The organism is Sphingobium olei, assembly GCF_042678845.1.
Lineage (GTDB): Bacteria > Pseudomonadota > Alphaproteobacteria > Sphingomonadales > Sphingomonadaceae > Sphingobium > Sphingobium olei.
Genome location: NZ_JBHTLS010000126.1, coordinates 1 through 56,407, shown reverse-complemented (window position 1 = coordinate 56,407; position 56,407 = coordinate 1). Strand labels below are relative to the sequence as shown.

Sequence of the window (56,407 nt, the reverse complement as noted above, 5' to 3'; positions counted from 1 at the left end):
GGTCACCGTGCCCACGCTGAAGGTCGTGACGTCTTCCAGATTTTCTTCGATCACCAGGCCCTTTGCGGCGATCTCGTCGGGGTCGCGCTCCGCAATGGCGGCGTCCAGCGCTTCGATGCTCGCAACCTCCGTCTGTCCCCGTCCCGACGTACCGTCCACATCCTTGACCCGCGCAGGACCGCTGGCAAGCAGCAGCCGGCCTGCCGCCTTGGCGTCCGCCACGGAAAAGATGGAAAAGCCGTCCAGCACGCACGGCGCGATCGCCTTTCCCAGCGCATGGGACCACCCCGCCGGAGCCGGCGCATCGTCCAGCAGCAGGCCGTGGCTGACAATCTTCGTCGAAATGAAGCCGCAGGGCGTCACGCCGCCATAGATTTGCGACTCCTGCGTAACGCCGATCGCATCCGCCTCCGCCCGGTCCAGCACGGCGTCCGGCACCAGCAGCAGGTTCAGCCCGTAGAGATCGGCGGGGCGCAGGGCGCGCCATGCGTCTTCGTCCATCACGCTGCCCTGCCCCAGCAGCGCTATCCGCCGGATCATCTCGTTACGGGATGCCCGGTCATGCTCGTTGGTCATCGTCGCAGAAGCGCTGAAATAGGGCGCGATGTGCGGTCGGAAAGCCAATCCCATATCTGCCTCCTCGCGCCGGCAGCATGGGTGCGGCGCATCGGGGAAACGCCACAGTCCTGGGAAATGTCCATCGCGTCGGCCGGTCGCGCGGCCTTAGATGCCGCCGTCCGTTACGGGCCAGCCGCCCTCTTCCAGCGCGCGCGTGAGATCGCCGGTGCAGGCGTCCAGCGCCGCCGGGTCGGTGGACCGGATCACGAAGTTCGCGCCCGTCCGCCCGTCGCGGAAAAAGGGATAGCTGCCGATCTGGCAACCGTCGTGCGCCTTTTCCGTCCGGCCCAGCAGGTCCGCGATCTCGCTTTCCGCAACCCAACAGCCGATGGTGCGCGACAGCAGGGGCAGCCCGCCCTCCAGCGTGCCGGTCAGGCTTTCCAGCATCCCGGCTGTGATATGCGGCACGCCGGCCATGATGAAGATGTTGCCGAGCCGGATGCCCGGTGCGCCCGACATGCGATTCTCGATCAGGTTCGCGCCCTGCGGCACCCGCGCCATCCGTAGCCGCGCCTCCGTCAACCCGCCGCGCGTCTCATAATAGGCGTCCAGCACCGCGCGCGCTTGCGGATGCACCACCACGTCCACGTCCAGCGCCTGCGCGATCGAATCGACGGTGATGTCGTCATGGGTCGGCCCGATGCCGCCCGTAGTGAACAGATAGTCGTTGCGGGCCCGCAGCGCGTTCACCGCCTCAACGATGGCGTCGGCGACGTCGGGAACCACGCGCACCTCGCGCAGCCTTATGCCCTGCACGTTCAGCCAGGACGCGATCTGCGCGATGTTCTTGTCCTGGGTGCGACCGGACAGGATCTCGTCGCCGATCACGATCAGCGCTGCGGTCCAGATTCGGGTCGGATCGGCCATGGCGACAGCCAATAGCCCGGCCATGCGGTCCTGCCTAGCGCCCTCTCGCAATATGCGGCGCAAATGCCTATAAACGCTGCATGACCGAATATATGACGATGACGGCCGATGCGCCGGTGACCCGCTCCGCCGCGATCAAACTCTATGACGAAACGGGCTTCGCCGGCATGCGAAAAGCGGGCCGACTGGCGGCCGAGATCCTCGACGCGCTCGTGCCGCATGTCGTGCCGGGCGTCACGACCGGTGAACTGGACGACATCGTCCGCCGCATGACGCTGGACGGCGGCGGCGTGCCTGCGACGCTTGGGTATCGCGGTTATACCCACAGCTGCTGCACCAGCCTGAACAACGTCATCTGCCACGGCATTCCGGGCGATTATCGCCTGAAGGACGGCGACATCCTCAACATCGACGTCACGCCGCTGGTCGACGGCTGGCATGGCGACAGCAGCCGCATGTACATCGCCGGCGAAACATCGATCAAGGCGCGCCGCCTAATTGAAGTTACCTATGAATGCCTGATGCTGGGCATCGAACAGGCGAAGCCGGGCAATCATCTGGGCGACATCGGCCATGTGATCCAGCGGCATGCGGAAAAGCATCGCTATGGCGTGGTGCGCGACTTCTGCGGCCATGGCCTGGGCCGGGTGTTCCACGACAGTCCCGAAGTCGTGCATGTCGGCCGTCCTGGCACCGGCCCCGAGCTGCGCCCCGGCATGTTCTTCACCATCGAACCCATGATCAATATCGGCAAGCCCGGCGTGAAGATGCTGGACGATGGCTGGACGGCGGTCACGCGCGACCGCACCCTGTCGGCGCAGTTCGAACACAGCATCGGCATCACCGAAACCGGCTGCGAAATCTTCACCAAAAGCCCGGCGGGACTGGACTGCCCGCCCTATCTGGCCTGACGATAGAGGTCTGCTCAAAAAACAGGCATAGCGTTACCATATTGCCCGAAATCAGGGCAATATGGACAAAGATTGCGGCTTGGCCGAAAGCATGTCCTAGCGATTCGCCGCTTGGCACGGTAATTGATTGGTAACGATGGACGAGGCCGCCTCGGGGGGCATGATGATCGTCTGTTCGGAAGACAAGGGACGCGGGTTCCTCCCGCTCTCCCGGCGTGCGTCATGGGTTGGGATGTGAAGTGATGAAAAAGATCGAGGCGATCATCAAGCCGTTCAAGCTGGATGAGGTGAAGGAAGCGCTGCACGAAGTGGGCGTGTCCGGCATCACCGTGACTGAGGCCAAGGGTTTCGGCAGGCAGAAGGGCCATACCGAGCTTTACCGCGGCGCCGAATATGTGGTCGATTTCCTTCCCAAGGTGAAGCTGGAGGTCGTCGTGGACGACAATCTTGCCGAACGCGTGGTCGAAGCGATCAGCGCCGCCGCGCAGACCGGTCGCATCGGCGACGGCAAGATCTTCATCTCCAACATCGAGGGCGCGGTGCGCATCCGCACCGGCGAACGCGACAGCGACGCCATCTGACGTTCATATCCACCGCCGGTTTGCAGGGGATCGGCGGCCAGCAACTTCAACGACCCCTTCGGGGGGGTTCTTTACAGAGAAGGGCAACTGCACATGGCCAACACGCCAAAAGACATCCTGAAGATGATCGAGGAAAAGGAGATCGAGTGGGTCGATGTCCGTTTCACCGATCCCAAGGGCAAGTGGCAGCACCTGACCATGGTGTCGAGCGTGCTCGGCGAGGATGAGTTGACCCAGGGCCTGATGTTCGACGGTTCGTCGATCGAAGGCTGGAAGGCGATCAACGAGTCGGACATGATCCTGAAGCCCGACCTGGACGCCGTCTATGTGGATCCGTTCAGCGCGACGCCGATGCTGATCATCTTCTGCGACATCGTCGAGCCCGACACCGGCGAGCTTTACAGCCGCGATCCCCGCTCCACCGCAAAGCGCGCCGAAGCCTTCGTGAAGTCGGCCGGTTTTGGCGACACCGTCTATGTCGGTCCCGAAGCCGAATTCTTCATGTTCGACGATGTGCGTTTCGAAAACGACTATTCGCAGAGCTACTTCAAGATCGACGACATCGAACTGCCAACCAACACCGGCAAGGAATATGAAGGCGGCAACCTGGGCCACCGCCCCCGCGCCAAGGGCGGCTATTTCCCCGTCGCGCCGGTCGATCCCTGCACCGACATCCGCGCCGAAATGGTGTCGACGATGCTCGAAATGGGCCTGCCCTGCGACAAGCATCACCATGAAGTCGCCGCCGCGCAGCACGAACTGGGCCTGACCTTCGGTACGCTGGTCCAGACCGCCGACCGCATGCAGATCTACAAATATGTCGTGCAGATGGTCGCCCAGGCCTACGGCAAGACCGCGACCTTCATGCCCAAGCCGATCGCGCAGGATAACGGCTCGGGCATGCACACCCATATGTCGATCTGGGAAGGCGGCAAGCCGCTCTTCGCCGGCGACGGCTATGCCGGCCTCTCCGATACCTGCCTTTATTTCATCGGCGGCGTCATCAAGCATGCCAAGGCTCTCAACGCCTTCACCAACCCGACCACCAACAGCTACAAGCGGCTGGTGCCGGGCTTTGAAGCGCCGGTGCTGCTCGCCTACTCGGCGCGCAACCGTTCGGCCTCCTGCCGCATCCCCTATGGCGCGGGCGCCAAGGCGAAGCGCGTGGAATTCCGCTTCCCCGACGCGATGGCGAACCCCTATCTCTGCTACGCCGCGCTGCTGATGGCGGGCCTCGACGGCATCGAGAACAAGATCCATCCGGGCGCCGCGATGGACAAGAATCTCTACGACCTGCCGCCCGAAGAGCTGAGCCAGGTGCCGACCGTCTGCGGTTCGCTCCGTGAAGCGCTCAACAGCCTGGAAGCCGATCACGACTTCCTGCTGAAGGGCGACGTCTTCACCAAGGACCAGATCGAAGCCTATATCGAGCTGAAGTGGCCCGAAGTCTATCGCTGGGAAATGGCCCCCTCGCCGGTCGAATTCGACATGTACTACAGCGCCTGAACCCTTTCTCAGGCCAACGGGAAGGCCCGGTCGCAGCGATGCGGCCGGGCCTTTTCCTTTGAAACGAATGCACCCACATGGGGCATATGAACCCGCTCGACGCCCTTGGCCTTTCCATACCCATCATCCAGGCGCCTATGGCAGGCACGTCCACCCCGGACATGGCGGCGGCGGTCAGCAATGCCGGCGCGCTGGGGTCGATAGCAGTAGGCGCTGTGGATGCCGCAACCGCGCGCGCGATGATCCACGCCACACGGGCGCGGACCGACCGGCCCTTCAACGTCAACCTGTTCGTTCATCCGCCCGCGCAGGCCCGACCCGATGTCGAAAGCCGCTGGATCGATGCCCTGCGCCCGCTCTTCGCCCAATTTGATGCAGAGCCGCCGTCGTCTTTAAGCGAAATCTATCGCAGCTTCGCCGATGACGATGCCATGCTCGCGATGCTGGTAGAAGAGAGGCCGGCCGTGGTCAGTTTCCACTTCGGCCTGCCCGATGCGCGCCGGATCGCCGCGCTCAAGGTCGCGGGCTGCCTGCTGCTCGCCACCGCCACCAACTTGGAGGAGGCGCAGGCGGCCCGCGCCGCCGGCATCGACGCTATCGTGGCGCAGGGTTTCGAGGCAGGCGGCCATCGCGGCATGTTCGATCCCGACGGGCTGGACGCCTGTCTCGGCACCATGGCCCTCACCCGCCTGCTGGTGGAACGGAGCGGCCTCCCCGTCATCGCCGCTGGCGGCATCATGGACGGCCGGGCTGTTCGCGCCGCTCTCGACCTCGGCGCGGTCGCCGCCCAACTCGGCACCGCCTTCATCGCCTGCCCGGAAAGCAGCGCCGATGCTGCTTATCGCGCGGCGCTGTTCAGCGACGCCGCCAGCCACACGGTCATGACCCGGGCCATTTCCGGCCGTCCCGCCCGCTGCCTTCCCAACCGCTTCACCCAATGGGGCGCCGCCGCCGGTCCGCGACCGCCAGACTACCCCATTGCCTATGATGCCGGGAAAGCGCTCAATCAGGCGGCCAAGGCATCAGGCGAAGGCGGCTATGGCGCGCAATGGGCGGGTCAGGGCGCCCCGCTCGCCCGCGGGCTCCCCGCCGCGACGCTCATCGCAACCCTTGCCAAAGAGATGCGGCTCAGCCCCGATCGGGAATAGACGCGCCGAACAGCAGCACCGGCTCGCCCGGCGGAGACAGCGCGATGTCGCCCTTAGCGTCCGTCACCAGCTGGCGGATCATCCAGGCGGCCGCCGTGCGCGATGCCAGCCCGTCGATCGGCAGCGTGCCCGCCAGCGCCGCGCGCAGGTCCGGGTCCAGCACCACCTTCGGCCCTTCGGCGCGCACGACGATCTCGGTCACGCCCGGCCGCGTCTCCGCCCCGATGTCGAGCTGCCCGCCGCGCACCAGCGCATCTCCCGCGATCAGCGCCAGATTGAGCAGGATTTTCGCGGCCAGCTTGTCGAGCAGCTGCTCCTCGACCATCCAGCCGATCTTCACCCGGCCGGCGGTGGCGAACATCCCCTCGATGGCGACGCGCGCCTCGTGCGGGGGCACGGCATCACCGAACCCGCCCGCTGATCCGAACGCCAGGCGGAAGAATTTGAGCTTGTTGGCGGATGTCCGCGCGCTGTCCGACAGCAGTTCCAGGCAGCGTTCCCGCATCTGCGGGTCGGTTTCGTCCGCCATCAGTTCCAGTCCGTTGTTCAGCGCGCCGACCGGGCTGAGCAGGTCATGGCACAGGCGGGAGCAGAGCAGGCTGGCAAATTCGATGCTGTCGGTCGGGTGAGTCATGCGGTTTCGGGATCGCCATGTCTGGAAGTAAATATGCGCGTAATAAAGGCTAATGCGCCGCCCCGTCCTACGATGCAAGCCCGCCCTGCCGCCTTTCGCTCACTGGTGGTCGAGCGGAATTTCGGTGAAGCGCCCGTTAACGGCGCCGTCCCGCCCTGCGAGCCACAGACGCGCCTCCCCGCCCGCCACGATCAGCCAGAGGCTGCCATCCGGCGCTGCGCATTCCGCATCGGTCACAGACGGAACGGCCAATCCTGAAGGATGCGAATGATAATGGCCCACCACCGTCGGGCCGCCGGATCGCGCCGCTCGATGCGCGCGGATCAGCACGGCCGGGTCCAGTTCGAAATGGCGCGCGGGGTCAGGTGCCACATTGGCGGCCGGCACTATCGCGTCGATCCGGCCCCGCGTTCCCAGCAGCAAACCGCACACCTCGTTCCGGCTTTCAGCCGCCAGGGCCACGATTTGTTCCATCAATCCCCTTGATATCGCGACCTTCATTCCTACATCCCTACCTCATGGGTTCGGGGGTTTCCATCATCGAAGCGGCAATCGCGGAGGCGCAGCACGGCTTGCGGCTGGACCGCGCCCTGGCCGATCTGCTGCCCGACCTCTCGCGCGAGCGACTCAAGGCGCTGATCGGCGAAGGGCATGTCCGCAGCGAGCAACCGGGCCGCATCAGCGCCTCGATGAAAGTCGCGGCCGGCCAGTCCTTCACCATCGCCCTGCCCGATCCCACACCGCTTGACACCGTGGCGCAGGATATTCCGCTCGTCATCGTGCATGAGGATGCGGACCTGATCGTCGTCGACAAGCCCGCCGGCCTCGTCGTCCATCCCGCCGCCGGCAATCTGGACGGGACGCTGGTCAACGCCTTGCTGCACCATTGCGACGGTCAGCTTTCGGGCATCGGCGGCGTGGCGCGCCCCGGCATCGTCCACCGGATCGACAAGGACACATCAGGCCTGCTGGTCGTGGCCAAATCCGACCGCGCGCATGAGGGGCTTGCCCGCCAGTTCAAGGATCACAGCATCGATCGGCTCTACGCCGCCATCGTCTATGGCCACCCCGTGCCCCCTAGCGGCGTCGTCGATACGTGGATCGGCCGTTCCGACGCCGATCGAAAGAAGATGGCCGTTCATCGGGAAGGACGCGGCAAGCACGCCCGCTCACACTATCGTATGATTGAGCGGCTCAAGGGGGCGGCTATGGTGGAATGCAGGCTGGAAACGGGCCGCACCCATCAGGTCCGCGTCCATATGGCGCATATCGGACACCCCTTGATCGGCGATCCGCTTTACGGTAGAGAGAGGAAAGGTTTCAAATCGATACTGGAAACGCTGGGTTTCAAAAGGCAGGCATTGCACGCGAAAACACTGGGGTTCATACATCCCGTAACGGATAAGCCCCTGCTGTTCCAAAGTGCATTGCCCGTCGATATGCAGGAACTGTTAAGCGAGCTTCACGTATAGGTTTTGACAAGTTTGCGACGGCGCAGCGACGCCTCTTCTGGGTCCCGCCGCGCATGAAAGGGAAAGGTGACGACATGGCCAAGAGCAATGTCCCCGCGGTTCCGGCGCTGGGCGGTGAAGCCAGCCTCAACCGCTATCTGTCGGAAATCCGCAAGTTTCCGCTGCTCACCCCCGAGCAGGAATATATGCTGGCGAAACGGTATCAGGAACATCAGGATCCTGAGGCTGCGGCGCAACTCGTGACCTCGCACCTGCGCCTCGTGGCGAAGATCGCGATGGGCTATCGCGGCTACGGCCTGCCCGTCAGCGAACTCATCAGCGAAGGCAATATCGGCCTGATGCAGGGCGTGAAGAAGTTTGAGGCGGACCGCGGCTTCCGGCTGGCGACCTACGCCATGTGGTGGATCCGCGCCTCCATCCAGGAATTCATCCTCCGCTCCTGGTCGCTCGTGAAGATGGGCACCACCGCGGCGCAGAAGAAGCTGTTCTTCAACCTTCGCCGGATGAAGAACAATATCGAAGCGTTCGAGGATGGCGACCTGCGTCCCGAGGATGTCGCGAAGATCGCCAAGGATCTTGGCGTCAGCGAGGATGACGTGGTCTCCATGAACCGCCGCATGGCGATGGGCGGCGACACGTCGCTCAACGTCCCCATGCGCGAGGATGGCGAAGGCCAGTGGCAGGATTGGCTGGCCGACACCGATCCGCTGCAGGACGAGCGCGTCGCCGACGAGCAGGAAAAGGTTCTGCGGCACGACATGCTGGTCGAGGCGATGGACGACCTCAACGACCGCGAGAAGCACATTCTTGCAGAGCGTCGGCTTGCCGAGGAGCCCAAGACCTTGGAGGAACTGAGCCAGGTCTATGGCGTGTCGCGCGAACGCGTCCGCCAGATCGAGGTTCGCGCCTTTGAAAAGCTACAGAAGGCGATGATGCGCATTGCCGGCGACCGGATCGGTCGCATGGCAAAGCTCGCCGCCATCTGACCCAAGCCCCCATGGCGAAAAGGCCCCGGAGCGATCCGGGGCCTTTTTTGTGTCCGATCGCAAGCGAACTACCCTGCGGCGTCCCGCGCCGCCTGCAAAATCTCGTCGGACAGGTCCGCGTCGCCGACCGCGCGGGCCAGCACCAGCGCTCCCACCATCTGCGCCATGCGGGCCAGCGCCGCTGATCGATCCATCTCGCCGGCCTGTTCCAATATGCCTGCCAGTTCCTCGAACCCCTTCCGGAACGCCCCCGCCAGATCGCCGCCTTTCCGCGCGGCATCCGGCCCCAGCGCGATCAGCGCACAGCCCGTCTGGGGTGCGTCGCGATTTCGCGGGCTCAGATAGTCGTCGGCGATAGCGGCGGCGGCATCCTTCGCCTCTGCGGCAATCCCGCTCCACCGCGCAGCGCTCTTTGCCAGCGCCGCCGCGCAGGCTTCCGCCGCCAGCGCGTCCTTCGACTCGAACTGGTTATAGAACCCGCCATGGGTCAGGTCGCAGGCCCGCATCACCTCGCCGATGCCCACGCCGTCCACGCCGTGCGCGCGGAACAGCCGCGACGCGGTCTCAACCACCTTTTCCCGATTGCGGGATGCCTGCTCGCGGCTCACCTTCATATCCTGTCCTTCTCAACCGGCCCTTGACTTATATATGACGATCGTCATTTAACACCAGGCCTTTCGCCACGCAGGGGAATCCGATGCTCTCCAACGCCCTCGCCATCCGCTTGTCCGCGCGCAACGTCCATTATGGCTGGGCCGTGGTGGGCGCGACCTTCCTGACCATGCTGGTGGTGGCGGGCGCAGTCGGCGCGCCGGGCGTGTTCATCGTGCCGCTGCAGAAGGAGTTCGGCTGGAGCGCCGCCGACATCAGCGGCGCGCTCGCCATCCGCTTCCTCCTGTTCGGCGGCATCGGGCCGTTCGCCGCCGCCTTCATGAACCGCTTCGGCGTGCGGCGGATGATGCTCATCTCGCTGTCGATCGTGATCGGCGGGCTGCTGCTGTCGCTTGGCATGACCAGCCTGTGGCAGCTGATGCTGCTCTGGGGGGTGGTGATCGGCCTTGGTACGGGTCTTACCGCCATGGTGCTCGGCGCGACGGTGGCGACTCGCTGGTTCAGCGACCGGCGCGGTCTCGTCATGGGTCTCCTCTCGGCCAGCACGGCGACTGGGCAGCTCGCCTTCCTGCCGCTGCTCGCCAGCCTGACGGAAGATCATGGCTGGCGCGCGGCCTTGCTGCTGGTGTGCGGCGCGATTCTGCTGGCCGCGGCGGTCGTGCTGCTGCTGATGCGGGACCGCCCGTCCGACCTTGGCCTGCCGCCCTATGGCGACACGCAGGTTCAGCCCGCCCCGCCCCAGCCGCACAGCCTCGGCGCGCTGCTGCTGACGCCGCTCACGATCCTTCGGGAAGCGGCGTCAGTCCCCACATTCTGGATCCTCTTCTTCTCCTTCTACATCTGCGGGGCCAGCACCAATGGCCTCGTACAGACGCATTTCATATCGCTCTGCGGCGACTATGGGCTGGCGGCGGTCGGCGCCGCGTCGATGCTGGCGATGATGGGCCTGTTCGACTTCGCCGGCACGCTGGCATCTGGGTGGCTCAGCGACCGGTTCGACAATCGCTGGCTGCTCTTCTGGTATTATGGCCTGCGCGGCCTTTCGCTGCTCTACCTGCCCTTCAGCGACTTCTCGCTCTACAGCCTGTCCATCTTCGCGGTCTTCTATGGCCTCGACTGGGTGGCGACGGTCCCGCCGACGGTGAAGCTGACCGCGCAGCGCTTCGGCCCTGAAAAGGCTAACATCGTCTTCGGCTGGATCTTCGCCGGGCATCAGCTGGGCGCGGCCAGCGCGGCGCTGGGCGGCGGATTGTCGCGCACCGTCTGGCAAAGCTACATGCCCGCCTTCATCGCCGCCGGCCTGCTCTGCCTGGTCGGCGCGGGCCTGGTGCTGCTCATCAATCGCGGACGGCCACAGACGCTCGCCGCCGCCTGAACCGCCGCCGCTTGAACCCTGCCGCAGGCGCGCTAGGCTGGCGGCATGACCGCTCCTTCCGTCTCCGCCGCCCGCCGCCGCTCCCGCTGGATCGCCATCCCGTTCAAGATCCTGCTCGGCTTCATCGTCCTTTCGGTGGCGATGACCGTCCTCTACCGCTTCGTGCCCCCGCCCGTCACATGGACGATGCTGCTGGACTCCAATGGCATCACCAAGGACTGGACCAGCCTGGACGAGATCGACCCGAACATGGCACGCGCCGCGATCGCGGGGGAGGACGGGAAATTCTGCCTCCACCACGGCTTCGACGTAGACGCCATCGCGAAGGCGGCGATCCACAATGCCAGCGGCGGCCGCATCCGCGGCGGCTCCACCATCAGCCAGCAGACGGCGAAGAACGTGTTCCTGTGGCAGGGCGGCGGCTTCGTGCGCAAGGGGCTGGAGGCCTGGTTCACCGTCCTCATCGAAGCGATCTGGGGCAAGCGGCGGATCATGGAAGTCTATCTGAACGTCGCGGAAACCGGCATCGGCACCTATGGCGTGCAGGCCGGCGCGATCCGCTATTTCCATCATGGCGCGGGCAAGTTGACCCGCGCCGAAGCCGCCCGCATCGCGGCCGTCCTCCCCCTGCCCAAGCGCCGCGCCGCCGTCGCGCCCGGCGGCTTCACCCGCCGCTACGGCAACAGCATCGCCCGCCGCATCGGCATCGTCCAGCGCGACGGGCTGGACAGCTGCCTCAGATGAAATAGGAAATCCTGCGCTTAACTTCGCATATTTCCCGTATAATTCATCATAAAATTGCGCGGCGTTGATCCTATCGGAATGCAGGCTCGTTCCAGCAACGACCAACCTGCCGCACCGCCCTTCGATAGGACAGCAGCCGCTCCAACAAGAAAGGGCGGGGATCGCTCCCCGCCCTTTTCTTTTTTCACGCAACCACGCCTCTTAGAAGGTGAAGCGGGCACCCACGCGGATCGTGTAGAGCGACTGACGCGAATAGATCGTGTCGGTCGGCGTGTTGGTCGGCGCGGAGTAGCGATACTGCGCGCAAGCCTGGCCGGTGTTCGCCGTCTGCTGGGCAGCGGTCGGGTTGGTGCCAGTGGCGACCGGCGTGGTCAGACACTGCGCGCGAACCGCGATCACATTGTACGGGAAAGTGTACTCGCGGATCTGACCCCACTTCTTGTTCAGGAAGTTGGTGAAATTCTCGATATCCGCGAACAGCGTGATGCGCGAACTGCCAAGACCGGTCGGGATTTCCTGATCGACATGGAGGTCGATCTTCGTGAACCACTTGGAATTGAAGGCGTTGCGCGGCGCGATGCCACCCCGGAACTTGCCCAGCTTCGTGCTGGCGATCAGCCCGTCGAGATAGGACTGGGTTGCCGCGCTGTCATAGGAGACCAGCGGGTCGTTCGGACCGGTCGGCACGTAGAGCAGGTAACGCGAGTTCGATCCAGTCGTACCGAAGATGGCGCTGCGATTCTGCGAGGTGTCCTGCATCGTGTAGCTGTAGGGCCGGCCAATGCGGGTCTCGCCGAACAAGGCGAAGTTGGTCTTGTAGTCGCCGAAGAAGGCGTGACTGAAGTTCACACGATATTTGATATTGTGCTTCACTTCGTCGTTCGACGTGCCGACAGCCGCGCCATTGGCGTCGAGGAACGCGCCGTTGCCGTAGTTGGACGAGGCGGTCGAGGAGGTTGCCGGTGCCTGATCGGTAATGTCCTGCCAGGTGTAGCTGACACCCAGGTCCAGACCGAAGTCGAAGCTCTTATCGATGCGGGCCACCGCAACATAGCTGCGACCCTTGGTGGTGTTGGTCAGGAACAGGTCGTTGTTTGCGTCGCCGAACGTCGTGACCGAAGCGTAGCGTACGCGGCCGTCAGGCGTGCGCAGAGCGGTGGGAACTACACGCAGGTCGGTGAAGAACACTTGATTGCGGACCGACGAATAGAAGAAGTCGGCACCGAAGTTCCAGCCATTACCCAGGAACGTGTCGCGCGGAGCCCAGTCAGCCGACAAGGTTGCGCGCCACTGCGAAGGCACCTTGAACTTGTGATCCAGCGCATTGACCGGCGCGGTGGCCGAGGAGGCAGCGTTGGTTACGAGGGCATTGCCTGCGGCCGGGATCGTCGAGCCATTGACGTTCGTCAACACCGCATTTCCGCTGGCGACGTCAGTACCCGCTCCGGTGATGCTGCCATCATTGTTGCGACGCACATCGATCGAGTTCGACAGGAAGCCGGTGTTCGAGAAGCTGTTCGACACATACACGTCGGGCGAACCGCCGGCGAAGATGCCGCCGCCGCCGCGGATCGTCAGGTCGCTGGTCGGCTTGAAGTCCAGGCCGACACGCGGCTGGAAAATGCCGCGACCGTCGATATAGGCCGTGTTGGAGAAGCCATAGCGGTTGACGAAATTCTGGTTCGTCGCAGGTTTGCTGTCACCACCATAGAGGTCATAGCGCGCGCCATATGCCAGCGTCAGCATGTCGTTCAGCCGCCAGGTATCCTGGATGCCGAAGGTGAAGGTCTGATAACGGAAGCGCGCAGCGGCCTCATTCGGATCGAGCGACGGCACGGCGTTCTGGTAACGGAAACGCTGCGCATTGCCCGCCTGGAAGTCCGCGATCGAGTCGAAATAATAATCGCCGGCCGTGCGTTGCAAGAACAGGTTGAAGATCTTCGTGTCGGAGAACTCCCCGAAGATACGCAGGTCATGATCGCCGCGCGTCAGGCGACCCGCCAGCGTGCCGCCATAGGTGCGGCTGGTAAGCGAGTTGGACTGACGCGAAACGTCCGGACCGAAGCTCACCGTGCCGAAGCCGGGCTGGCAAGCGGTCGATGCGCCCGCGCCGGCCGAGCCGGGTGCGGTGCGGTCAGAGGTCGGCGCGGTGCAGACCTGGAACTGCGCGAAGCCGCGGCCCATCACCGGATCCTGCCCGCGCTTGTAATCCTTGTAGAAGGCGCGAACTTCGGTCGAGAACTCGTCGCTCCAGTCCGAGTTCAGCTGGAACACGCCGGTATGCAGGCGGTTCGACGAGATATAGCCGTTCGACGCAAGGCCGAGGCCGGGATTGCCGGTTGCGAAGGTGTTCTGGTTGAACTGGATCGAATCCTTGGTGTACATGTAGGTCAGCGACGCGCGCTGCGTGTCGGACAGGTTGGCGTCGAGACGGGCCACCAGGCGGTCGTCACGGTCGTTGCTGTTGTTGAGGACGCCGCCGGTGTCGTAGTTGTAGCGTGACTGGGCGATGTCCTGGATTTGGGCGACCTGAGCGTCCGTGATGTTCGGAATGACCGTACCGGCATTGTTGCCGGCGGTGCCTTCGGCGATCGGCGTGCCGGCACGAATGCGCTCGCCCGCGACCATGAAGAACAGCCGATCCTTGATGATCGGGCCGGACAGTTCGGCACCATAATTCTTGAATGTGAAGTTGGGCAGCGTCACGCGGCCGGTGGGGACACCCGGACCCGCCTTCGTCTCCTTGCCGGTCAGTTCGTCCGACGAATAGGCGTAGAAACCGGTGCCGTGGAATTCGTTGGTGCCCGACTTCAGAATGGCGTTGATCGCGCCGCCCTGGAAATTGCCTTCGCGCACGTCGAACGGAGCGACCATGGTCTGGAACTGCGCGATGGCGTCGAACGGAACCGGCGAGCGACGGGTCGGCAGGCCGTCCGGGTTCAGGCCGAAATTGTCGGTAACGGGGACACCGTCGATCGAGAAGCGGTTGAAGCGGGCATTCTGGCCCGCAAACGATACTGCGCGACCGCCGGTCGGGCTATCGTCAAGGCGCGCGAAGGGATCACGGCGCATGAGGTCGCGAACGTCGCGGTTCAGCGACGCGACCTGAGCGATGTCTGTGGCGGTCAGGACCGTGGTCGGACCCGAGGCCTTGAGACCGGCGCCCTTCACGCTGGAGGCGGTGACGATGATTGCATCACCTTCGCTGGCCAGTTCGACCGGCAGCTCGTAGGGCTGCGACACCACAGTAAAGATATCGGTGACGTCGGTGTTCTGATAGCCGGAAGCGGCAACGCGCACGGTGAAGGGGCCACCGACTCGCAGGCCGGTCGCGTTGAAAGCCCCGCTTGCGCCGGTCACCGCATTGACGGTCGTGCCCGAAGGAACATGCGTTACCGTGACGGTCGCACCAACGACCGGCGCGCCCTGGGCCGTCACCGTTCCGCGGATAGAGGAGGTGGTTTCCTGCGCATGCGCCGGGGCCACCATCGCGGCCGTCATGCTGACCGAGGCAGCGCCCGCAGCCAGCAAGATCTTCAAATGCTTCATATGACCCTTGTCCCTTTTCAAGAGTGGCGCGTGCGCCCCCGTTCATGCTTTATTTCAAGCCGCGGCCGCTTTTGGCGGCGCCTGACGACGCCCCTGTGATGCGTCGATTGCAATTTTGTTACAATGCGCCAGCGAGACTGTCACATTCGCACGCCGACCCCGCCACGCCCCCCGCAGGACGGCATAAGAACTTCATCAACCTATTGAAAATAATAGAATTTATGGCGATTCATACTGCTCGTTGAACAGTGGTGCAATTTTGCAACGCGGCAGGATTTTTTGTGCGGCGCAAGGAACCGTATGAGAAAAGGGTCGGCGATGCGATCGCCGACCCCTCAATCACGTCACCCCGGACTAACCGAGATCAGGCCGCGTCTTCGGCCCGCTTCTTCTTGTCGCTGAACACGCGAATCGGCTCCTTCGTGCCGGCGACGACATCCTTGTCCACCACCACTTCGCCCACGCCCTCCATCGACGGCAGGTCGAACATGGTGTCGAGCAGGATCGCTTCCAGGATCGACCGCAATCCGCGCGCGCCGGTCTTCCGCTCGATCGCCTTCTTCGCGATCGCGGTCAACGCGTCGTCCGTGAAGCTGAGTTCGACATTCTCCATATCGAACAGCTTGGCATATTGCTTCACCAGCGCGTTCTTGGGTTCGACCAGGATCTTGACCAGAGCGGTCACGTCCAGATCCTCCAGTGTCGCGATCACCGGCAGGCGACCGACGAATTCGGGGATCAGGCCGAACTTCAGCAGATCCTCGGGCTCGCTCTGACGCAGAAGCTCGCCGGTCTTGCGCTCCTCCGGCGCGGCGACATGCGCGCCGAAGCCGATCGACTTGGCTTCGAGCCGATCACCGATGATCTTTTCCAGCCCCGCGAACGCGCCACCACAGATGAACAGGATATTGGTCGTGTCGACCTGAAGGAATTCCTGCTGCGGATGCTTGCGCCCGCCCTGTGGCGGAACCGAGGCCGTGGTGCCTTCCATCAGCTTGAGCAGCGCCTGCTGCACGCCCTCGCCCGACACGTCGCGGGTGATCGAGGGGTTCTCGGCCTTGCGGCTGATCTTGTCGATCTCGTCGATATAAACGATGCCGCGCTGCGCCTTCTCGACATTATAGTCGGACGCCTGCAGCAGCTTGAGGATGATGTTCTCCACATCCTCGCCGACATAGCCCGCTTCGGTCAGAGTCGTCGCGTCCGCCATGGTGAAGGGCACGTCGAACGTCTTGGCGAGCGTCTGCGCCAACAGCGTCTTGCCGCAGCCGGTCGGGCCGACCAGCAGGATGTTGGACTTGGCCAGTTCCACCTCACCCGGCTTGGAGCCGTGGTTCAGGCGCTTATAGTGGTTGTGGACCGCGACCGACAGCACCCGCTTGGCGCGGTTCTGGCCGATCACATAATCGTCGAGCACATCGCAGATTTCCTGCGGGGTCGGCACGCCCCCATCCTTCCGGCCGACGAGACCGCCCTTGGTCTCCTCACGGATGATGTCGTTGCACAATTCCACGCATTCGTCGCAGATGAAGACGGTCGGCCCGGCAATCAGCTTACGCACCTCATGCTGCGACTTGCCGCAGAAGGAGCAGTAAAGTGTGCTTTTCGAGTCCGAACCGGTAAGCTTAGTCATTCGCTTTTTCTCTCTTCCCCCGCCCTGCCGGTCGCCTGACCGGGTTCGATCGGGGGATTTTCTGGTCCAAAGTCCATCCTAGACCGCGGCGCGCCCCTTCCACAAGGGGTCAAAATGGCGCACCGCGGTAAAGATAGCCTTTAGCCCTCTGTTGTTTCGGCCGAGACGGGCCGGCGGTCGAACACTTCGTCGACCAGACCGAACGCCTTGGCTTCGTCCGCTTCCAGGAAGGTGTCGCGGTCCATCGCCCGCTCGACTTCCTCCAGGCTCTTGCCCGTATATTTGACGTACAGGTCGTTGAGGCGACGGCGGATGCGCAGGATTTCCTTGGCCTGGATCTCGATGTCCGACGCCATGCCCTGCGCGCCGCCCGACGGCTGGTGCACCATGATGCGCGCGTTGGACAGCGCGATGCGCTTGCCCGGCTCGCCGGCTGCCAGCAGGAAGCTGCCCATGGATGCGGCCTGGCCGATGCACACGGTGCCGACCTGTGGCCGGATATATTTCATCGTGTCGTGGATCGCCATGCCCGCCGTCACAACGCCGCCCGGCGAGTTGATGTACATCCAGATGTCCTTCTTCGGATTTTCCGATTCCAGGAACAGCAGCTGGGCGACGATCAGGGAGGCCATATGATCCTCGACCTGGCCGGTGACGAAGATGATCCGTTCCCGCAACAGGCGCGAATAGATGTCGAAGCTGCGTTCGCCGCGGTTCGACTGTTCGATGACGATGGGGACCAGCGCGGCCATGGGATCGGACATGATATCGGTCATTGTTGCTCTTTTCCGGGTGATTGCTTTTGCCCACGCCCTACATCGGGACAAAAGCGGAATGGTTCAAGGGGGGACGCGCAGGACCGCGCGGGCCGTCAATCGCGCCGCGCGAAGTCGGATGGCGCGCGGAAGGCAAGATAGGAAAGCCGCCGTACTTCGCGCCGCCCGCGCACCACCGTGTCGAGGATGAGGCCGCACATCATGGATAATGTGGCCAGGATCATCAGTCCGGTGACGAGGATGGCGGTCGGGAAGCGTGGCACAAGGCCCGTCTCCATATAGGTAACGACCAGCGGCGCCGCCAGCCCCAGCGCCAGCGCGGCCAGGAAAGCGGCGATGATGCCGAAGAACAGCACCGGCCGTTCGACCCGGTACAGCGTGATGATGGTGCGCAGGATGCGCCATCCGTCCCGATAGGTGCTGAGCTTGCTCACCGATCCTTCGGGGCGCGCGCCATAGGCGGTCATGACCTCGGCCACCGGCATGGCCAGTTCCAGCGCATGGACGCTGATCTCGGTCTCGATCTCGAAACCGGCGGACAGGACGGGGAAGCTCTTCACGAAGCGGCGGGAAAAGACGCGATAGCCCGACAGGATGTCGGTGAAGCTGCGGCCGAACAGCTGCTTCAAAAGGCCGGTGAGCGCCCAGTTGCCGAAACGGTGGCCGCGCCGATAGGCCGCTTCCACCTCGTCGCGGCGCGCGCCCACGACCATGTCCAGATTGTCTTCCAGCATGGCGGCGACCATGCGCGGCGCGGCGGCGGCCTCATAGGTGGCGTCGCCATCGGCCATGACATAGATGTCGGCATCCACATCGGCGAACATGCGGCGCACCACATGGCCCTTCCCCTGCTGGCCCACGCGGCGGACGATCGCGCCCGCCTCCGCCGCCAGTTCGCGGCTGCCGTCGCTGCTGTTATTGTCGAACACATAGATGTCGGCGGTGGGCAGCGCGCGGCGGAAATCCGCCACCGTCTGCACGATCGCGCCGGCTTCGTTGTAGCAGGGCAGGATCACGGCGATGCGCGGCCCCGCCGCCGCTACAGCCCCCTCCGCGCCCCCGGTCGCGCTGTCGCCGGTGATCGGCGGATATTCCTTCATCGCTGCTGCCATTCCCTGTCCATGCCGCTGCCATGGACCATCATGTTTAACATTTCATCTGCCATGCCGCCGCCGAAATGAAAAGCGCCCGGCTTCTCGGGGGAAGCCGGGCGCTTGTTCCTGCGGCAGAAACGCCGGATTATTCGGCCTTGGCGGCGGCCTTCTTGGGAGCAGCCTTCTTCTTGGGCTTCTCCTCGGCGGCCGGGGCGTCCTCAGCGACGGCTTCTTCCTTCTTCGCGGCGGCCTTCTTGGGCGCGGCCTTCTTCGGCGCGTCCTGCGCCTTCACCTCTTCGGCGGCCGGGGCGGCGTCGGCTTCGGGCTCTTCGGCCTTCTTCTTGGCAGCAGCCTTCTTCGCCTTGGGCTTCTCGCCATGGTCATGATCATGGTCATGGCCGCAGCCCGGACCATGGACATGCGGCTTCAGGTCGCCGTCCTCGGCTTCGATCGCTGCTTCCAGTTCCTCGCGAGTCACCGTGCGGTCAGTGATCTCCGCCTTCTCGAACAGGAAGTCGACGACCTTGTCCTCATAGAGCGGCGCGCGCAGCTGGGCGGCAGCCATCGGATCCTGCCGCACATATTGCACGAAGCGCTCGCGGTCCTGCGGGCCATACTGCTGCGCGGCCTGCATGATCAGGCGGTTCATTTCCTGATCCGACACGGTGACGCCGTTCGCCTGGCCGATTTCCGACAGCAGCAAGCCCAGGCGGACGCGACGCACGGCAATGGCGCGATAATCGTCCTTCTCGGCTTCCATTTCCTTCAGCGCCGCTTCGGGATCTTCCTCATGGCTGGCTTCATGCTGAAGCTGCTGCCAGATCTGGTTGAACTCGGCCTCCACCATGCTCGGCGGCACGTCGAAATCATGCGCGGCGGCCAGCTGGTCCAGCAGCTTGCGCTTCATATAGGTGCGGGTGAGCCCGTTATGCTCCTGCTCGATCTGCCCCTTGAGCAGTTCCTTGAGCTTGTCGAGCCCTTCAAGTCCCAGCGACTTGGCGAAATCATCGTCCAGCTTGGGCTTGTCGCCGTCCAGGATCGCCTTGACCGTGATGTCGAAGGTCGCTTCCTTGCCGGCCAGGTGCTCCGCGCCATAATCTTCGGGGAAGGTGACGGTGATGGTCTTCTCGTCGCCCTTCTTCATGCCGGTCAGCTGTTCCTCGAAGCCCGGGATGAACTGGCCCGAACCGATCTTCAGCTTTACGTCCTGCGCGGTGCCGCCCTCGAACGCCTCGCCGTCGACCTTGCCGACGAAGTCGATGGAGAGCGTGTCGCCATCCTTGGCCTTGTGGCTGGCGGGATATTCCTCCAGCGCGCCCTGCTGGCTGGCGATGCGGCCGGCGGCTTCATCCACCTGCGCCTCGGGCACCTCGGCGGTCAGCCGCTCCAGCTTCAGGCCTTCGATGCTGGGCGCCGCGATTTCGGGGAGCACTTCCAGCTCGACCTTGACCTCAGCATCCTTGCCGAACTCGAAATTCTCGTCCAGCTCGACCGAAGGCTGCATCGCAGGGCGCAGCTTCTGGTCGGCGATCAGCTTCTGGATGCTGTCCTGGATCGAATTGTTGAGCGCGTCGCGTTGCAGCGATTCCCCGTGCATCTTCTTGACGAGGTTCGCCGGCACCTTGCCGGGGCGGAAGCCGGGCATCTTCACCTGCGGGGCGATCGCCTTCACTTCCTTATCGACGCGGGCGTCGATATCCTTCGACGTGATGGTCACGGTATAGGCGCGCTTCAGGCCCTCGTTCAACGTCTCGACAGTGTGCATCTCTTCTCTCAAACGCTTTCTTCAGCTGAATTTCGGTGGCTTGGCCGCAGGCGGCGCACTGGTGCGGGCGAAGGGACTCGAACCCCCACATCTTGCGATACCAGAACCTAAATCTGGCGCGTCTACCAGTTTCGCCACGCCCGCATCGGTCGCCGGTCGGCGCGGCATAGAGAAAAGCGCGATAAGAGGCAAGGGATAGTGGCGACGCACACGGAACCCCCCTGTCGCCCAAGCGTAGGCCCCTTGCATGACAGAGGAGAGACAGATGGCCACGCGTCCCGACACCGGCCCGGACGGCATTCCCGCGCCCGACATCATCGAGCCGCAATCGCCCGACGAAATGCCCCCGCCATCGAGCCCGGACGAGACTCCGATGCAGGAGCCGGACGAGATCGCGCCGGTCGGCCCGGACTATGACCAGCCCGACAGCGCCCCGGCCGAGCTTCCCCCGCCACCGGACTGATCCGTATCAAGGCCGGGGCGCACGAACTGTGCGCCCTGAGCCACATATCCACAATTTATTTTCACCATTTCGGAACTTTCAGCACGATCGTCAAAAAATGCTGACCCTACGGCTGGACAGCCCCCTGCAAGCATGATTGACTGTTACAAAATAAAGAAAGGCGGGAGAGGCGCGGCTGGCAAACAAGGGGGTCGACGTGCACAGGGTTCGCGCAAAACTGGACTGGTTCAAAACGGTCATCCTGCCTCAGGAAGCGGCGCTTCGGGGCCGTTTGCGCCGCATTCTCCCCTCCACCCATGAGCTTGAGGATATGGTCGCGGAGGTTCTGACCCGCGCCTATGCCACGGAAAATTGGGAGAATGTGACGACCGGCCGGGCCTATCTCTTCACCATCGCCCGCAACCTCGTCATCGACACCGCCCGCCGCAACAAGGTGGTCAGCTTCGAAACCATCGCCGACCTCGAACTGCTCGGCGGCGAAAACAGCATTGAGGCCCAGCTCCACGCCCGCGAAGCGCTCCGCCAGGTCGAGGCGATCGTCGAGTCGCTCCCCCCGCAATGCCGCCGCGTCTTCATCCTCCGCCGCATCCACGAAAAATCGATGCTGGAAATAGCGGACGAAATGTCCCTGTCCGTTTCTACCGTTGAAAAACATCTGGCCAAAGCAATCGCAATAGTTATGCGAGCCTGGGCGGAACGTGAGGAAACGGACTTCGAACGTGCGGGCGTCGGGACCAGAGTCGGATGGCGACAGCAGGAACGCGATAGAAGCGGAAGCCGCGCGCCTGCTGGCCAGGCTTAACGCCGACCCCACGCCGCAAGACGAAGCCCAAATCTGCGCCTGGATCGAATCCAGCCCCGCCCATGCCATAGCCTTCGCCCGCGCCGAAGCCGCCTGGGACGCCGCCGAGCGGCTGAAAAGCGCGGCTGCCGACATCAGCCTGCCCCCCATCGTCGATGAAGCGAACCAGCGCCGCCTGTCGCGCAACATCATGGTCGCCGCCGCCGTCGCGGTGATGCTCTTCATCGTCGCCGCCATCGTCACCGTCCGCACCTTCAGCGGCGTCGATCGTTACGAAACCGCCGTGGGCCAGATGCGCGACATCGCGCTGTCGGACGGGACCATCCTGCACCTCAACAGCGACAGCGAGGCGGAGGTGCGCTTTACCGAAAACGGCCGGCGCGCCCGCATCCTGAAGGGCGAAGCGTCCTTCGATATCGCCCATGACAAGACCCGCCCCTTCGACGTCGAGGCGCGATCCGCCGTCATCCGGGCGGTCGGCACCGCCTTCAACGTCCGCCTGCGCCCTTCGCTGGTGGAACTCACGGTCACGCAGGGCGCGGTCACCGTGCGCTCGGGCGGCAGCGCCGCGCAGAAGGTCGCCGCCGGCAACGGCGCGGTGATCCAGCCCCGCCGCATTTCCCTGACGCAGCTCGGCCCCAAGCTGATCGGCCAGCGCACCGCTTGGCGCGAACAGATGGTCGAGCTGGATGGCGAGACGATCGAGCAGGCAGCGGGCGAGTTCAACCGCTACCGCGCCGCCCCGATCCTGATCGGCGACCAGCGCGTCTCCTCGTTGCGCATCGGCGGCCGCTTCCGCACCACCGACAGCCGCGAATTCCTCTCCGCCCTGCAATACAGCCTGCCGATTCGCGCCGTCGATGGCGAAGACGGATCGGTCATGCTGCTCTACCGCGACGAGGACCAACCCGCCCTCAGCCAGGAAGCGAGCAGTCCCGCCGGGTGAGTCCGGTGATATTTGCTCTTGGCCTCAACGTCCCTAGAATGCCGCGATGAAGATCGCCGTCCTTTCCGACATCCATGGCAACATCGCCGCGCTCGACGCGGTGCTGGCCGACGCCGTCGAGCGGGGAGCCGACCGGATCGTCAATCTGGGCGACATCTGCTCGGGCGGGCTGTTCCCGATGGAGACAGCCGAGCGGCTGATGGCGCTCGATCTGCCGACAATCCGGGGCAATCACGAGCGCCAGCTGCTGGAACAGGCGCCCGAGCAGATGGGATTGTCGGACCGCCATGCCGCCCTCACCTTGCGACCCGAGCATTTCGCCTGGCTGGCGGCGCTGCCCGAGACATTATGGCTGACCGACGACATTTTGCTGGTCCATGGCACGCCTGACAGCGACCTCGCTTATTATCTGGAAACCGTGACGGAAGACGGCATCCGCGCAGCGACGCCGACAGAGGTGAAGGCCCGGACCGGCACCGTCCCCGCGCCCGTCATCCTGTGCGGCCATACTCATGTCCCGCGCGTGGTGGCGCTCGATAACGGTCCGCTGATCGTCAATCCGGGCAGCGTCGGCCTGCCCGCCTATGACGATGTCCGGCCCCACCCGCACAAGGTGGAGACCGGATCGCCCCATGCCCGCTACGCCATGCTGACGCAGAAGGAGGGCGCATGGCGGGCGGAGTTGCTCTGCGTCGACTATGACTGGGACCAGGCGGCCCGCGACGCGGAGGCGCATGGCCGTCCCGACTGGGCGAGGGCGCTGCGCACCGGGCGCGTTTAGCGGCCGGAAATATCGCTACATCGCGTTACCCGCCGCCTCCAATGCCTCGTCCATCGTCTCGGGCAGCGGCGGCTGCACCGGCCGGTCGCATCCCGCCTCGCGCATATGGGCGCGCAGCGCGTCCATACGGTCCAGCCGCCAGCGCGCCAGCGGGACGCCGAGCGGCCGGAACTCCGCCCGGTCGAAGAGCTCGACGACATAGGATTGGCAGAGGCGGTCCACCTGTTCCAGCGACAGCATTCCCAGGTTCATGACCATGGGCTTGCCCGGCACCCCATCCCGCCCGCGCACCAGATCGGTGACGTAGAGGCCGCCGCGCGGATCGATCAGCACCACGTCCGCCTGGCTCGAGTCGATCAGCCTGTGGCTGGCGGCATAGGGCGCGACGAATTCATGCGTCCGCCACACCAGGAAGGCGCTGCCTAGCGCGGTGATGGCAAGGCCGACGAACAACGGCCGCAGCGCCCCCGCCGGTCGAAAGCGCGCCCAGCCCAGCCCGCTCAGCAGGCAGAAGGGGCCGATGAAGCCATGGGCGTAGCGGAACCCCCAGCCATAGCCCTGCGCCAGCGCCAGCACGCATCCGGCGAGGCAGCCAAGCGCCAGCGGCAGCGCGATCTCCTGCCCCCGGATCATCGCCCGCCAGCGCATCGCCGCGATCCCCAGCACCGCCAGCGGCACCATCAGGATGTTGTTCCACGCCATATAGCGGCTGAGGTTCACCAGCGGCTGCCACCGGTCGCCCAGTCGCTGGAACAGGCTGCCCACCTTGTCCGCCACACCGGCCGAGGGGCGGACGTCGGTCGGCGCGCCCAGCGCGTGGAGCAGGAAGCCCGGCCACAGCTTCGCCCACACGATCACGATCGCGACCAGGGTCAGTGCATGGAACGCCGCCACGCCCCATCGCCGCGCCAACAGCATCCACAGGATGAAGGGGATGATGAAGATCGGCGGGAAATGCCACTGGTGCAGCCCCGCCGCCACCAGCGCGACGACGCCAGCCGCCAGATGCCCCATCACCCCGCCGCGCAGCACCAGCGCCAGCCACACCATGTTGAGCGCGAAATGGCCGGTCATGGCATAGGGGGTCATCGCCGTGACCCAGAGCTGGCTGGACGAGAAGCCGAGCAGGATCGTCACCCACACGGCGTCCGGCCGATCGGGCATCAGCCGTACCGCGATCCGCCACAGCGCGGCAAGGCCCGCCATCAACAGCACCGGCCCCGCCAGATTGGGGTCGCCCAATTGCCAGAAAAGCGCCTGGATCGCACTGTTCACCGGCAGATAGGCCGCCGTCCAATAATCCGCCGCGCCGAAGGGGGAAAAGAATTCTGGCATGATCGCCCGGCGATAGGGCTCCCATTCCACCGGAATCGGCCGCGCGAACAGCCCTTCGCGCATATAGGCGGCGGCGAAGCGCGCGACCTCCTCGTCGCGGCTGATCGCATAATCCTGGAACAGCGCATAATGGCCGGCCCATGCCGCCAGCCCCAGCAGCACGATCAGCGGAACGACGATGCGGGCGCTGGGCGGCGGCAGGGCAAAACCCCGTCCTTCGGCAAATGGCGCGGCCAGCGCCAGCAGCATCGCCATGCCGAAAAGCGCGGGAAAATCCTGATCCAGAAACAGGATGACGGGCAAGCTGATGCCCTGCCGATAGGTGACGTGCCACAGGAATGTCGCGCCAAGCCACAGGGCAAGGCCGATGGCGCCCGCCAGATACAGGCGGCGCGCATCGACGAAGGCGCTGCCCGGTCCCATTCTCAATCGCCCACCAGCGTCCGGTTGACGAAGATGCCGTCCATTTCGACCAGCAGCGGGAAATGGCCCTTATTGTTGGCGAAGAAGGCGGACGGCGCGAAGCCGCGCGCCTCCAGCCAGTCGATCATCTGCCGATAATTGGTCCCGCCGTCATAGATGGGCCGCACGCCCAGTTCCGTCTGCACGCCCGCCATCCGGCCCAGCGCCTCGCCCGCGCCCTCGCACACCGACAGGTCATGGCCCTGCGTATCCATCTTCAGGAACGGACGGCTGAACCCATGGCTCTGCATCAGTTCGGGCAGCAGCGTGTCGATGCGGCGGCATTGCATATCCACCGTCTTCGTCACCTTGTTGCGTTCGGCGAACACCGCATCCTGATCGCCCGCCGGATTTTTGAGCGAACTGAACTGGTCGGCGGCCATGATATTGAATTGCGCCGTCCCGTCGAAATCCGACAGCGCCATGTTGAACACCAGCCACTTGCCGTCCGAAGCCGCATTGCGCTGCAACTGCGCGAACACATCGGGATTGGGCTCGAACGACAGGATCAGCCCGCGATAGCCCGCATCCTTGCGCGCCATGGTCGCATATTGGCCCCGGTTCGCGCCGACATCGATCAGGCAGTCCACCGAAAAGGCGCTCAGAAACCGACGCAGCGCCTGTACCTCGGGATATTGATGCGCGCGTCCGGCCAGCGACAGTCGCACCGCCAGCCACCTGTCCCGCAGTTCGCGCCGATATCGGTTCATGCGCGACCGGCCAGCACGGTTTTGTAGATGCCGATCGTCGCCAAACCCATGTCCTTCCAGCTGCCCATCGTCTCGCCATAGGCGCGCGCCCGCGCGCCTGCTTCCCGCCTGATGGCGGCGCTTTCGATCAGCGGCAAGAGGGCTTCACCCAGCGCCGCCGCATTTCCCGCCTGCGCGCGCGCGGCTACACCCTCGGGCAACAGGCCGAACATGCCCGCGTCGGACGTGACCATCGCCTTGCCGTGATGCAGCGCGGACAGGAACGCGCCGCTCGAATCGATCTGCCGATAGGGGAAGGCGATGATGTCCGCCCGCGCCATATGCGCGTCCAGCCTCGGTTCGGTCAGGAAGCCGAAATCCGTGACCAGCCGGTCGGCAAAGCCCGCGCCTGCCACCCCCTCCACCATCGGCGCGACATCCATGAACGGCTTGCCCGCCAGCGCCAGCTCGAAATCCAGTCCCGTGCGCCATAAGGCGATGCAGGCTTCGATCAAAAGGTCCACGCCCTTGTACGGGCGGATCGTGCCGAAGAAGAGCAGGCGCGGACGGGCGGGCATGGGCACCGCCGCCAGTTCTTCAGCCGATGCAGCGGCCAGACGCATCGGTGGATGCGGCGTCACATGGATGCGTGCCTCATCGACCCCTTGCCCGACCAGCGCCGCCAACGTCGTGTCGCCATGGACGATCAGCGCGTCGAACATATCCAGCAGCGCGCGATAGCCCCTGCCCTGCACCCCGGCATCGTCATGATAGGCTTCGGCATTGTGCACGGTATGGACCAGCGCCACGCCGCGCCTTTTCAAACGGCGCAGCAGCATCGCATCGGCCGGCGCCAGCGGCATCCACTGGACATGCACAATGTCCGCCGACCGCATCGGCGCGATGTCGCCCACCGCACACGCCAGCCCATATTCCGCCGCCTTGATGAGACGAAAAGCGCGCCCCTCGCCGATCCCGCGACGCAATGCTTCGCTCGCCCGAAAGAAATGCGGTTCGTAGCGATAGCCCTGCGGCCGGATCGCATCGGTGTCCCGCATCGGCCGGCCGAGCAGCGTCACCTGCGCGCCCGCCTCGGCAATAGCCGCGCACAGGCTGTCGTCATAGCGCCCGGTGAAGAGCGACGGATCGAGCATGGCGACCTTCATCCCCGCGCCAGCCTGCGCAGAGAAGCCATGTGCAGCAGTGCGACGCCCGCCAGCGTCACCGCATAGAGTGCCAGAAAGGCGAGATCGAACCGCTCCGGCCACAGCAGCGCCGCCAGCGGCGCGCTCGCCAGCGATCCCGCCAGAAACGGCAGCGACCGGCGCAGCAGCAAGCCGAACCGCCCCAGCGCCCCCTGCACATAGACCGACACGCACAGCAAGGTGAGGCCAGCCAGGCCAAGGACGATCAGCCACAGGTCCGCCCGATCGATCGCCGCCCGCCCGTCGAACAGCAGCGCGAACAGCCGCTCCCCCGCCACCAGCAGCACCGCCGCCAGCATCGCGGCGAACAGCAGCGCCGCCGCCAACGCCCTTCCCAGCAACTGCCTCAGCCGCGCCGCATCGCCCGCATGATAGGCGCGGGTGATGCGCGGCAACGCCGCCTCCACCATCGCGCGCACCAGCATCGAGAGCGACCGCGACATCTTGAAGAAGAAATCGAACAGCAGCATCGGGCGCGGGTCCGCCGTCACCGCCGCGATGGTGAAATAGGGCGCATTATAGGCGACGATGTCCGACAGGGTGAAGGCCGCCGACGCGCCGATGTCGCGCAGATAATGCGCGCGCACATGGTCGCCACCCACGCGAAAGGCCAGCCAGTGCCGCCGCTCCATCCCCAGCCGCCGGTGCACATGGCCGATGGCGTATCCGATGACGGCGATGCTGACGGCCAGTTGCAGCGCCACCGACAGGCGCGGGTCCATCCCGCCCAGCATCGCGACCAGCAGGGAAATCGTCACCACCCGCCGCCCGCAATCCAGCATTTCCCACAGCATATTGCCGTCCACCGCCGCCAGCGCGCGCTTCGCCAGCAGCGCCGGCAGATTGAGGCAGGCCGACAGGAAGAAGAGGAGGAAAAGGAGCGGCATCCGCGTATCCAGCCATCCCATCGCCAGCGCGCCGCATAGGATCAGCAGCCCGGCCCCGACCAGCAGGCTGAGGAACAGGAACAGCACGCCCATCTCCTCCAGCCGGAACCCGCTTGGCACCTCCGCCTCCTCGCCCCCTAACCAGTGCCGCCGCAACCGGGCATAGATGATGCTGGTCAGCCCGAATTCCGCCGAGATGGTGAAGTTGCCGAAGGCGACCAGCAGCAGGAACGCCTGGAACTCCGCGATCGGCAGCACGCGCACGAACACGAAGGTCACGGCAAAGCCCCAGACCATGATGATGCCTACATTGGCCAGCTTCACCAGCGCAAGGATGCGGGCGGACCCTTCCAGCCGGCCCGGCCCCTCGCCCCCCCGGCGGCTCACTCGCGCGCGGCTCCCGCCGGCTTGCGCGCGCGGAACAGCCGGTCGTCCAGCGCGTGGAAATGGCGCACATCCGGGTCGATGGAGGCTGCGTCGATCTCCTCCAGATCAAAGCCCGCCGCGCGAATGCGGTCGGCGAAGTCGGGTCCATATTGGCGCACATGGTCCCATTGGCCAAAGCGCCGCTCACGCTCGCGCGGGGACATGGCGAAACTGCCGTCCTCGGTCGGCTTCTCCCACAGCGGCACGATCAGCCACGCCTCCCCGCCCGGCTTCAGCGCGCGGTGGATGTTGCGCAGCACGGCACCGTCATCGGGCACATGCTCCATCACATGGCTGGCGTAGAACAGGTCGTACCGGTCCTCGTCCGCCATCTCCATCAGGTCGATCCGCTGCATTCCGGGCACCGGATAGATCTCCGGATGCAGGTCGGCGGGCACATAGTCGGCCGCCACAGAAAAACGGCGCACGAGGCTCGCCTCATTGGGCGCGACATGCAGCACCGCGCCGTCCGCCGGCACGCTCAGCCGCCCCTCACCGATCAGCCAGTTCATCAGCCGTTCGCGCGGCGACGCGTTGCATTCGGGGCATCCCCACTCGCCATTGTCGCCATAGCGGAAGAAGCCGACCACGGTCGCGCCGCACGCCGGACAGCCGCGATTGCGGCGCGCACCCATCGCCTTGCGGAGCTTCAGCAGCCCCTTCGTCAAATGCTTGCCGGCGGCCTTCGCCACCCGCTGGACAGTAATCACCCGATGCTCCGCTGCGCCATGCTCATGGCCCGCGCTATACTATAAGCCGCGCATTTTGCGAGCGCTTATGCCAGCAGCTCCCGCACCAGTGCCGGCACCAGCAGGCTCGCGGGACCAAGCCGGCTTTCATGGAAATAGAAGCTCCCCGCAGACGGATCGAGGTTCAGTTCCAGCGTGCGCGCGCCATGATGCCGCGCCGTCTGCACGAAGCCGGCGGCGGGATAGACCGCGCCCGACGTGCCGATCGACACGAACAGGTCGGCTTGCCCCAGCGCATCGTCGATCTCGTCCATCCGATAGGGCATCTCGCCAAAGAACACGATGTCCGGCCGCAGCGCGGGCTTGCCGCACCCGTCGCACACGCTGCCCGGCGGCAGCGCCGCGTCCCACGGCACCGCTTTCCCGCACGCGGCGCACAGCGCCGATTTCAGTTCGCCATGCATGTGGATCAACCGCTTCGCCCCGGCCCGCTCGTGCAGGTCGTCGACATTCTGCGTCACGATCAGCAATTCGCCGTCCCACGCCCGGTCGAGCGCCGCCAGCGCCTCATGCGCGGCATTGGGTGCCACCTCGCCCAGCTTCGCTCGCCGCTCGTCATAGAAACGATGCACCAGCGCCCGGTCCCGCGCCAGCGCCTCGGGCGTGCACACATCCTCGACCCTGTGCCCCTCCCACAACCCGTCCGGCCCGCGAAAGGTCGCGAGGCCACTCTCCGCCGAAACCCCCGCGCCGGTCAGGATGACGATGTTGTGAATGTCCCGAGTCATGCCGCGAAGATAGCGATGTAAGAGGAGGGCGGGAATGGCCTGCCCCCGCCATCGCCACAATCGTCACCCTGAACTTGTTTCAGGGTCCATCCCGCCGGATCAATCGTCGGGTTTGAGGGGAGATGGATGCTGAAACAAGTTCAGCATGACGCAAGAGGCAAGGTTTCTCAGGAGTCATTTGTTCGCCCAAGTAGGCCGCCTCCACATCTAGCCGCTTGCTGCCGCTACCACGAACCAGAACGCTATCCCTGTCGCAAGCAGGACAAGTCCGCTGGTGACGCGGAACCATTCAGGTTGTCGTGAGCCTGCAAACGCGCACCAAAGCGCCAATCCGATGATGGCTAGCAGAGCGCCCATAAAAGCAACATCCACGGGCCGAATGTGGCCGGATGATCTTCCTTGAAATAGCAGGATGACGAAAAATGCTAAGCCCCAGATGATCGCAGCCAGAACGTTTAGGGTCTTGCCGGTGATAGCCATCGGCTCAGTCTGGCATTCCATGACCAACTCCGCAAATGATGAAATCATCGTCCGCACCTCAAGGCCTCGAACGCCTTCGCCCCCCTCACCCCCGCCATGCCGGGCTCGACCCGGCATCCCGCTTCCTCCCTCGAACCCACACCTTTCCTAATCGTGCAGCCTCTGATCCAAGGGATCTATGCCCCGTCACATCCTTCTGCCACAGCAACCCGCTTGCCCCCTGTCGCCTTCCTGTCGCGCCACCGAAGCGCAACCGTGGCGCGAGTGTCGCGTCTCCGTCACCTCCCAATCGCGTCACGCGCGCAAAGCAAGCGCCTCGCGAGCGCGTCCGACGCATTTTCAACGTCACGATGGTATGAACTTCACCTGTCGCATTTCAGCCAAAGCATTCGCCCCATGCTTATCGAAAACTTTACCGCCCATCGGCTAAGCCCGCGGCAAAGATCATAAGCGAACGGAATTTCATGCGCTTTCCCCATGCCCTGCTGCTGTTCCTTGCGGTGGCGAACCCGCAGCCCGCCGTCGCGCAGGTGGCGGCCGCGGACAGCGGCGACACCGGCTGGATGATCCTCTGTGCCCTGCTGCTGCTTTTCGCTGCGCTACCGGGACTGATGCTGCGCTTTGCGGGCCAGGTGAATGTGCGCAGCGCCCTGTCCGTCGCGGCGCAGGTCGCCGCCGTGGCGGGAACCGTCTCGCTCGCGTGGGCCGTCGCAGGCTACAGCCTTGCCTATGCGCCAGGCGATAGTTGGCTGGGCGGCGGCGCGAACCTGATGCTCGCCAATCTCGGGGCACTGCGCGACGGGCTGACCGTGCCGGAATCCGCCTTCGTCCTGTTTCAGCTCGCCCTTGCCCTGCTCGCCGCCGGGCTGATGGTGGGGGCAGTGGCGGAGCGGACCGCGATCGGCTGGTGGCTCGCCTTCGCCCCGCTCTGGCTGCTCATCGTCTATGCGCCGGTCGTCCATGCCGTCTGGGGAGGCGGCTGGCTGGCGGAGCTGGGCGTCATGGATTTCGCCGGTGGGCTGACCGACCATGCCACGGCCGGATTTTCCGCCCTCGCACTCGCGCTCATCGTCGGCAGTCGCCGCGAACGGACGCAGCCGGGCCACGCCCCGCTGCTTGCCCTCACCGGCGGCGCGCTGCTGTGGATCGGCCTGTCCGGCGCGGTCGGCGGCTGGGCGCTCGGCGCGACGGATGACGCCGCGACCGCCATTCTCAACCATCATTTCGCCGCCTGCGCCGGCGCGCTCCTGTGGGCTCTGCTCGACCGCGTGCTTGCCCGTCGCAGCAGCGCCACCGGCATCCTGTCCGGCGCGCTGGCCGGCATCGCCGCCATCTCCGCCTCCGCCGCTCTCATAGGGACTGGCGGCGCGATGCTGATCGGCGCCATCGCCGCGATCCTCTGCCGCCTCGCTGCCTTGGCCACCGGCAAATGGGTGGACGATGCCGCGCAAATCTTCGTCATCCACGGCGTGGGCGGCGCGGCCGGCGCTCTGCTCCTGCCGGTCTTCGCGCTGCCGATGCTGGGCGGCGTCGGCTTCGAACAGAATGTCAGCCTTTTGGGCGCGCTTGCCGCTCAAGGCATCGGCCTTGCCGTCATCGCGCTCTGGGCGCTGGTCGGCAGCGCCATCGCCGCGCTGATGGTGTCGCTCCTCATCCCCATGCGCGTCAGCCCGGAGGCCGAGGCGGAGGGCCTCGACGCCGCCCAGCACGGCCAGCAAAGCTGGGATTTCCGCTGATCCGATGACGGCCGAACCGCCCCTCGCTCTGGCCTCCGTAGCCGTCGCCATCTTCGCGCATCAGGAGGAACGCCGGATCGGCCGCTGCCTCGCCTCGCTGCCGCTCGACCGACCCGATACCGTCTTCCATGTGCTGGTGAACGGCACCACCGACGCGACCGCAGAGCGCGCGCGGGCTGCGGCTGGCGGGCGCGCCAATGTCATCGTCCACGACATCGCGCAGGGCGGTAAGTCGCGCACCTGGAACCACGCCGTCCACCACCTGCTGACCGGCGGGGAAAGCGCCGTCATCTTCATGGACGGCGACGCGGAGATCGTCGCCGGATCGATCGACGCGCTGGCGGCCGATCTTGCCGCGCATCCCGCCGCCAACGCCGCTGCCGGACTGCCGATGAACGGGCGGATGGCGGCCACCTACCAAGCCGGGCTGCGCGCCGAGGGCGGGCTATTCGGCGATCTTTACGCCCTGTCGGGACGTTTCGTCGCAGCGATCCGCGACCGGGGGCTGCGCCTGCCCGAAGACCTGATCGGCGACGACGGGCTGGTGGCCAGCCTCGCGCACACCGGTCTTCAGGCGGACAGCCATTGGGTGCATGACCGGGTGTTGGCCTGCGACGGCGCGGGCTTCCTGTGCGAACAGGTCAGCCTGCTCCGCCCTGCCAGCTGGGTCATGCAATATCGGCGGCTCATCAGCTATTCGGTGCGCTTCTTCCAGAACCGCATCCTGTCCGACATCATGACGCGCGAGGGGCCGGATGGGCTCCCCGCGCGCCTTTCAAGCCTCTATGGCGAATGGCTGCCCCGCTGGCGCCCCCGCCCAGGCCTCACCGGCTGGTTCGACCGGAAGGCACTGGCGCGGATGCGCAAAGCGGCCGGTTAACGGTCCCGGCCCGCCAGTTCCTTGTTGACGTACAGCGCGATCATCGTCGCCACCGCGCCCGACAGCAGGTAAACGCCCGACGCCGCCAGCCCGAACTTCACCGACAGCAGCAGCGCGACCAGCGGAGCGAAGCCCGCACCGACCAGCCAGGCAAGGTCGGACGTCAGCGCCGAACTGGTATAGCGCGCCTCCGTCGCGAAGTTGGACGCCACCACACCCGACGACTGGCCGAAGGCAAGGCCGAGCAGCATGAAGCCCAGGATCATGAACGCCACTTCGCCCAGGTCGCCGCCGTTCAGCAGCAGCGGCGCCATCACGCTGAACACCGCGATGCCGCCCGCCGACCAGCCGAGCAGCGAACGCCGGCCGATCTGGTCGGCGATGAAACCGGACACCACGATCGCCAGCAAACCCACGGACGCGCCGATCATCTCGATGATCAGGAACCGCTCGATCGGCTGGTTGGTATAGAGCGCGATCCAGCTCAGGGGGAACACCGTCACCATGTGGAACAGCGCGAAGCTCGCCAGCGGGGCGAACGCGCCGATGATGATGTTGCGCCCCTCCGCCTTCACGGTCGGCAGCACCGGCGAGGGCACCAGGTCACGCTGCTCGAACAGACGCGCAAACTCGTTCGTCACCACGATGCGCAGCCGCGCGAACAGCGCCACCACGTTGATCGCGAACGCCACGAAGAAGGGATAGCGCCAGCCCCAGCTGATGAAATCCTCCGGCGACAGGTTGAGCAGGAAGAAGGCGAACAGCCCGCTTGCCACCAGCAGCGCCAGCGGCGCGCCGAGCTGCGGCACCATCGCATACCAGCCGCGCTGGTGCTGCGGCGCGTTGAGCGACAGCAGCGACGCGAGCCCGTCCCATGTGCCGCCCAGCGCGATCCCCTGCGCGGCGCGCAGGATGACCAGCACTAATGCAGCATAATGGCCAATCGTCTCGTAACCCGGTAGGAAGGCGATCGCCACGGTCGAACTGCCCAGCAGGAACAACGCGCCGGTCAGCTTCGTGCCGCGGCCATAGCGGCGGTCGATCGCCATGAAGACCAGCGATCCGATCGGGCGGGCGATGAAGGCCACGGAGAAGATGGCGAAGGAATAGAGCGTACCGGTCAGGGCATCCACATAGGGGAAGACCAGGCTGGGGAACACGATCACCGACGCGATGGCATAGACGAAGAAATCGAAGAATTCGGAGGTGCGACCGATGATCACACCGATGGAAATATCACCCGGCGCAATCGCATGGTCACGCGCGTTGATCTTGCGCGCGTCATCCTCAAGTGGCGTGGAGGTGAAGGCAATGGCCCCAGAACTCATAGGCATCCGCTCCTTGGCTGGGCCGCCGACGCGGTTTACTCGTCTGCCAGCGGCCAGGAAAAGGCAACATAACAGAAAACCGCCAGAGTCTAAGCAGTATCCCACCCCCGTAATAATTTTTGCGTCCGCACAGAATGGGACAAATTGCCCACTGGCCGACTCCCGGAAGACAGGATAGGCGCGCGCCATGTCTCAGCCATTCTCTCCCAACCGGATCAGGCTTTTGCGCTGGTCGGCCCCGATTCTGGCGGCACCCCTCGCGGGGTGCAACTGGGTCGTGATGAACCCCTCCGGCGATATTGCGCTGCAACAACGCGACCTGATCCTGATCTCGACCGCGCTGATGCTGCTCATCGTGCTGCCGGTGATGGCGATGGTCGTCTGGTTCGCGATCCGCTATCGCGCCAGCAACCAGGCCACGGAAAAGGACTATGATCCGGACTGGGATCACAGCACGAAGCTGGAACTGCTGATCTGGTCGGCGCCGCTGCTCATCATCATCTGCCTGGGCGCGCTGACATGGGTCAGCACGCACAAGCTGGACCCCTACCGCCCGCTCGACCGCATCGACGCGAAGACCGCGATCGATCCCAAGGCGAAACCGCTGGTGGTGCAGGTGGTCGCGCTCGACTGGAAATGGCTGTTCATCTATCCCGAGCTGGGCATCGCCACCGTCAACGAACTGGCGGTGCCGACCAACGTGCCCGTACGCTTCGACATCACCGCATCGACCGTGATGAACAGCTTCTACGTGCCCGAACTGGCGGGGCAGATCTACGCCATGCCGGGCATGAAGACGCAGCTGAACGCCGTCGCCAACCGGCCCGCGTCCGGCAAGGGCCTGTCCGCCAACTATTCGGGCGCGGGCTTCACCCATATGCGTTTCAACTATCAGGCGATGGACCGGGCCGGCTTCGACAAGTGGGTCGCGCTGGTCCGGGCGAGCAAGGTGCCGCTCGACCGCACCCTCTATCTCTCGCTCGCCAAGCCCAGCGAGAAGGCCCCGGTCGCCTATTTCACCGCCGCCGACCCCAAGCTGTTCGACGCGGTCGTCAACCTCTGCCCCCGGCCCGGCCAGCGCTGCATGGGCGAGTTGATGCATGTCGACATGATGGGCGGCGCGGGCAAGGAATCCGCGCATGACACCCAGGGGCTGCAATATGACTTCCCGGAAAGCCATGTGATCGAACAGACCGACCAGAATAAGGGGCAGGAAACCGCCCCCGACGCGCCCGGCGCGAAGGCGCCCGCGATGGACCACAGCTCTCACGGCGGCGCTGACGCGCACGCCCAGCATCGGTAAAGAGACATGACGACAGCACAGATGATCTTCGGTCGCCTGACCTGGGACGCCTTCCCCTGGCACGAGCCCATCGTCGTCGCGACGTTCGGCGCGGTGGTGCTGGGCGGCGTGGCGCTGGTCGCGGCGCTCACCTATTTCAAGCTCTGGGGCTATCTCTGGAAGGAATGGTTCACCAGCGTCGATCACAAGAAGATCGGCATCATGTACATGGTGCTGGGCCTCGTCATGTTCCTGCGCGGCTTTGCCGACGCCATCATGATGCGCCTTCAGCAGGCGATCGCCTTCAACGGGTCGGAAGGGTATCTCAACGCCCACCATTATGACCAGGTGTTCACCGCCCACGGCGTCATCATGATCTTCTTCGTGGCGATGCCCTTCATCACCGGCCTCATGAACTATATCGTCCCGCTCCAGATCGGCGCGCGCGACGTCAGCTTCCCGTTCCTCAACAATTTCTCCTTCTGGATGACGACGGGCGGCGCGGTGCTGGTGATGGCTTCGCTGTTCCTGGGTGAATTCGCGCAGACCGGCTGGCTCGCTTATCCGCCGCTGTCGGGCATCGACTACAGCCCGGCGACGGGCGTCGACTATTATATCTGGGCGCTGCAGGTGGCGGGCGTCGGCACGACATTGTCGGGCATCAACCTGATCGCGACCATCATCAAGATGCGCGCGCCGGGCATGTCCCTCATGAAGATGCCGGTGTTCACCTGGACCTCGCTCTGCGCCAACGTCCTGATCGTCGCCTCCTTCCCGATCCTGACGGCGACGCTGGTCCTGCTCTCGCTGGATCGCTACGCCGGCACCAACTTCTTCACGAACGACTTCGGCGGCAACCCGATGATGTACGTGAACCTCATCTGGATCTGGGGCCACCCGGAAGTCTACATCCTCATCCTGCCGCTGTTCGGCGTCTTCTCCGAAGTCACCTCGACCTTCTCGAACAAGCGCCTCTTCGGCTACACCTCGATGGTCTACGCGACCTGCTGCATCATGGTGCTCTCCTACCTCGTGTGGCTGCACCACTTCTTCACCATGGGGTCGGGTGCCAGCGTCAACAGCTTCTTCGGCATCACGACGATGATCATCTCGATCCCGACGGGGGCGAAGCTCTTCAACTGGCTGTTCACCATGTATCGCGGCCGGGTGCGGTTCGAGCTGCCGATGATGTGGACGGTCGCCTTCATGCTGACCTTCACCATCGGCGGCATGACCGGCGTGCTGCTCGCGGTGCCGCCCGCCGACTTCGTGCTGCACAATTCGCTGTTCCTGATCGCGCACTTCCACAATGTGATCATCGGCGGCGTGCTGTTCGGCCTGTTCGCGGCGATCAACTATTGGTGGCCCAAGGCGTTCGGCTACAAGCTGAACCAGTTCTGGGGGCATGTCAGCTTCTGGTGCTGGAATGTTGGCTTCTGGCTCGCCTTCGGCCCGCTCTACGTCATGGGCCTGATGGGCGTGACCCGCCGGATGCGGGTGTTCGACGACCCCTCGCTCCAGATCTGGTTCGTCATCGCCGCCATCGGTGCCGTCACCATCGCGGCCGGCATCGGCGCGATGCTGATCCAGTTCGCCGTCTCCATCTGGAAGCGGAACGAGCTGCGTGACCTGTCGGGCGATCCCTGGAACGGCCGCACGCTGGAATGGGCGACCAGCTCGCCCCCGCCGGAATATAATTTCGCCTTCACGCCCGTCGTCTATGACGGCGACACCTGGGCGGACATGAAGCGGAACGGCTACCAGCGTCCGACGACCGGCTTCCAGCCGATCCATATGCCCAGCAGCACAGGCGCGGGCGTCATCCTCGCCGCCCTCGCCACGCTCTGCGGCTTCAGCCTGATCTGGTATATCTGGTGGCTCGCGGGCCTGAGCTTCATCGGCATGATCGCGGTCGCCATCGGCCACACCTTCAACTACAAGCGCGACTTCTACATCCCCGCGGATGTCGTGACGCGCACCGAGGAAGCGCGCACGCGCGCCCTCGCGGCGGGAGCCTGACTGATATGAGCAGCGTGACTGCATCCACGGACCCCCGGTCCTACCATCTGCCGGAAGAACCGCACCTCCACGAAGGCCACAGCACCATGCTGGGCTTCTGGATGTACCTGATGAGCGACTGCCTCATCTTCGCCATCCTCTTCGCCACCTATGCGGTGCTGGGCGGCAACTATGCCGGCGGGCCGGGGCCGAAGGATCTGTTCGACCTGCCGCTGGTGGCGGTGAACACCGCGATGCTGCTCTTCTCGTCCATCACCTATGGCTTCGCCATGCTGGCGATGGAGAAGAACCGGGCCAGCGCGACGCAGGGATGGCTGTTCGTCACCTTGCTCTTCGGCGGCGCATTCCTGTCGATCGAACTCTATGAATTCGCGCACCTGATCCATGAGGGCGCGGGGCCGCAGCGCAGCGCCTTCCTTTCCGCCTTCTTCACGCTGGTCGGCACGCACGGGCTGCACGTCACCTTCGGCTCGATCTGGCTCGTGACGCTGATGGTGCAGGTCGCGCGCAAGGGCCTCATCCCCGCCAACAAGCGCCGCCTCATGTGCCTCAGCATGTTCTGGCACTTCCTCGACGTCATCTGGATCGGCGTCTTCACCTTTGTCTATCTGATGGGAGTCCTGCGGTGAGCGACGCAGTCCACAGCCACGGCCACCATGAAGAACATCATGATGAAGGCGCGCATGGCAGCTTCGGCAGCTATATGATCGGTTTCGGCCTGTCGGTGATCCTGACGGCCATCCCCTTCTGGCTCGTCATGTCCGGCGTGCTGGGCGATCCGCGCCTCACCGGCTTCGTCATCATGGCCTTCGCCGCCGTGCAGGTCGTGGTCCACATGATCTACTTCCTGCACATGAACACGCGGGTCGAGGGCGGCTGGTCGTTCATGGCGATGATGCTGACCCTGGTGCTGGTCGTCATCACCCTGTCAGGCTCCATGTGGGTCATGTATCACCTCAACAGCAACATGATGCCCCACGCGCAGCAGGATATGGGCGACATGAACATGGACATGGGATCGACGCAGGAAATGCGCACCATGAGCAATATGAGCGAGATGCCGTGACATCCGCAGGGTCCGGGGAGCGCCGCCGGCGTTCCCCGGCCTTCCTGATCGGCCTGACGTCGATCGCCCTTCTCCTCTTTTCCGGCTTTACGGCGCTCGGCGTCTGGCAGGTGCAGCGCCTCGGCTGGAAACGCGACCTGATCGCCCGGGTCGATGCCCGCATCCACGCCGCCCCCGTCCCTCCACCCGACAGCGCGACCAAGGCCGACGAATATCGCCGCGTCACCACCAGCGGCATCTTCCTCAACGACAAGGCCGCGCTGGTCCAGGCGTCCACCGTTCGAGGCCCCGGCTTCTGGCTGCTCGCGCCCATGCGCCGCCCCGACGGCAGCATCATCCTCGTCAATCGCGGCTTCGTTCCTAGCCGCCGCACGGCCTATGACCGGCCGGCGGGCAGCGTGCGCGTGACCGGCCTTTTGCGCCTGTCCGAACCGGGCGGCGGCTTCCTGCGCAGCAACGATCCCGCCGCCGACCGCTGGTATTCGCGCGACGTCGCCGCCATCGCCCGTAGCCGTGGCATGGACGCTGGCAACTATTTCATCGACGCGCAAGCCAGCCCGTCCTCCGGCTATCCGATAGGCGGCCTCACGGTCGTGCGCTTCCCGAACAATCACCTGCAATATGCGATCACCTGGTTCGCGATGGCGGCGATGACGCTCGCGGGCTATAGCCTGGTCCTGCGCCGGACCGCCAAGGACGCCGACAGGTGAAGACTGCCCGAAACCAGCCCCGGCCCCGCCCGCTGCGCTGGCTGCCGGCCCAGTGGCCGGCGGACGCCGCCGGTCGCCGCAACATGGCGCTGCTGGTGCAGTTGCGCTGGCTGGCGATCGCGGGTCAGGTCGCGACGATCCTGCTCACCCATTTCGCCATGGGCATAACGCTGCCATTGGGGTCCATGCTGGTCGTGCCCTGCATCGCCGCGCTGATGAATGTCGGCAGCCTGATGATCCTGCGCCGCCGCACCGACATCACCCATGCCGAATTGTTCCTGGCGCTGCTGTTCGATGTGCTGGCGCTGACGACGCAGCTTTACCTGTCGGGCGGCGCGACCAATCCCTTCCTCTCGCTCTATCTGGTGCAGGTGGCGCTGGGCGCGGTGCTGCTTCACCGCTGGAGCGTGTGGGGCATCGTCGCCGTCTCCACCGCCTGCGCAGCGATTCTGGCGTTCGTCCATCGCCCCCTCTATCTCAGCGGCGCGCTGGAGGGCCACCTTTTCGACCTCCACATCGTCGGCACATGGGTCTGCCTCACCATGGTCGCGGTGCTGCTGGTGCTGTTCATGACGCCGATCAACCGCAACATCCAGGAACGCGAATCCCACCTCGCGCGGCTGCGCCAGCAGGCGGCGGAGGAGGAGCATATCGTCCGCATGGGCCTGCTCGCATCGGGCGCGGCGCATGAACTGGGCACGCCGCTCGCGCAGCTCGCCGTGGTGCTGGGCGACTGGCGCCACATGCCTCAGATCGCGGGCAACCCCGCCCTGATCGAGGAGGTGGAGGAGATGGAAGCCGCCGTCCGCCGCTGCAAGTCGATCCTGACCGGCGTGCTCATGTCGGCGGGCGAGGCGCGCGGCGAAGCGCCCGAAGTCACCGATGTCCGCCACTTCATCGAACGGATCGCGCAGGACTGGCGCGCCGCCAATCCGGGGATGCCGCTGCGCTGCGATTTCGGTCCGCACGATTATCCGCGCATCATCGCGGACCCGGTGATCCGCCAGGCCGTCACCAACCTGCTGGACAATGCGCGCGAAGCGGGCGCAACCTATGTCAACATGATGGTGAGCCGGGACAGCCAGTGGCTCCATATCACGGTGCGCGACAATGGGCGGGGGTTCAGCCCGGACATGCTGGCCGATGTCGGCAAGCCCTACCGGTCCAGCAAGGGCCGGCAGGGCGGGGGTCTCGGCCTCTTCCTCGTCTTCAACGTCGCGCGCAAGCTCGGCGGGCGGGTGGATGCCAGCAACGGCGCGGACGGCGGCGCGATGGTGCAGCTTCGCCTGCCCTTCGCCACGCTCGCCCTGGAGGAGGACAAGGATGGCGCATGACAAGCGGCTGCTAATCGTCGAGGATGACGAGGCGTTCGCCCGCACGCTGAAACGATCCTTCGAGCGGCGCGGATATGAGGTCGCGCTGGCCGACAGCCTTGAAGGCGTGCAGGCGCTGCTCGCCGGCGGATCGTTCGGCCACGCCGTCGTAGACCTGAAACTCGGGCCGCAGTCCGGCCTTGCCTGCGTGCAGGCGCTGCACGCCCATGATCCTGCCATGCTGATCGTCGTCCTGACCGGCTTCGCCAGCATCGCGACGGCGGTGGAGGCGATCAAGCTCGGCGCGACCAACTATCTCGCCAAGCCGTCCAATACCGACGACATAGAGGCCGCCTTCGCGCGCGGCGCGGGTAATCCCGACACGCCGCTCGCGCCCCGTCCCACCTCCATCAAGACGCTGGAGTGGGAACATATCCACGAAGTGCTGAAGGACAGCGACTTCAACATATCCGAAGCCGCCCGCCGGCTGGGGATGCACCGCCGCACGCTGGCGCGAAAGCTCGCCAAGCGGCAGGTCGGATAGGCAGGCCTCAGCCGCCGCGCAGCAGCCCGACCGCCGCATCCTTCTCGAACAGGTACAGGCATGTCCGCGCCGCCTGCCCCCGCGCGCTGTCCAGCCCCCCGTCCCGCTCGATCAGCAGATGCGCATCGTCCCGCGCCGCATCCACCAGCGCCGCCACATGCTCGGGCGTGGCGAGCTTCAGCTGCGCATCGCCCGACTGGCGAGTCCCCAGCACTTCGCCGGCCCCGCGCAGTTCAAGATCGGCTTCCGCAATTCGGAACCCGTCGTTGGTATCGCGCATCAGCGCCAACCGAGTTCGCGAAGTTTCGCTCAACGCATTCCCCCGCAGCAATATGCATACGGACGGCTTGTCCCCCCGCCCCACCCGGCCGCGCAGTTGGTGCAATTGCGCCAGGCCAAATCGGTCCGCCCCCTCGATGATGATAAGGCTGCTGTTGGGCACATCGACGCCGACCTCGATCACGGTCGTCGCCACCAATATCTGCGTCCGATTGGCGGCGAAGGCCTCCATCGCAGCGTCCTTCTCCGGCCCTTTCATCCGCCCGTGGACCAGCCCCACCCGCTCCCCGAAACGCAGCTTCAAGGATTCCGCCCGCGCCTCCGCCGCAGCCTGATCGCTCGTCTCGCTTTCCTCGACCAGCGGGCACACCCAATAGGCCTGCCCCCCGCCCTCCACATGGCGGGCAAGCGCGTCCACCACCTCGTCCAGCCGGCTCGCCGACATGACCAGCGTCTGGATCGGCTGGCGGCCCGGCGGCATCTCGTCCAGCCGCGACACGTCCATCTCGCCATAATAGGTCAGCGTGAGCGTGCGGGGGATCGGCGTCGCCGTCATCACCAGCAGGTGCGGCGCGCGCTCCGCCTTGTTCGCCAGCATCATCCGCTGCGCCACGCCAAAACGGTGCTGCTCGTCGATCACGGCCAGGCCCAGCCGCTTATACTGCACCGCCTCCTGAAAGATGGCGTGGGTGCCGACGAGGATGTCGATGCTCCCGTCCGCCAGTCCCATCAAGGTCGCCTCGCGCACCTTGCCCTTCTCGCGCCCCGTCAGGATCGCAATCTCCACCGGCAGGCCGATCGCCATCTTGCGCAGCGTCTCGAAATGCTGCCGCGCCAATATTTCGGTGGGCGCCAGCATCGCCCCCTGCATCCCCGCCTCGACCGCGTTCAGCAGCGCCATCAGCGCCACCAGCGTCTTTCCCGATCCCACATCCCCCTGCAGCAGGCGCAGCATCGGCGTCGCCTGCGCCATGTCGCCCTCGATCTCGCCTATCGCCCGCCGCTGCGCGCCCGTCGGCGCAAAGGGCAGCTTCAGCATCGCACGCAACCGACCGTCTCCCTCGATCGGCACGCCGCGCCTGCGCCGCGACGATTGCCGCACCAGCATCAGCGCCAGTTGCCCTGCGAAAATCTCGTCATAGGCCAGCCGCTCGCGCGCCTTGGCATCCGACGGATCGGCATGGACCCGCCCCAGCGCCTCGCGCCAGTTCGGCCAGCCCTTCTGCCCGATCAGGCTCGGCTCGATCCATTCGGGTAGTTCGGGCGCACGGCCAAGCGCCTGTGCCGCCAGATCGCGCATCCGGTTGTTGGTCAGCCCCTCCGACAGGCCATAAACCGACTCGCGCGCCGGCACGGTTCCCACTTCCTCGGGCGGCAGCACATGGTCGGGATGCACGATCTGGAGATTCTCGCCATAGGCCTCCAGCTTGCCCGACACGAATTTGGGTTCATTGAGCGGCAGCAGCTTGCGCGGCCAGCCGCTGTTCTTCCCGAAATAGACGAGGGAAACGCCATTGCCCCGCCCGTCCACCGCCTGCACCCGGAACGGCGCGCGCGCGCTCCCGCTGGCGCGATAATCGACCGGCGTCAGCATGATGCCGATCACCCGCCCGGCGTCGGCCATGTCCAGTTCGTCGGTCAGCTTCCGATCCACCCAGCTCACCGGCAGATGGAACGCGACATCCACCGCCCGCGCGAGGCCCAGCCGCTCCAACGGCCGCGCAAGCGTCGGCCCCACCCCCTTGAACAGGGATATTTCGGCAAAGAGCGGATTGAGAATATCGGGTCGCATGTCTATCTGAGCCGCTCTAGAGCATTTTCGAAGCGGCCGGAACGGTCGCTGCCTCGGAAAATGCGACAACAGATGACGCCAGCCGGGACGGTCCTTCAAACACCCGATTGGCTGGGCTGCTCATGCCCGTTAAAGGAACAAATTGTGAACGACAATCCCGAGATTCGCCGCATGAAGTTCCGCGCCTGGCATCGCGGCACGCGGGAGGCAGACTATACCGTCGGCGGCTTCTTCGACCGCTATCATGCGACATGGAACGAAGAGGAGAGCGCCTGGTTCGAACGCTTCATGGAAGAGCAGGATGCAGACATCATGGGTTGGGCGCTGGGCACGATCCCGGTGCCTGAAGAATGGCAAGGCCCAATGATGGACCGCTTCCTCAAGCTCGATTTCGTGAAGATCGTGTAGTTCTGTCATCCCCGCGAAGGCGGGGATCCATCTCCGGCGCAAGCCCAATATTGCAAGGTATGGGAGATGGATTCCCGCCTTCGCGGGAATGACCAATCTCCGATGACCGACCTCCAGAAAATCCTCAAAGCCGCAAAGCCCCTCACCCTGTCGGGCGTCCCAGCCGGTTTCCAGCCCTGGCTGCTCGCAGACCTCGCCCGCGCCGCGACGACACGCGCGGTCTTCATCGCCGCCGACGAACAGCAGATGCGCGCGATCGCGGACACCGCGCCGACGTTCGCGCCGGACCTGGAGGTGATCGAGATCCCCGCCTGGGACTGCCTCCCCTATGACCGCGCCAGCCCCTCGCTGCGCGCCGCCTCCGCCCGTCTTGCCGGCCTCTATGCCTTGCAGGCCAAGGCCAAAGGCCCGCAACTCGTCGTCACCACGCTGGCGGCGATGACCCAGCGCACCCTCACCCCGTTCCGCGTCCGCCAGCTCGTCGCGAAGCTCGCGCCCAAGGAGCGGATCGCGATCCAGCGCCTTGCCGACATGCTTCAGGCGAACGGCTATGTTCGCACCGACACGGTGCATGACCGGGGCGAGTTCGCGATCCGCGGCGGCATCGTCGATCTCTTCCCCGGCGGCGAGGAACAGCCCTTGCGCCTCGACTTCTTCGGCGACGAGATCGAGACGGTCCGCCGCTTCGACCCCGCCGACCAGCGCACCACCGGCAGCGTCGAAGGCTTCACCCTCCTCCCCGCCTCCGAAGCGTTGCTGGACGAGGACACGATCAAGCGCTTCCGCCTGCGCTATCGCGAAACCTTCGGCGCGACCGCGACGGGCGACCCGCTCTATCAGGCGGTCAGCGACGGCCGCCGCCTCGCGGGCATGGAACATTGGCTGCCCCTGTTCGAGGAAAAGCTGGTTCCCCTCACCGATCATTTGGGCGACGCCGTCATCATCCGCGACCATGGCGTCGCGGGCGCGGCGGACAGCCGGTTCGAGGCGATCCGCGACTATCATGCCAACCGCGTCCAGGCGAAGTCCGCCGATCCCGGCTCCTACCGCCCGTTGAAGCCAGAAGCGTTGTATCTAAGCGCCGCCGAATGGGACGCCGCCGCAGCGAACCTGCCGATGCACGCGACCACGCCATTCCACGAGCCGGAAAGCGCCACTGTGCTCGACTTCGCGGTGGACGGCCCCCGCGACTTCACCCCCGAACGGGCGCAGAACGCCAACATCTACGAAGCGGCCGGCAAGCATATCGACGCCCTGCGCCGGCAAAAAAAGAAGGTCGTGATCGCCAGCTATTCCGGCGGCGCGCGCGAACGGCTTTCCGGCCTGCTCGCGGATCATGGCGTCGCCCGCCTCGCCGCCGCCGATGAGTGGCAGGAGGCGCTGGGCCTCGCTGCGGACGGCCGGGTCACGCTCATCGTGCTTGGCCTCGACCATGGCTTCACCGCCCCCGATGTCGCCATCCTCACCGAACAGGACATGCTGGGCGACCGCCTTGTCCGCCGCGCCAAGCGCAAGAAGAGCGCCGACGCCTTCCTTCAGGAACTCGCCACCCTCACCCCCGGCGACCTCGTCGTCCACCGCGATCATGGCATCGGCCGCTATGACGGGCTCACCCAAATCCCGGTGGCGAAGGCCCCGCATGATTGCGTCGCGCTGGAATATGCGGGCGGCGACAAGCTCTATGTCCCGGTCGAAAATCTCGAAGTCCTCTCCCGCTACGGGTCCGAGACGGACGGGGTAAGCCTCGACAAGCTGGGCGGCGAAGCGTGGCAGCGGCGCAAGGCCAAGATGAAGGAGCGCATCCGCGAAATCGCGGGCGAACTGCTCAAGACCGCCGCCGCCCGCGCGCTGCGCCCCGCCACTGTCGCGGAACCCGACCATGCCGGCTATCCCGCCTTCGTTGATCGCTTCCCCTATCAGGAAACCGACGATCAGGACCGCGCCATCAGCGATGTGATCGAGGATCTGGGCGCAGGCAAGCCGATGGACCGGCTCGTCTGCGGCGATGTCGGCTTCGGCAAGACCGAAGTCGCGCTGCGCGCCGCCTTCGTCGCGGCGATGGCGGGGATGCAGGTCGTGGTGATCTGCCCCACCACCCTGCTCGCGCGCCAGCATCACATGAATTTCGTGGACCGCTTCCGCGGCTTCCCGATCGAGATCGGCCGCCTCTCCCGCCTTGTCCCTGACAAGGAGGCGAAGGCAGTAAAGGCCGGCCTCGCGGACGGCAGCATCGACATCGTCGTCGGCACCCACGCCCTCCTCGCCAAGGGTATAGAGTTCAAGCGGCTCGGCCTCGTCATCGTGGACGAGGAACAAAGGTTCGGCGTCACCCACAAGGAGCGCCTCAAATCCCTCAAGACCGACGTCCATGTGCTGACGCTCACCGCCACGCCCATCCCCCGCACGCTTCAGATGGCGATGTCGGGCCTGCGCGAACTCTCCGTCATCCAGACTCCGCCGGTCGATCGCCTGGCGGTCCGCACCTATGTCATGCCCTGGGACGGCGTGGTCATCCGCGAGGCGCTGCTGCGCGAACATTATCGCGGCGGGCAGAGCTTCTTCGTCGTCCCCCGCATATCCGACCTGACCGAGATCGAGGAATTCCTCCGCACCGAAGTGCCGGAGGTCAAGCCCATCGTCGCCCACGGCCAGATGAGCGCCACCGAAGTCGAGGAGCGCATGTCCGCCTTCTACGACAAGCGCTACGATGTGTTGCTTTCCACCACCATCGTCGAATCCGGCCTCGACATCCCCAGCGCCAACACGCTCATCATCCACCGCGCCGACCGCTTCGGCCTGGCCCAGCTCTACCAGCTACGCGGCCGAGTGGGCCGGTCCAAGACTCGTGCCTATGCCTATATGACAACGCCCGCCAACCGGATCATCACCGACACGGCCGAAAAGCGATTGAAGGTGCTGTCCGATCTCGACACGCTGGGCGCGGGCTTTCAGCTTGCCAGCCACGATCTCGACATTCGCGGCGCCGGCAATCTCGTGGGCGACGAACAGTCGGGCCATATCAAGGAAGTCGGCTTCGAACTTTACCAGTCGATGCTGGAGGACGCGATCCTCGACGCCAAGGCGGGCGGCATCGCCGCCGAGCGGCGCAGCGAGGATTTCTCGCCGCAGATCACGGTGGACGCGCCGATCCTCATCCCCGACGATTATGTGCCCGACCTTGACCTGCGCATGGGCCTTTACCGCCGCATCAACGAGCTGGAGGACCGGCAGGGCCTCGAATCCTTCGCCGCCGAACTGATCGACCGGTTCGGCAAGCTGCCGCTTCCCACGCAAAACCTGCTCAAGATCATCGAGATCAAGCAGAATTGCGTCGCCGCCAACATCGCCAAGATCGATGTCGGGCCAAAGGGCGCGCTGGTCAGCTTCTTCGAGGACCGCTTCCCCCGTCCGGAGGGTCTGGTCGCCTATATCCAGCGCCTCGACGGGGTGGCGCGGCTGCGCCCGGACAGCAAGGTCGTCGTCAACCGCGCCTGGGGCGACCCGCAGGCCCGCCTCAACGGCGCGCTGCAACTGTCGAAGGGGCTGGCGAAGGCGGCGGGTTAAGCCCCCCTTCCCACTCTCGTCACCCCGGGCTCCACTTCCCAAGCGGCGATGTCTCCAATTCTCAACTTTCAGGCTCAACCCCTTCCAAAATAGGACTTTCTCTGATCTACCCACCGGCATGACGCACCCCGCGAACCTGCCGAACCATCGTCACGATCCAACAGGACGAGAAGCGTCCGAGCAGCGTCGCGATCGCGTTCGCGGCGCGTCGGGGAGGCCTCGCGAGCGCGTCGCAAGCGTTTTTGGCCGAAATGCGTGGCGTAACGGTGTGAACTTCGCTCCCGCGCTGATCTACGTTGGCGGCGAACGCCTTTCCTCATGGTCCGGAAACAGGCCAGCAACAGCCACGTCCTACATCCGCCATGCGACCGGACGGCAAAGCCGGCGCATAGCAGGAGAACAGACATGAGCATCGCTCTCATCGCCCTTGCGGTCGCCGCCGCAAGCCACAGCGTCACCATCGACCATCACGGCCAGCGACTTGGCGCCACCTACACCGCCCGCGCGGACGTTCAGGCCAAGACGGTCGGCGCGCGGGCCGGCACTCGGATGGACGGCCAGCGCTGCCACTGGACCGCGACCATCGTCGTCGATCGTGCGCTGGACCATGGCCCCGCCCATGCCCGCACGATCTCGACCGACAAGCGCTTTTCGGGCAGCGAACCCGGTGCCTGCCACCCCGGCCGCCAGCCCGGCGAGACGAAGATCGCGCAGCACCGCGACGCCATCCAGGCGCATCTCCTCGCCGTGGCGCAGGCCGACCGCGCGCCCTTGCTCGCGGAACTGGATTCGGCCCGCGCCCTTGCGTCCAACTGACCGCCTCGCCCCTGCGGCATGGCTGGGAGCGTTGCTGCTCGCCAGCCATGCCATGCCGGCCACTGCGCAATATGCCGGGCGGCCCAGCGTCACAGTGGAAGCCGCAACCGACGACCGGCGCCGAGGCCTTAGCTGGAGCGACGGCAATCCCGTCCTGCGCGGCGCGCTGTCGGTCCCGATAGCGGAAGGCCTCAGCCTCGACGGCGCGGCGACCACGCTCCGGGGCAGCGCTCGCCATGGCGGCGCGGACGCCGCGATCGATCTGGGCGCGACCGTCGTCCGGCAATTGGGCGGCTGGCGGCTGACCGGCGAAGCCCGCTACCATCTCTTCCCCGGCGCATCGCATCAGGGCTATGGCGAAATCGGTGCGATCGCCGGCTTCACCCTCGGCCCTGCCGGCGTCGATCTCTCCGCCCGATACGCCCCGCGCCAATCGTCGATCGGCGGCGACCTTCTCTATGTCTCGGCCGCTGCATCGGCCGTCCTTCCCGGCACGCCGCTGACGCTCTCGGGCCATGTCGGCCGCTCGACCGGCGACACCCGCGACCCCATCCGTGCCGCCCGCCTGCGTCCCGGCGGCAATTACTGGGATCATGGCGTGGCCCTCGACTGGTATCGCGGCCGCTGGTCCGCCGGGCTGAGCTACACCGATACGGACATCGCTGCGCCGGACGCCGCACATGCGGGCGCGACGCTCGTCGCCAGGCTGGGCCTGACGCTTTAAAGCCGAGAAACAGATGCCAGTGTCCTAGCGCCTGCGCCGCTGCTACAGAGGACGACAGGAGGGACGCACCATGCCTGTCGAACTCGCCATCCTTGCCTGGGGCATGATCCTGCTCCTCGTCCACATCTTCGCCGCCGCGCATGTGAAGACGAAACAATATGGCCCGAAATGGAATGTGGGCGCGCGCGACGAATCGCTGCCGCCTCTCAACGCCGTCGCAGGCCGCCTCTCGCGCGCCCAGGCCAATTATATGGAGACGCTGCCGATCGCCATCGTCGCGCTGATCGGCGTGGTGGTGGCGGGCCGGACCAGCGAATGGACCGCGCTTGGCGGCTGGATCTGGCTCGCCGCTCGGGTCGTCTACCTGCCGCTCTACGGTTTCGGCATTCCAGTCGTCCGGACGATCATCTTCCTGTCCAGCCTGGTCGGGCTGCTCATCACGCTCTGGCCCTTGCTGGGGGTTTAGGGCGCCAGCACGAGGTTGATGAGGTCGGCGGACGCCACGCCCGCCGACCGCAGGAAGCCCTGATAATAGTCGCAGCCTTCGCGCGCCAGCAGGCCCAGCTGCTCTTCGGTTTCGATGCCCTCGGCGATGACTTTCAGGCCCAGCGACTTCGCCATGTGGATGACGCCGCGCACGATGATCCGGTCCCGCGCCGTCCCCGCTATGTCCTGCGCCAGCCCGCTGTCGATCTTGAGGTAATCGAGCGGCAGGTTCTTGAGGTAGGCGAGGCTGGAATAGCCGGTCCCGAAATCGTCGATCGCGACGGCCAGCCCTTCCGCCCGGAGCGCTGTCAGCAGCGCGCCCGCCGCCGCTACATCGTCGATCAGGCCGCTTTCGGTAATCTCCACCGTCAACCGGCCGCGCGGAAAGCCGCTGGCATCCACCAGCCCCAGCAGCCCAGGCAGGAAGCCTGGCTGGGCGATGTCGGCGGCGGTCAGGTTGATCGACAGGCGCAGGTCAGAAAGCGCGCGCGGCCAGGCCGCCGCCTGCCGCAGCGCCTCGGCCTGGATATGCGCCGACAGCGGCAACACGTAATCGGACCGCTCCGCCGTCGCGAACAGGATGCCCGCGCCCAGCGGCCCGTAATGCGGATGGTTCCAGCGGGCGAGCGCCTCCACGCCGCTGATCCGATCGCTGTCCACGGGATATTGCGGCTGGAACACGATGCCGATCTCGCCCCGGTCCAGAGCGAGTCGCAGGTCGGTTTCCAGCCGGTCGGCGTCCACCTGCCGGCTTTGCCGCTCGGCCGACAGGATGCGGATGCCCTCCCCGCCGGCCTGCCGCGCGTCGGACAGCGCGGTTCCGGCCCGGCGCAGCAGCAAGGTCGCGTCATCCTCCGCCCGGGCCTGCGCGATGCCGCACCGCGTGGTCAGGCGGATGAGATGATCCCCGGCGCTGAACGGCCGGCCGATCACACCGATCAACTGCCGCGCGATGAAGGTCGCCCGGTCGGCGCCCGCCACCTCGCCCGTCAGTCCGACCAGGAATTCGGTGCCGGCGATCCTGGAAACCATCGCGCCGGGCGCGACATCGTCGATGATCCGCTCGATCCGCCGCGCAATCCTTCCCAGCAGCGCGTCGCCGACCACCTGCCCATAGGCGGCATTCATGCGATCAAACTGGCTGATCGACAGCAGCAGGATCGTGGTCGCCAGCCCCTTGCGGCGGTCCAGCCAGTCCAGCGCCGCCTGACGGGACCGCAGGCCTGTGAGCACGTCGCGACTGGCAGCGTCCTGATCCTGCCCATCGGACAGCCATTCAACATCGGCCGCGATCGCTCCGTCGCTGATTCGCAGATGATGCACCAGCCGCTGGTCCGGCCGGTCGGGCAGCGCGTGCGCCAACGCCGCCAGGTGGCCCGATTGCCGCATGGTCCGCAGCGCCGCCAGCACGCTGCGCCGCCCGGCGCGCGGCAGTCGGCGCAGCAGCGCCGCCGGCGCGATGCGCCGTCCTTCCACGCCCAGATGCCGGGCAAGGCTTTCGCTCAGCAGCAACTCGCCGCTGCCCCGCGGCAGGTCCCAATAGAGCGCGTCGCCCCGCCTTATGCGCTGCGCCCGCCGGTTATGCTGCGCCCCGCCGCCCAGCCGCTCGACCAGCCGGTGGGCCGAGGCCAGCGCCGCCTGCAGGCCAAGATCATCGACCGGAGCGACCAGATAATGCGTCGCCCCCGCGGCCAGCAGCGCGGGAAGATGCTTTTGCTCGTCGGGGTCGATCAGCACCAGCAGCGCGCCGCCGCCCGCTTCCATCGGCGGCACGAGAGGTGAGAGAAGATCGCCGGCACTTGCCCCGCCTCGCAGGTCTACGAGCGCGACCTGGGCCTCGCTGTGCAGATAGCGTTGCGGCGCATCCTTCGCGCGGCGTGCGCCGATAGCGCGCCACCCGACGCGCTGCGCCGCCTGGCACAACTCGTCCCGGTCGCCCGGCGACAGGATGAACAGGCTGCGCTGCCCGTCTCCGCTTTGATCCCCGCTCGCTTGCATGCCTTCCTTGTCGCCGATCGTTCGGCCCTATCAGCAAGGCGTTACTGACCTCTTGCGCTCGCCGCAACCGGGGCGCTTGCACGGCGCATGTGCATCGCCTAGCTAACGGACATGGCCTCGGCTGATCCTTCGCCTGCGTTGATGACCGACGGTCTTGGCCGCCGGATAAGCTATCTTCGCATCTCCGTGACGGATCGGTGCGATCTGCGGTGCCGCTATTGCATGGCGGAAAAGATGCAGTTCCTGCCAAAAAGCCAGGTGCTGACGCTGGAAGAGATCGCGCTGCTCGCCGACTTGTTCATCGCACGCGGCATCCGGCGCATTCGCCTGACCGGCGGCGAACCCCTTGTGCGGCGCGACATTGGCGACCTGGTTCGGCGGATCGGACGACGGCTGGGCGATGGCCTCGACGAATTGACGCTGACGACCAACGGCACGCGGCTTGCCGAGCATGCCACGATGCTGGCGGACGCTGGCGTCAGGCGGATCAACGTCAGCCTCGACACGCGCGACCCCGGACGGTTCGCGCATGTCACGCGCGGCGGGCGGCTCGATCAGGTGCTGGTAGGACTGGCCGCCGCGAAGGACGCCGGCCTCTCCATCAAGATCAACATGGTGGCCCTGACGGGGGTCAATGACGACGAAATCCTCCCTATGCTGCGCTGGTGCGACGATCAGGGGTTCGACCTGACGCTGATCGAAACCATGCCGCTCGGCGAAACCGGCGAGGATCGCACAAACCATTATCTGCCGCTCAATACCATCGCGAAGGAGATCGACGGCCATCATCCGATGACCTCGATCGATTACCGGACTGGCGGACCGGCGCGCTATTACCAAGTCGACGGCCTGGGCGTGAAGCTCGGCCTCATCACCCCGCTCACCCGCAATTTCTGCGCCGATTGCAATCGAATCCGCATGACGTGCGAAGGCAAGATCTTCATGTGCCTGGGCCATGAGGATCATGTGGATTTCAAGGCTGCGTTGCGCGACGGCGGTCTTGCTGCCGTGGAACCGCTGATCGACCGGGCGCTGCGGTTGAAGCCTGCCGCCCATGATTTCCGGATCGGGTCCGGGCTGCAGCCGGCGACCAGCCGCCACATGAGTGTCACCGGCGGATGAGCAGCGAGACCCGGCGGGCCTTGCTCGCGTCGCCCACCCAGGCCGCCCGCGCGGCAGAAGACAGGTTGCGCGCGACCTACGACTTCGTACCGCTCGAAGAGGCGGACATGGTCGTGGCGCTGGGCGGCGACGGCTTCATGCTGCAAACGCTTCATTCGATGCTGGAAGCGCGCCGTATCCTGCCCGTGTTCGGCATGAATCTGGGTACGGTCGGCTTCCTGATGAACGAATGGCGGCTGGAGCGGCTGGACCAGCGGCTGGAGCGGGCCAAGAGCTTCAAGGTCAATCCGCTGCGCATGACGGTTGACACGGTCGATGGCGAGCGTTTCTCCATCCCAGCCATCAACGAAGTATCCCTGCTGCGTGAAACGCGCCAGACGGCCAAGCTGGAAGTGCATGTGAACGATCGCGCGGTCCTGCCCGAACTGGTGTGCGATGGCGTGCTGGTCGCCACTCCGGCGGGATCGACTGCCTATAATCTGTCCGCCCACGGCCCCATCCTGCCGCTGGGGTCGGGCCTGGTTGCCCTGACGCCCATCAGCCCTTTCCGTCCCCGTCGCTGGCGCGGCGCCATCCTGCCCGAATCCACTGCCATCCGCTTCATCGTCCTTGATCCCGTCAAGCGCCCGGTCAGCGCCGTGGCCGACCAGCGCGAAGTGCGCGACGTTGCACAGGTGGATGTCGGCATCGATCGGGCGACCCCATTGACCCTTTTGTTCGACCCCGAACACACGCTGGATGATCGCATCGCGGCCGAACAATTCATCGCATAAATTTCCGACATTTGCCGCTTGCCATTCTCGGAAAAGCGCTGCTATAGGCGCGGCCTGCCCAGCGGAAGCCGGGCTGCTCCCCGATAGCTCAGCGGTAGAGCATTCGACTGTTAATCGAATGGCCGTAGGTTCGAATCCTACTCGGGGAGCCAATCCGTTCACAGCGGAGTTCGACGGTCACGGACGGGGTGGATTCCCGCCCCCTCCGGTCGGAAAATCCACAAGACATTCAAAGGGTTTCCGGAACTCAACCGATAGCTCCCCGCCCGCATAGGTGGCGTTCGATAATAGCAAATTCGGGGTCCGTTGTTTGATGGCCAAAGGCTGTCTGGGAAAGCCCCCTCGGGCATCCCGAGCGATATCCATCAGAGCAATCCCGTCATCGATCAGGTCGTCCTCGGCCATATTCAGGCTGTCCATGTCGCGAAGAACGCGGTTTCGCTCATCACGCCATTGGCGTAACACCCGGTTGTCGAACTCGTCTGTCACGCGCCTATCGAGCTTGTCGATATACAGCGTGTCGAGCCTCTGAAGGAGGCGGTCAGGCGCGGCACTGTTTGCACGTCCGCGGGTCAGCCGGTTCGACGGGCTCGTTCACCGGTCGAGGTCATGACCTTGCCCATGTTGGGATGCCTCCTTTCCTCTCTGGACGGTTTGCCGGTAGTCATTCGAGGATGGTCGCGCGGCGTTTGCTCGCGCACCCGCTCAAGAAAGTGATCCAGCATCTGGCCACAAATCGCGCGCCGGTCGCGAGACGCTGCGGGATCCCCGATGAGCTGCTCCGGCAAGAGGCGGGGAGTGATGTTGCCGCATGGCTGGTTGCTCCCCGATCGCAGCGGCACGGATCCGGTCTCTGCGCGCCAGTTGCATCGCGTCGTGCAGGAAACGGCGGAGCGTGCCGAGATCCGCAAGCGGGTTAGCCCTCACACATTGCGTCTTTCGTTCGCCACTCACCTGCTTGAGCAGGGCGCATATCTGCGTCATCCAGGTCCTGCTGGGACATGTGAACATCAACACGGCCGGCATCTATACTCAAGTGTCGAGCAAGACCATGCGGGCGGTGGCCAGTCCGCTCGACCAGATCGTTGCCGTGATGGAAGGCAGGGGCCCTCCCCGTTGAACCGGTGCGCACCGGCCACGAGGTCGCCGATATCTTTCGTAGCGCCGGGTCCGCCTATCGCGCAGCCCATGCCGGGCATCCCAGCCTCGGCCAGCTCAAGGTCATGACGGCCATCGAGAACTGCCGCACCGCCGCGCTGGGCGGTCACGTAGAGGCTTGCGACGACTGCGGGCCGGCGGATCGCCTACAACTCCTGCCGCAACCGGCATTGTCCCAAATGTCAGGGCGCCGCCGCGCGCACCTGGCTGGCCGCGCGCGAGGCTGATCTGTTGCCGGTCGGCTACTTCCACGTCGTGTTCACCGTGCCCGCCGAGATCGCTGACATCGCCTGGCAAAACAAGGCGGTGGTCTATGACCTGCTGTTCCGCGCAGCCGCCGACACGATGCTGATCATCGCCACCGATCCCAAGCACCTTGGCGCGCGGATCGGCATCACCGCCGTGCTGCACACGTGGGGATCAGCGCTGACCCACCACCCACATGTACACATGATCGTGCCCGGCGGTGGCATCGCACTGGACGGCACGCGTTGGATCTCGTCGCGCCCCGGCCTTCCTGCTGCCGGTGCGCATATTGGACGCCTTGTTCCGCCGGCTGTTCCTCACGCGCTTGCTGGCATTGTTCGATGCCGGCAAGCTGGCCTTTTCAACGCGTTGGCGGGCCCGATCTCGCGTAAGGTGTTCCTGCGGCATCTGTCGCCTATCGTAAGAAGCTCGGTCTATGCCAAGCCGCCCTTGGCTGGGCCGCAGGCGGTGCTGACCTATCTCTCGCGCTACACGCACCGCGTTGCCATCTCGAACCGGCGGCTAATCAGCTTCGACCAGGCTAGCGTGACGTTCCGCTACAAGGACTGCCGCCGCGCTGCTGCTGAACGCCAACAGGTCATGACAGTGCGACGCATGAGTTCATCCGGCGCTTCCTGATCCATGTCCCGCCGCGCGGCTTCCACCGTATCCGGCATTGCGGCCTGCTCCCCAGTTCAGCCAACAAGGACGCCATGGCGTTGGCTCGCAGGCTGCTGGTGTCGCTGCAAGGGTCGAGGAGCCTGAATCCGACGAGCCGCTCGATCATCGCCCCCCCTGTCCATGTTGCGGCGGGCACATGACCATCATCAAGGCCTTTGCCCGCTGGTGCCAGCCCCGCGCGCCGCCGCAGTCAGCATCGTCCAACCGGGGGAACCCGCCATGATCCGGCATTTCTTACTTTGCACGACGGTCACGCTCATGGCGCATTGGCCGATGACCCAACGCGTGCCTGGCCCGGGATTGAACACGGCGCAGCGCATATTGGGCCGCAAGGCCAACGCCGCTCGCGGTCTGACGCCGAGCAAAATCACGCTGACCCAACCAAGAATGGCAACTCCGGCGCGGCAACGCTCACCAGCCAGGACCATCCCAAAGCCTATTTACCCATAGATCAGTGCGTGCGGCCCGCGGGTTCCTGCACTGGAGGCTTTCGTACGCAAGCGCCCTAAACCCTTCGCACGATCGGTCATCCATATGGCCTTTGGCATACGTTGGGTTTAGTAGATAGCTGACGATAAAATTGCTCAATGCAGCAGTTCAGGCGATCGCCAGAAGGCTGCCTTCGCTTCAGGTTCCTGATGGTTCCTGGCGTCACTGCCAGATAAAAACTAGAGTGAGGGCACAGCATGAGTAGACTCTTCCCCTCAGCGCGAATGGCACGGGCGCATGGCAGAGCCTGTGAAATTGGAAATTCTGCTACTTTTAACCGCTCGATATGGTCTAGGGCTCACTTTCGGGGTGTGCATCTTCATAGGACAAACGGGCTTATCCCAGCAATTCACGTAGACCGGCGTCCAGTAGCGACGGACGGTGGGCTTGTCAGTGCTTCATCCGCCATGCAATTGCACGCCATCATCCCGCACCGCCTTTACCGCAGGACGAGCGTCAATGATAAACTGCGAGTTACTGGACTTAAGGGCCTTGGTCGCCGTGGCTGAAGGCCGCAGTTTCCATCGTGCCGCACAACAACTCAATCTGTCTCAACCGGCGCTGAGCCGGCGTATCCAGAAGTTGGAGAGTTCGGTCGGGGCTATATTGATCGAACGTACTACCCGCCATGTTCGGCTGACCCCTGTTGATTTCCACTGAGAAGTGACCCGGGTAGGGCGTAAATTTCCACTGAGAATTGACCCATGTTGAACTCGTCCCTGGCTTTGACAAGCGAGGGTATATGGAGTGTTGGACATGGCGTTATTGA

52 protein-coding genes, 2 tRNA genes and 1 pseudogene (1 of these 55 cut by a window edge) are annotated in these 56,407 nt (G+C 65.2%); 33 read left to right on the top strand and 22 right to left on the bottom strand.

Features of this window, described 5'->3' with window-relative positions:
- A protein-coding gene (locus ACFQ24_RS12170) for a DUF3182 family protein (RefSeq protein WP_380911540.1) crosses the window boundary here: on the bottom strand, positions 1-630 show its 5' portion. The gene continues 486 nt to the left of window position 1, outside the view; the window shows 630 of its 1,116 coding nt (coding positions 1-630); its start codon is at positions 628-630; its stop codon lies off the left edge, out of view.
- 93 nt (positions 631-723) lie between these two features.
- Complete coding sequence (locus ACFQ24_RS12165) at positions 724-1,485, bottom strand: competence/damage-inducible protein A (protein ID WP_380911638.1); 762 nt, start codon at positions 1,483-1,485, stop codon at positions 724-726.
- Between the two features lie 80 nt (positions 1,486-1,565).
- Between ACFQ24_RS12165 and map the strand changes: the two genes are divergently transcribed.
- From map to ACFQ24_RS12145, 4 genes are all read left to right on the top strand, one after another.
- Complete coding sequence (map, locus tag ACFQ24_RS12160) at positions 1,566-2,396, top strand: type I methionyl aminopeptidase (protein WP_380911538.1); 831 nt, start codon at positions 1,566-1,568, stop codon at positions 2,394-2,396.
- Between the two features lie 242 nt (positions 2,397-2,638).
- Positions 2,639-2,977 (top strand): P-II family nitrogen regulator, encoded by a 339-nt coding sequence (locus ACFQ24_RS12155; protein ID WP_380911536.1) that lies wholly within the window; start codon positions 2,639-2,641, stop codon positions 2,975-2,977.
- A gap of 93 nt (positions 2,978-3,070) precedes the next feature.
- On the top strand, positions 3,071-4,483 hold the full coding sequence (gene glnA / locus ACFQ24_RS12150) for a type I glutamate--ammonia ligase (RefSeq protein ID WP_380911534.1): 1,413 nt from the start codon (positions 3,071-3,073) through the stop codon (positions 4,481-4,483).
- Between the two features lie 77 nt (positions 4,484-4,560).
- A complete protein-coding gene (locus ACFQ24_RS12145) occupies positions 4,561-5,631 on the top strand; it encodes an NAD(P)H-dependent flavin oxidoreductase (RefSeq protein ID WP_380911532.1) in 1,071 nt (356 codons plus the stop codon).
- On the opposite strand, the gene ACFQ24_RS12140 is transcribed toward ACFQ24_RS12145, so the two are convergent.
- Both ACFQ24_RS12140 and ACFQ24_RS12135 read right to left on the bottom strand, forming a co-directional pair.
- Entirely contained in the window at positions 5,612-6,265 is a 654-nt protein-coding gene (locus ACFQ24_RS12140; RefSeq protein WP_380911530.1) for a histidine phosphotransferase family protein, read from the bottom strand. The genes ACFQ24_RS12145 and ACFQ24_RS12140 overlap by 20 nt on opposite strands.
- A 99-nt stretch (positions 6,266-6,364) precedes the next feature.
- Entirely contained in the window at positions 6,365-6,766 is a 402-nt protein-coding gene (locus ACFQ24_RS12135) for a M67 family metallopeptidase (RefSeq protein ID WP_380911528.1), read from the bottom strand.
- A gap of 17 nt (positions 6,767-6,783) precedes the next feature.
- Between ACFQ24_RS12135 and ACFQ24_RS12130 the strand changes: the two genes are divergently transcribed.
- On the top strand, positions 6,784-7,737 hold the full coding sequence (locus ACFQ24_RS12130) for an RluA family pseudouridine synthase (RefSeq protein ID WP_380911526.1): 954 nt from the start codon (positions 6,784-6,786) through the stop codon (positions 7,735-7,737).
- Between the two features lie 74 nt (positions 7,738-7,811).
- Complete coding sequence (gene rpoH / locus ACFQ24_RS12125; RefSeq protein WP_380911524.1) at positions 7,812-8,723, top strand: RNA polymerase sigma factor RpoH; 912 nt, start codon at positions 7,812-7,814, stop codon at positions 8,721-8,723.
- 68 nt (positions 8,724-8,791) lie between these two features.
- Here rpoH and ACFQ24_RS12120 read toward each other — a convergent pair whose 3' ends face one another.
- Entirely contained in the window at positions 8,792-9,337 is a 546-nt protein-coding gene (locus ACFQ24_RS12120) for a TetR/AcrR family transcriptional regulator (protein WP_380911522.1), read from the bottom strand.
- A gap of 83 nt (positions 9,338-9,420) precedes the next feature.
- Here ACFQ24_RS12120 and ACFQ24_RS12115 point away from each other — a divergent pair, with 83 nt between their 5' ends.
- Positions 9,421-10,710: an MFS transporter gene (locus ACFQ24_RS12115; RefSeq protein WP_380911520.1), complete on the top strand. Its 1,290-nt coding sequence runs from the start codon at positions 9,421-9,423 to the stop codon at positions 10,708-10,710.
- A 45-nt stretch (positions 10,711-10,755) separates the two neighbouring features.
- A complete protein-coding gene (mtgA, locus tag ACFQ24_RS12110; protein ID WP_380911518.1) occupies positions 10,756-11,454 on the top strand; it encodes a monofunctional biosynthetic peptidoglycan transglycosylase in 699 nt (232 codons plus the stop codon).
- Positions 11,455-11,655: 201 nt separating this feature from the next.
- Here the strand turns inward: mtgA and ACFQ24_RS12105 are convergent, their stop codons facing one another.
- The 6 genes from ACFQ24_RS12105 to ACFQ24_RS12080 form a co-directional block, all read right to left on the bottom strand.
- Complete coding sequence (locus ACFQ24_RS12105) at positions 11,656-15,003, bottom strand: TonB-dependent receptor (protein WP_380911516.1); 3,348 nt, start codon at positions 15,001-15,003, stop codon at positions 11,656-11,658.
- Between the two features lie 364 nt (positions 15,004-15,367).
- Positions 15,368-16,636 (bottom strand): ATP-dependent Clp protease ATP-binding subunit ClpX, encoded by a 1,269-nt coding sequence (clpX, locus tag ACFQ24_RS12100; RefSeq protein WP_380911514.1) that lies wholly within the window; start codon positions 16,634-16,636, stop codon positions 15,368-15,370.
- Between the two features lie 140 nt (positions 16,637-16,776).
- Complete coding sequence (gene clpP, locus ACFQ24_RS12095; protein WP_380911512.1) at positions 16,777-17,412, bottom strand: ATP-dependent Clp endopeptidase proteolytic subunit ClpP; 636 nt, start codon at positions 17,410-17,412, stop codon at positions 16,777-16,779.
- A gap of 95 nt (positions 17,413-17,507) precedes the next feature.
- The gene (locus ACFQ24_RS12090; protein WP_380911636.1) at positions 17,508-18,512 is read right to left on the bottom strand and encodes a glycosyltransferase family 2 protein; all 1,005 of its coding nucleotides are present in this window, start codon (positions 18,510-18,512) and stop codon (positions 17,508-17,510) included.
- Positions 18,513-18,651: 139 nt separating this feature from the next.
- Positions 18,652-20,271 (bottom strand): trigger factor, encoded by a 1,620-nt coding sequence (gene tig / locus ACFQ24_RS12085; RefSeq protein WP_380911510.1) that lies wholly within the window; start codon positions 20,269-20,271, stop codon positions 18,652-18,654.
- 59 nt (positions 20,272-20,330) lie between these two features.
- Positions 20,331-20,415 (bottom strand) — tRNA-Leu (locus tag ACFQ24_RS12080).
- 121 nt (positions 20,416-20,536) lie between these two features.
- On the opposite strand from ACFQ24_RS12080, the gene ACFQ24_RS12075 reads away from it, so the two are divergent.
- The 4 genes from ACFQ24_RS12075 to ACFQ24_RS12060 all read left to right on the top strand — a co-directional run bounded on the left by ACFQ24_RS12075 (position 20,537) and on the right by ACFQ24_RS12060 (position 23,263).
- Positions 20,537-20,734: a hypothetical protein gene (locus ACFQ24_RS12075; RefSeq protein ID WP_380911508.1), complete on the top strand. Its 198-nt coding sequence runs from the start codon at positions 20,537-20,539 to the stop codon at positions 20,732-20,734.
- 196 nt (positions 20,735-20,930) lie between these two features.
- Entirely contained in the window at positions 20,931-21,536 is a 606-nt protein-coding gene (locus ACFQ24_RS12070; protein ID WP_380911506.1) for an RNA polymerase sigma factor, read from the top strand.
- The gene (locus ACFQ24_RS12065; RefSeq protein WP_380911504.1) at positions 21,454-22,482 is read left to right on the top strand and encodes a FecR family protein; all 1,029 of its coding nucleotides are present in this window, start codon (positions 21,454-21,456) and stop codon (positions 22,480-22,482) included. Before ACFQ24_RS12070 ends, ACFQ24_RS12065 begins: the two co-directional genes overlap by 83 nt.
- Before the next feature lie 46 nt (positions 22,483-22,528).
- A complete protein-coding gene (locus ACFQ24_RS12060; protein WP_380911502.1) occupies positions 22,529-23,263 on the top strand; it encodes a metallophosphoesterase family protein in 735 nt (244 codons plus the stop codon).
- A 15-nt stretch (positions 23,264-23,278) separates the two neighbouring features.
- Here the strand turns inward: ACFQ24_RS12060 and ACFQ24_RS12055 are convergent, their stop codons facing one another.
- From ACFQ24_RS12055 to ACFQ24_RS12025, 7 genes are all read right to left on the bottom strand, one after another.
- The gene (locus tag ACFQ24_RS12055) at positions 23,279-25,021 is read right to left on the bottom strand and encodes an MFS transporter (RefSeq protein WP_380911500.1); all 1,743 of its coding nucleotides are present in this window, start codon (positions 25,019-25,021) and stop codon (positions 23,279-23,281) included.
- Positions 25,022-25,023: 2 nt separating this feature from the next.
- Positions 25,024-25,770 (bottom strand): FkbM family methyltransferase, encoded by a 747-nt coding sequence (locus tag ACFQ24_RS12050; protein WP_380911498.1) that lies wholly within the window; start codon positions 25,768-25,770, stop codon positions 25,024-25,026.
- Positions 25,767-26,915, bottom strand: coding sequence for a glycosyltransferase family 4 protein (locus ACFQ24_RS12045; protein ID WP_380911496.1), 1,149 nt, complete (start codon positions 26,913-26,915; stop codon positions 25,767-25,769). Before ACFQ24_RS12045 ends, ACFQ24_RS12050 begins: the two co-directional genes overlap by 4 nt.
- A complete protein-coding gene (locus ACFQ24_RS12040; RefSeq protein WP_380911634.1) occupies positions 26,912-28,195 on the bottom strand; it encodes a hypothetical protein in 1,284 nt (427 codons plus the stop codon). Before ACFQ24_RS12040 ends, ACFQ24_RS12045 begins: the two co-directional genes overlap by 4 nt.
- Positions 28,196-28,224: 29 nt before the next feature.
- Entirely contained in the window at positions 28,225-28,977 is a 753-nt protein-coding gene (locus ACFQ24_RS12035) for a class I SAM-dependent methyltransferase (protein ID WP_380911494.1), read from the bottom strand.
- A 65-nt stretch (positions 28,978-29,042) separates the two neighbouring features.
- Entirely contained in the window at positions 29,043-29,744 is a 702-nt protein-coding gene (locus ACFQ24_RS12030) for an NAD-dependent deacylase (protein WP_380911492.1), read from the bottom strand.
- A 207-nt stretch (positions 29,745-29,951) separates the two neighbouring features.
- Positions 29,952-30,245 carry a hypothetical protein gene (locus ACFQ24_RS12025; protein ID WP_380911490.1) on the bottom strand — a complete coding sequence of 98 codons (294 nt, stop codon included), beginning with the start codon at positions 30,243-30,245 and terminating at the stop codon, positions 29,952-29,954.
- Between the two features lie 443 nt (positions 30,246-30,688).
- On the opposite strand from ACFQ24_RS12025, the gene ACFQ24_RS12020 reads away from it, so the two are divergent.
- Together ACFQ24_RS12020 and ACFQ24_RS12015 are read left to right on the top strand one after the other, a co-directional pair.
- Positions 30,689-31,960 (top strand): ammonium transporter, encoded by a 1,272-nt coding sequence (locus ACFQ24_RS12020; RefSeq protein WP_380911488.1) that lies wholly within the window; start codon positions 30,689-30,691, stop codon positions 31,958-31,960.
- A gap of 4 nt (positions 31,961-31,964) precedes the next feature.
- Entirely contained in the window at positions 31,965-32,840 is an 876-nt protein-coding gene (locus tag ACFQ24_RS12015; protein WP_380911486.1) for a glycosyltransferase, read from the top strand.
- On the opposite strand, the gene ACFQ24_RS12010 is transcribed toward ACFQ24_RS12015, so the two are convergent.
- The gene (locus ACFQ24_RS12010; protein ID WP_380911484.1) at positions 32,837-34,168 is read right to left on the bottom strand and encodes an MFS transporter; all 1,332 of its coding nucleotides are present in this window, start codon (positions 34,166-34,168) and stop codon (positions 32,837-32,839) included. The two genes, ACFQ24_RS12015 and ACFQ24_RS12010, sit on opposite strands and share 4 nt — an antisense overlap.
- A gap of 187 nt (positions 34,169-34,355) precedes the next feature.
- On the opposite strand from ACFQ24_RS12010, the gene cyoA reads away from it, so the two are divergent.
- From cyoA to ACFQ24_RS11975, 7 genes are read left to right on the top strand one after another with little or no spacing between them, the layout of a single operon-like run.
- Positions 34,356-35,471, top strand: coding sequence for a ubiquinol oxidase subunit II (gene cyoA / locus ACFQ24_RS12005; RefSeq protein WP_380911482.1), 1,116 nt, complete (start codon positions 34,356-34,358; stop codon positions 35,469-35,471).
- A 21-nt stretch (positions 35,472-35,492) separates the two neighbouring features.
- Entirely contained in the window at positions 35,493-37,469 is a 1,977-nt protein-coding gene (cyoB, locus tag ACFQ24_RS12000) for a cytochrome o ubiquinol oxidase subunit I (protein ID WP_380911632.1), read from the top strand.
- 5 nt (positions 37,470-37,474) lie between these two features.
- Entirely contained in the window at positions 37,475-38,098 is a 624-nt protein-coding gene (cyoC, locus tag ACFQ24_RS11995) for a cytochrome o ubiquinol oxidase subunit III (protein ID WP_380911480.1), read from the top strand.
- On the top strand, positions 38,095-38,535 hold the full coding sequence (cyoD, locus tag ACFQ24_RS11990) for a cytochrome o ubiquinol oxidase subunit IV (protein ID WP_380911478.1): 441 nt from the start codon (positions 38,095-38,097) through the stop codon (positions 38,533-38,535). The genes cyoC and cyoD overlap by 4 nt, the downstream gene beginning before the upstream one ends.
- The gene (locus ACFQ24_RS11985) at positions 38,532-39,245 is read left to right on the top strand and encodes an SURF1 family protein (protein WP_380911476.1); all 714 of its coding nucleotides are present in this window, start codon (positions 38,532-38,534) and stop codon (positions 39,243-39,245) included. The genes cyoD and ACFQ24_RS11985 overlap by 4 nt, the downstream gene beginning before the upstream one ends.
- On the top strand, positions 39,242-40,579 hold the full coding sequence (locus tag ACFQ24_RS11980) for an ATP-binding protein (protein ID WP_380911474.1): 1,338 nt from the start codon (positions 39,242-39,244) through the stop codon (positions 40,577-40,579). Before ACFQ24_RS11985 ends, ACFQ24_RS11980 begins: the two co-directional genes overlap by 4 nt.
- Positions 40,569-41,102: a response regulator transcription factor gene (locus tag ACFQ24_RS11975; RefSeq protein ID WP_380911472.1), complete on the top strand. Its 534-nt coding sequence runs from the start codon at positions 40,569-40,571 to the stop codon at positions 41,100-41,102. Before ACFQ24_RS11980 ends, ACFQ24_RS11975 begins: the two co-directional genes overlap by 11 nt.
- Before the next feature lie 7 nt (positions 41,103-41,109).
- Here the strand turns inward: ACFQ24_RS11975 and recG are convergent, their stop codons facing one another.
- On the bottom strand, positions 41,110-43,173 hold the full coding sequence (gene recG / locus ACFQ24_RS11970; protein ID WP_380911470.1) for an ATP-dependent DNA helicase RecG: 2,064 nt from the start codon (positions 43,171-43,173) through the stop codon (positions 41,110-41,112).
- A 144-nt stretch (positions 43,174-43,317) separates the two neighbouring features.
- Here recG and ACFQ24_RS11965 point away from each other — a divergent pair, with 144 nt between their 5' ends.
- The 5 genes from ACFQ24_RS11965 (at position 43,318) to ACFQ24_RS11945 (ending at position 49,151) form a co-directional block, all read left to right on the top strand.
- The gene (locus ACFQ24_RS11965; RefSeq protein ID WP_380911468.1) at positions 43,318-43,581 is read left to right on the top strand and encodes an FAD assembly factor SdhE; all 264 of its coding nucleotides are present in this window, start codon (positions 43,318-43,320) and stop codon (positions 43,579-43,581) included.
- 102 nt (positions 43,582-43,683) lie between these two features.
- Entirely contained in the window at positions 43,684-47,145 is a 3,462-nt protein-coding gene (mfd, locus tag ACFQ24_RS11960) for a transcription-repair coupling factor (protein ID WP_380911466.1), read from the top strand.
- Between the two features lie 405 nt (positions 47,146-47,550).
- On the top strand, positions 47,551-47,961 hold the full coding sequence (locus ACFQ24_RS11955) for a hypothetical protein (protein ID WP_380911464.1): 411 nt from the start codon (positions 47,551-47,553) through the stop codon (positions 47,959-47,961).
- Positions 47,948-48,685, top strand: coding sequence for a TorF family putative porin (locus tag ACFQ24_RS11950; protein ID WP_380911462.1), 738 nt, complete (start codon positions 47,948-47,950; stop codon positions 48,683-48,685). The genes ACFQ24_RS11955 and ACFQ24_RS11950 overlap by 14 nt, the downstream gene beginning before the upstream one ends.
- A 70-nt stretch (positions 48,686-48,755) precedes the next feature.
- Positions 48,756-49,151 carry an MAPEG family protein gene (locus tag ACFQ24_RS11945; protein WP_380911460.1) on the top strand — a complete coding sequence of 132 codons (396 nt, stop codon included), beginning with the start codon at positions 48,756-48,758 and terminating at the stop codon, positions 49,149-49,151.
- Here ACFQ24_RS11945 and ACFQ24_RS11940 read toward each other — a convergent pair.
- Positions 49,148-51,169 carry a putative bifunctional diguanylate cyclase/phosphodiesterase gene (locus tag ACFQ24_RS11940; RefSeq protein WP_380911458.1) on the bottom strand — a complete coding sequence of 674 codons (2,022 nt, stop codon included), beginning with the start codon at positions 51,167-51,169 and terminating at the stop codon, positions 49,148-49,150. The two genes, ACFQ24_RS11945 and ACFQ24_RS11940, sit on opposite strands and share 4 nt — an antisense overlap.
- 111 nt (positions 51,170-51,280) lie before the next feature.
- On the opposite strand from ACFQ24_RS11940, the gene moaA reads away from it, so the two are divergent.
- From moaA to ACFQ24_RS11925, 3 genes are all read left to right on the top strand, one after another.
- The gene (gene moaA, locus ACFQ24_RS11935; protein WP_380911456.1) at positions 51,281-52,291 is read left to right on the top strand and encodes a GTP 3',8-cyclase MoaA; all 1,011 of its coding nucleotides are present in this window, start codon (positions 51,281-51,283) and stop codon (positions 52,289-52,291) included.
- Positions 52,288-53,064: an NAD kinase gene (locus ACFQ24_RS11930; RefSeq protein WP_380911454.1), complete on the top strand. Its 777-nt coding sequence runs from the start codon at positions 52,288-52,290 to the stop codon at positions 53,062-53,064. The genes moaA and ACFQ24_RS11930 overlap by 4 nt, the downstream gene beginning before the upstream one ends.
- Positions 53,065-53,141: 77 nt before the next feature.
- Positions 53,142-53,216 (top strand) — tRNA-Asn (locus tag ACFQ24_RS11925).
- Positions 53,217-53,241: 25 nt separating this feature from the next.
- On the opposite strand, the gene ACFQ24_RS11920 is transcribed toward ACFQ24_RS11925, so the two are convergent.
- Complete coding sequence (locus ACFQ24_RS11920) at positions 53,242-53,553, bottom strand: hypothetical protein (protein WP_380911452.1); 312 nt, start codon at positions 53,551-53,553, stop codon at positions 53,242-53,244.
- Positions 53,554-53,835: 282 nt separating this feature from the next.
- Here ACFQ24_RS11920 and ACFQ24_RS11915 point away from each other — a divergent pair, with 282 nt between their 5' ends.
- From ACFQ24_RS11915 to ACFQ24_RS11895, 4 genes and pseudogenes are all read left to right on the top strand, one after another.
- Positions 53,836-54,291, top strand: a complete 456-nt coding sequence (locus ACFQ24_RS11915) for a tyrosine-type recombinase/integrase (RefSeq protein ID WP_380911450.1) — start codon at positions 53,836-53,838, stop codon at positions 54,289-54,291.
- Positions 54,189-55,107 (top strand): annotated as a pseudogene (locus tag ACFQ24_RS11905) (IS91 family transposase). Before ACFQ24_RS11915 ends, ACFQ24_RS11905 begins: the two are co-directional and overlap by 103 nt.
- Positions 55,092-55,289, top strand: a complete 198-nt coding sequence (locus tag ACFQ24_RS11900; protein ID WP_380911628.1) for a transposase — start codon at positions 55,092-55,094, stop codon at positions 55,287-55,289. The pseudogene ACFQ24_RS11905 and the gene ACFQ24_RS11900 overlap by 16 nt, the downstream one beginning before the upstream one ends.
- A gap of 808 nt (positions 55,290-56,097) precedes the next feature.
- The gene (locus ACFQ24_RS11895) at positions 56,098-56,298 is read left to right on the top strand and encodes a helix-turn-helix domain-containing protein (protein WP_380911448.1); all 201 of its coding nucleotides are present in this window, start codon (positions 56,098-56,100) and stop codon (positions 56,296-56,298) included.
- Positions 56,299-56,407 lie beyond the last annotated feature (109 nt).

Excerpts from the sequence above, each read along its gene's own strand:
- ACFQ24_RS12045 (WP_380911496.1), bottom strand. The coding sequence starts at position 26,915 with ATGAAGGTCGCCATGCTCGATCCGTCGCTCTTCACCGGGCGCTATGAC.
- ACFQ24_RS12015 (WP_380911486.1), top strand. The coding sequence starts at position 31,965 with ATGACGGCCGAACCGCCCCTCGCTCTGGCCTCCGTAGCCGTCGCCATC.
- map (WP_380911538.1), top strand. The coding sequence starts at position 1,566 with ATGACCGAATATATGACGATGACGGCCGATGCGCCGGTGACCCGCTCC.
- ACFQ24_RS11975 (WP_380911472.1), top strand. The coding sequence starts at position 40,569 with ATGGCGCATGACAAGCGGCTGCTAATCGTCGAGGATGACGAGGCGTTC.
- ACFQ24_RS11895 (WP_380911448.1), top strand. The coding sequence starts at position 56,098 with ATGATAAACTGCGAGTTACTGGACTTAAGGGCCTTGGTCGCCGTGGCT.
- ACFQ24_RS12140 (WP_380911530.1), bottom strand. The coding sequence starts at position 6,265 with ATGACTCACCCGACCGACAGCATCGAATTTGCCAGCCTGCTCTGCTCC.
- mfd (WP_380911466.1), top strand. The coding sequence starts at position 43,684 with ATGACCGACCTCCAGAAAATCCTCAAAGCCGCAAAGCCCCTCACCCTG.
- ACFQ24_RS11945 (WP_380911460.1), top strand. The coding sequence starts at position 48,756 with ATGCCTGTCGAACTCGCCATCCTTGCCTGGGGCATGATCCTGCTCCTC.
- ACFQ24_RS12165 (WP_380911638.1), bottom strand. The coding sequence starts at position 1,485 with ATGGCCGATCCGACCCGAATCTGGACCGCAGCGCTGATCGTGATCGGC.
- ACFQ24_RS12010 (WP_380911484.1), bottom strand. The coding sequence starts at position 34,168 with ATGAGTTCTGGGGCCATTGCCTTCACCTCCACGCCACTTGAGGATGAC.
- cyoA (WP_380911482.1), top strand. The coding sequence starts at position 34,356 with ATGTCTCAGCCATTCTCTCCCAACCGGATCAGGCTTTTGCGCTGGTCG.
- ACFQ24_RS12090 (WP_380911636.1), bottom strand. The coding sequence starts at position 18,512 with ATGAAGGAATATCCGCCGATCACCGGCGACAGCGCGACCGGGGGCGCG.
- rpoH (WP_380911524.1), top strand. The coding sequence starts at position 7,812 with ATGGCCAAGAGCAATGTCCCCGCGGTTCCGGCGCTGGGCGGTGAAGCC.
- ACFQ24_RS11955 (WP_380911464.1), top strand. The coding sequence starts at position 47,551 with ATGAGCATCGCTCTCATCGCCCTTGCGGTCGCCGCCGCAAGCCACAGC.
- glnA (WP_380911534.1), top strand. The coding sequence starts at position 3,071 with ATGGCCAACACGCCAAAAGACATCCTGAAGATGATCGAGGAAAAGGAG.
- cyoC (WP_380911480.1), top strand. The coding sequence starts at position 37,475 with ATGAGCAGCGTGACTGCATCCACGGACCCCCGGTCCTACCATCTGCCG.
- ACFQ24_RS12155 (WP_380911536.1), top strand. The coding sequence starts at position 2,639 with ATGAAAAAGATCGAGGCGATCATCAAGCCGTTCAAGCTGGATGAGGTG.
- tig (WP_380911510.1), bottom strand. The coding sequence starts at position 20,271 with ATGCACACTGTCGAGACGTTGAACGAGGGCCTGAAGCGCGCCTATACC.
- ACFQ24_RS12105 (WP_380911516.1), bottom strand. The coding sequence starts at position 15,003 with ATGAAGCATTTGAAGATCTTGCTGGCTGCGGGCGCTGCCTCGGTCAGC.
- clpP (WP_380911512.1), bottom strand. The coding sequence starts at position 17,412 with ATGACCGATATCATGTCCGATCCCATGGCCGCGCTGGTCCCCATCGTC.
- ACFQ24_RS12145 (WP_380911532.1), top strand. The coding sequence starts at position 4,561 with ATGGGGCATATGAACCCGCTCGACGCCCTTGGCCTTTCCATACCCATC.
- ACFQ24_RS12115 (WP_380911520.1), top strand. The coding sequence starts at position 9,421 with ATGCTCTCCAACGCCCTCGCCATCCGCTTGTCCGCGCGCAACGTCCAT.
- moaA (WP_380911456.1), top strand. The coding sequence starts at position 51,281 with ATGGCCTCGGCTGATCCTTCGCCTGCGTTGATGACCGACGGTCTTGGC.
- ACFQ24_RS12120 (WP_380911522.1), bottom strand. The coding sequence starts at position 9,337 with ATGAAGGTGAGCCGCGAGCAGGCATCCCGCAATCGGGAAAAGGTGGTT.
- ACFQ24_RS12020 (WP_380911488.1), top strand. The coding sequence starts at position 30,689 with ATGCGCTTTCCCCATGCCCTGCTGCTGTTCCTTGCGGTGGCGAACCCG.
- ACFQ24_RS11930 (WP_380911454.1), top strand. The coding sequence starts at position 52,288 with ATGAGCAGCGAGACCCGGCGGGCCTTGCTCGCGTCGCCCACCCAGGCC.
- ACFQ24_RS12135 (WP_380911528.1), bottom strand. The coding sequence starts at position 6,766 with ATGAAGGTCGCGATATCAAGGGGATTGATGGAACAAATCGTGGCCCTG.
- ACFQ24_RS12130 (WP_380911526.1), top strand. The coding sequence starts at position 6,784 with ATGGGTTCGGGGGTTTCCATCATCGAAGCGGCAATCGCGGAGGCGCAG.
- ACFQ24_RS12060 (WP_380911502.1), top strand. The coding sequence starts at position 22,529 with ATGAAGATCGCCGTCCTTTCCGACATCCATGGCAACATCGCCGCGCTC.
- mtgA (WP_380911518.1), top strand. The coding sequence starts at position 10,756 with ATGACCGCTCCTTCCGTCTCCGCCGCCCGCCGCCGCTCCCGCTGGATC.
- ACFQ24_RS11940 (WP_380911458.1), bottom strand. The coding sequence starts at position 51,169 with ATGCAAGCGAGCGGGGATCAAAGCGGAGACGGGCAGCGCAGCCTGTTC.
- ACFQ24_RS12050 (WP_380911498.1), bottom strand. The coding sequence starts at position 25,770 with ATGAACCGATATCGGCGCGAACTGCGGGACAGGTGGCTGGCGGTGCGA.
- ACFQ24_RS12055 (WP_380911500.1), bottom strand. The coding sequence starts at position 25,021 with ATGGGACCGGGCAGCGCCTTCGTCGATGCGCGCCGCCTGTATCTGGCG.
- cyoB (WP_380911632.1), top strand. The coding sequence starts at position 35,493 with ATGATCTTCGGTCGCCTGACCTGGGACGCCTTCCCCTGGCACGAGCCC.
- ACFQ24_RS11915 (WP_380911450.1), top strand. The coding sequence starts at position 53,836 with ATGAGCTGCTCCGGCAAGAGGCGGGGAGTGATGTTGCCGCATGGCTGG.
- ACFQ24_RS12030 (WP_380911492.1), bottom strand. The coding sequence starts at position 29,744 with ATGACTCGGGACATTCACAACATCGTCATCCTGACCGGCGCGGGGGTT.
- ACFQ24_RS12075 (WP_380911508.1), top strand. The coding sequence starts at position 20,537 with ATGGCCACGCGTCCCGACACCGGCCCGGACGGCATTCCCGCGCCCGAC.
- clpX (WP_380911514.1), bottom strand. The coding sequence starts at position 16,636 with ATGACTAAGCTTACCGGTTCGGACTCGAAAAGCACACTTTACTGCTCC.
- recG (WP_380911470.1), bottom strand. The coding sequence starts at position 43,173 with ATGCGACCCGATATTCTCAATCCGCTCTTTGCCGAAATATCCCTGTTC.
- ACFQ24_RS12025 (WP_380911490.1), bottom strand. The coding sequence starts at position 30,245 with ATGGAATGCCAGACTGAGCCGATGGCTATCACCGGCAAGACCCTAAAC.